Annotated in this window: 45 protein-coding genes, 2 tRNA genes and 1 pseudogene (1 of these 48 running past the window's edge); 36 read left to right on the top strand and 12 right to left on the bottom strand. The window is 59.2% G+C overall.

Features of this window, described 5'->3' with window-relative positions:
• The 9 genes from mutL to AC1RPZ_RS22095 form a co-directional block, all read left to right on the top strand.
• Window positions 1–3, top strand: the 3' end of a protein-coding gene (mutL, locus tag AC1RPZ_RS22135; protein WP_493139503.1) for a DNA mismatch repair endonuclease MutL. Its footprint begins 1896 nt before the window's first position; 3 of the gene's 1899 nt are visible here — the last part of the coding sequence; its start codon lies beyond the left edge, outside the window; it ends in the stop codon at window positions 1–3.
• Window positions 3–974, top strand: coding sequence for a tRNA (adenosine(37)-N6)-dimethylallyltransferase MiaA (gene miaA / locus AC1RPZ_RS22130; protein WP_493139407.1), 972 nt, complete (start codon window positions 3–5; stop codon window positions 972–974). The genes mutL and miaA overlap by 1 nt, the downstream gene beginning before the upstream one ends.
• Before the next feature lie 94 nt (window positions 975–1068).
• Complete coding sequence (hfq, locus tag AC1RPZ_RS22125) at window positions 1069–1329, top strand: RNA chaperone Hfq (RefSeq protein ID WP_019691505.1); 261 nt, start codon at window positions 1069–1071, stop codon at window positions 1327–1329.
• Window positions 1330–1341: 12 nt separating this feature from the next.
• Window positions 1342–2643 (top strand): ribosome rescue GTPase HflX, encoded by a 1302-nt coding sequence (hflX, locus tag AC1RPZ_RS22120; RefSeq protein ID WP_493139405.1) that lies wholly within the window; start codon window positions 1342–1344, stop codon window positions 2641–2643.
• Window positions 2644–2739: 96 nt separating this feature from the next.
• The gene (gene hflK, locus AC1RPZ_RS22115; protein WP_493139403.1) at window positions 2740–3906 is read left to right on the top strand and encodes an FtsH protease activity modulator HflK; all 1167 of its coding nucleotides are present in this window, start codon (window positions 2740–2742) and stop codon (window positions 3904–3906) included.
• The gene (hflC, locus tag AC1RPZ_RS22110; RefSeq protein ID WP_493139401.1) at window positions 3906–4775 is read left to right on the top strand and encodes a protease modulator HflC; all 870 of its coding nucleotides are present in this window, start codon (window positions 3906–3908) and stop codon (window positions 4773–4775) included. The genes hflK (AC1RPZ_RS22115) and hflC (AC1RPZ_RS22110) overlap by 1 nt, the downstream gene beginning before the upstream one ends.
• A 319-nt stretch (window positions 4776–5094) precedes the next feature.
• Window positions 5095–6282, top strand: a complete 1188-nt coding sequence (locus AC1RPZ_RS22105; protein ID WP_493139399.1) for an ATP phosphoribosyltransferase regulatory subunit — start codon at window positions 5095–5097, stop codon at window positions 6280–6282.
• Between the two features lie 54 nt (window positions 6283–6336).
• On the top strand, window positions 6337–7629 hold the full coding sequence (locus AC1RPZ_RS22100; RefSeq protein WP_493139397.1) for an adenylosuccinate synthase: 1293 nt from the start codon (window positions 6337–6339) through the stop codon (window positions 7627–7629).
• A gap of 138 nt (window positions 7630–7767) precedes the next feature.
• Window positions 7768–9702, top strand: coding sequence for a methyl-accepting chemotaxis protein (locus AC1RPZ_RS22095; protein WP_493139395.1), 1935 nt, complete (start codon window positions 7768–7770; stop codon window positions 9700–9702).
• A gap of 185 nt (window positions 9703–9887) precedes the next feature.
• On the opposite strand, the gene AC1RPZ_RS22090 is transcribed toward AC1RPZ_RS22095, so the two are convergent.
• Window positions 9888–9974, bottom strand: a tRNA-Leu gene (locus AC1RPZ_RS22090).
• A gap of 165 nt (window positions 9975–10139) precedes the next feature.
• Window positions 10140–10226, bottom strand: a tRNA-Leu gene (locus tag AC1RPZ_RS22085).
• 225 nt (window positions 10227–10451) lie between these two features.
• Between AC1RPZ_RS22085 and rnr the strand changes: the two genes are divergently transcribed.
• The 11 genes from rnr (at window position 10452) to AC1RPZ_RS22030 (ending at window position 27231) form a co-directional block, all read left to right on the top strand.
• Entirely contained in the window at window positions 10452–13082 is a 2631-nt protein-coding gene (rnr, locus tag AC1RPZ_RS22080; RefSeq protein WP_493139394.1) for a ribonuclease R, read from the top strand.
• Entirely contained in the window at window positions 13079–13846 is a 768-nt protein-coding gene (gene rlmB / locus AC1RPZ_RS22075) for a 23S rRNA (guanosine(2251)-2'-O)-methyltransferase RlmB (RefSeq protein WP_347903638.1), read from the top strand. Before rnr ends, rlmB begins: the two co-directional genes overlap by 4 nt.
• A 316-nt stretch (window positions 13847–14162) precedes the next feature.
• Window positions 14163–14585, top strand: a complete 423-nt coding sequence (gene rpsF / locus AC1RPZ_RS22070) for a 30S ribosomal protein S6 (RefSeq protein ID WP_493139391.1) — start codon at window positions 14163–14165, stop codon at window positions 14583–14585.
• Between the two features lie 28 nt (window positions 14586–14613).
• Window positions 14614–14844: a 30S ribosomal protein S18 gene (gene rpsR / locus AC1RPZ_RS22065; RefSeq protein WP_002551829.1), complete on the top strand. Its 231-nt coding sequence runs from the start codon at window positions 14614–14616 to the stop codon at window positions 14842–14844.
• A 36-nt stretch (window positions 14845–14880) separates the two neighbouring features.
• The gene (locus tag AC1RPZ_RS22060) at window positions 14881–15774 is read left to right on the top strand and encodes a hypothetical protein (protein ID WP_493139389.1); all 894 of its coding nucleotides are present in this window, start codon (window positions 14881–14883) and stop codon (window positions 15772–15774) included.
• A 19-nt stretch (window positions 15775–15793) separates the two neighbouring features.
• Window positions 15794–16240: a 50S ribosomal protein L9 gene (gene rplI, locus AC1RPZ_RS22055; RefSeq protein ID WP_008157007.1), complete on the top strand. Its 447-nt coding sequence runs from the start codon at window positions 15794–15796 to the stop codon at window positions 16238–16240.
• Window positions 16241–16377: 137 nt separating this feature from the next.
• Window positions 16378–17772 (top strand): replicative DNA helicase, encoded by a 1395-nt coding sequence (gene dnaB / locus AC1RPZ_RS22050; RefSeq protein WP_493139386.1) that lies wholly within the window; start codon window positions 16378–16380, stop codon window positions 17770–17772.
• Between the two features lie 102 nt (window positions 17773–17874).
• Window positions 17875–20178 carry a YgiQ family radical SAM protein gene (locus AC1RPZ_RS22045; RefSeq protein WP_493139384.1) on the top strand — a complete coding sequence of 768 codons (2304 nt, stop codon included), beginning with the start codon at window positions 17875–17877 and terminating at the stop codon, window positions 20176–20178.
• A 306-nt stretch (window positions 20179–20484) separates the two neighbouring features.
• Complete coding sequence (locus AC1RPZ_RS22040) at window positions 20485–23760, top strand: transglutaminase family protein (protein WP_493139382.1); 3276 nt, start codon at window positions 20485–20487, stop codon at window positions 23758–23760.
• An 88-nt stretch (window positions 23761–23848) separates the two neighbouring features.
• Window positions 23849–26335 carry a circularly permuted type 2 ATP-grasp protein gene (locus AC1RPZ_RS22035; RefSeq protein WP_493139380.1) on the top strand — a complete coding sequence of 829 codons (2487 nt, stop codon included), beginning with the start codon at window positions 23849–23851 and terminating at the stop codon, window positions 26333–26335.
• Entirely contained in the window at window positions 26335–27231 is an 897-nt protein-coding gene (locus tag AC1RPZ_RS22030) for a transglutaminase family protein (protein ID WP_493139378.1), read from the top strand. The genes AC1RPZ_RS22035 and AC1RPZ_RS22030 overlap by 1 nt, the downstream gene beginning before the upstream one ends.
• Before the next feature lie 178 nt (window positions 27232–27409).
• Here the strand turns inward: AC1RPZ_RS22030 and AC1RPZ_RS22025 are convergent, their stop codons facing one another.
• Window positions 27410–27601: a hypothetical protein gene (locus tag AC1RPZ_RS22025; RefSeq protein ID WP_262112802.1), complete on the bottom strand. Its 192-nt coding sequence runs from the start codon at window positions 27599–27601 to the stop codon at window positions 27410–27412.
• Window positions 27602–27669: 68 nt separating this feature from the next.
• On the bottom strand, window positions 27670–28257 hold the full coding sequence (locus tag AC1RPZ_RS22020; protein WP_493139377.1) for a cytokinin riboside 5'-monophosphate phosphoribohydrolase: 588 nt from the start codon (window positions 28255–28257) through the stop codon (window positions 27670–27672).
• Window positions 28258–28599: 342 nt separating this feature from the next.
• On the opposite strand from AC1RPZ_RS22020, the gene azu reads away from it, so the two are divergent.
• The 4 genes from azu (at window position 28600) to AC1RPZ_RS22000 (ending at window position 35917) form a co-directional block, all read left to right on the top strand.
• On the top strand, window positions 28600–29046 hold the full coding sequence (gene azu / locus AC1RPZ_RS22015) for an azurin (protein WP_493139376.1): 447 nt from the start codon (window positions 28600–28602) through the stop codon (window positions 29044–29046).
• A gap of 224 nt (window positions 29047–29270) precedes the next feature.
• Window positions 29271–31508: a hypothetical protein gene (locus tag AC1RPZ_RS22010; protein WP_493139374.1), complete on the top strand. Its 2238-nt coding sequence runs from the start codon at window positions 29271–29273 to the stop codon at window positions 31506–31508.
• Window positions 31509–31789: 281 nt separating this feature from the next.
• Window positions 31790–33562: a hypothetical protein gene (locus AC1RPZ_RS22005; protein WP_493139372.1), complete on the top strand. Its 1773-nt coding sequence runs from the start codon at window positions 31790–31792 to the stop codon at window positions 33560–33562.
• Between the two features lie 435 nt (window positions 33563–33997).
• A complete protein-coding gene (locus tag AC1RPZ_RS22000) occupies window positions 33998–35917 on the top strand; it encodes a hypothetical protein (protein ID WP_493139370.1) in 1920 nt (639 codons plus the stop codon).
• 89 nt (window positions 35918–36006) lie between these two features.
• Here AC1RPZ_RS22000 and nadE read toward each other — a convergent pair whose 3' ends face one another.
• From nadE to AC1RPZ_RS21985, 3 genes are all read right to left on the bottom strand, one after another.
• Window positions 36007–36834 (bottom strand): NAD(+) synthase, encoded by an 828-nt coding sequence (nadE, locus tag AC1RPZ_RS21995; protein WP_493139369.1) that lies wholly within the window; start codon window positions 36832–36834, stop codon window positions 36007–36009.
• A gap of 4 nt (window positions 36835–36838) precedes the next feature.
• A complete protein-coding gene (pncB, locus tag AC1RPZ_RS21990; protein WP_493139367.1) occupies window positions 36839–38065 on the bottom strand; it encodes a nicotinate phosphoribosyltransferase in 1227 nt (408 codons plus the stop codon).
• A gap of 195 nt (window positions 38066–38260) precedes the next feature.
• Window positions 38261–39172 (bottom strand): LysR family transcriptional regulator, encoded by a 912-nt coding sequence (locus tag AC1RPZ_RS21985; protein WP_493139365.1) that lies wholly within the window; start codon window positions 39170–39172, stop codon window positions 38261–38263.
• 163 nt (window positions 39173–39335) lie between these two features.
• On the opposite strand from AC1RPZ_RS21985, the gene amaB reads away from it, so the two are divergent.
• The 11 genes from amaB to AC1RPZ_RS21930 all read left to right on the top strand — a co-directional run bounded on the left by amaB (window position 39336) and on the right by AC1RPZ_RS21930 (window position 52685).
• Window positions 39336–40826, top strand: coding sequence for an L-piperidine-6-carboxylate dehydrogenase (gene amaB, locus AC1RPZ_RS21980; RefSeq protein WP_493139363.1), 1491 nt, complete (start codon window positions 39336–39338; stop codon window positions 40824–40826).
• A gap of 129 nt (window positions 40827–40955) precedes the next feature.
• Window positions 40956–42239: an L-pipecolate oxidase gene (gene amaA / locus AC1RPZ_RS21975; protein ID WP_493139361.1), complete on the top strand. Its 1284-nt coding sequence runs from the start codon at window positions 40956–40958 to the stop codon at window positions 42237–42239.
• A 380-nt stretch (window positions 42240–42619) separates the two neighbouring features.
• Window positions 42620–43753: a branched-chain amino acid ABC transporter substrate-binding protein gene (locus AC1RPZ_RS21970; protein ID WP_493139359.1), complete on the top strand. Its 1134-nt coding sequence runs from the start codon at window positions 42620–42622 to the stop codon at window positions 43751–43753.
• Between the two features lie 191 nt (window positions 43754–43944).
• Complete coding sequence (locus AC1RPZ_RS21965) at window positions 43945–44859, top strand: ABC transporter permease subunit (RefSeq protein WP_493139501.1); 915 nt, start codon at window positions 43945–43947, stop codon at window positions 44857–44859.
• A 2-nt stretch (window positions 44860–44861) separates the two neighbouring features.
• Complete coding sequence (gene livM, locus AC1RPZ_RS21960; protein WP_493139357.1) at window positions 44862–46160, top strand: high-affinity branched-chain amino acid ABC transporter permease LivM; 1299 nt, start codon at window positions 44862–44864, stop codon at window positions 46158–46160.
• Window positions 46157–47032 (top strand): ABC transporter ATP-binding protein, encoded by an 876-nt coding sequence (locus AC1RPZ_RS21955; RefSeq protein WP_493139356.1) that lies wholly within the window; start codon window positions 46157–46159, stop codon window positions 47030–47032. Before livM ends, AC1RPZ_RS21955 begins: the two co-directional genes overlap by 4 nt.
• Entirely contained in the window at window positions 47029–47745 is a 717-nt protein-coding gene (locus AC1RPZ_RS21950; RefSeq protein WP_493139354.1) for an ABC transporter ATP-binding protein, read from the top strand. Before AC1RPZ_RS21955 ends, AC1RPZ_RS21950 begins: the two co-directional genes overlap by 4 nt.
• Window positions 47746–48584: 839 nt before the next feature.
• Complete coding sequence (hflK, locus tag AC1RPZ_RS21945) at window positions 48585–49607, top strand: FtsH protease activity modulator HflK (RefSeq protein ID WP_493139352.1); 1023 nt, start codon at window positions 48585–48587, stop codon at window positions 49605–49607.
• A complete protein-coding gene (gene hflC / locus AC1RPZ_RS21940; RefSeq protein ID WP_493139350.1) occupies window positions 49604–50497 on the top strand; it encodes a protease modulator HflC in 894 nt (297 codons plus the stop codon). The genes hflK (AC1RPZ_RS21945) and hflC (AC1RPZ_RS21940) overlap by 4 nt, the downstream gene beginning before the upstream one ends.
• 83 nt (window positions 50498–50580) lie before the next feature.
• The gene (locus tag AC1RPZ_RS21935) at window positions 50581–51813 is read left to right on the top strand and encodes a TerC family protein (protein ID WP_493139348.1); all 1233 of its coding nucleotides are present in this window, start codon (window positions 50581–50583) and stop codon (window positions 51811–51813) included.
• Between the two features lie 104 nt (window positions 51814–51917).
• Window positions 51918–52685 (top strand): SDR family oxidoreductase, encoded by a 768-nt coding sequence (locus AC1RPZ_RS21930; protein WP_493139347.1) that lies wholly within the window; start codon window positions 51918–51920, stop codon window positions 52683–52685.
• Between the two features lie 121 nt (window positions 52686–52806).
• On the opposite strand, the gene AC1RPZ_RS21925 is transcribed toward AC1RPZ_RS21930, so the two are convergent.
• The 5 genes and pseudogenes from AC1RPZ_RS21925 to ureE all read right to left on the bottom strand — a co-directional run bounded on the left by AC1RPZ_RS21925 (window position 52807) and on the right by ureE (window position 56098).
• Window positions 52807–53940: an AGE family epimerase/isomerase gene (locus tag AC1RPZ_RS21925; RefSeq protein WP_493139345.1), complete on the bottom strand. Its 1134-nt coding sequence runs from the start codon at window positions 53938–53940 to the stop codon at window positions 52807–52809.
• A gap of 197 nt (window positions 53941–54137) precedes the next feature.
• Window positions 54138–54236, bottom strand: a pseudogene (locus tag AC1RPZ_RS21920) (HupE/UreJ family protein); the annotation flags it as partial.
• Window positions 54237–54274: 38 nt separating this feature from the next.
• A complete protein-coding gene (gene ureG, locus AC1RPZ_RS21915; protein WP_493139343.1) occupies window positions 54275–54889 on the bottom strand; it encodes an urease accessory protein UreG in 615 nt (204 codons plus the stop codon).
• A 37-nt stretch (window positions 54890–54926) separates the two neighbouring features.
• Window positions 54927–55601, bottom strand: coding sequence for an urease accessory protein UreF (locus AC1RPZ_RS21910; RefSeq protein ID WP_493139341.1), 675 nt, complete (start codon window positions 55599–55601; stop codon window positions 54927–54929).
• Entirely contained in the window at window positions 55598–56098 is a 501-nt protein-coding gene (gene ureE / locus AC1RPZ_RS21905; RefSeq protein WP_493139340.1) for an urease accessory protein UreE, read from the bottom strand. Before ureE ends, AC1RPZ_RS21910 begins: the two co-directional genes overlap by 4 nt.
• A 600-nt stretch (window positions 56099–56698) precedes the next feature.
• Between ureE and AC1RPZ_RS21900 the strand changes: the two genes are divergently transcribed.
• Window positions 56699–57493 (top strand): hypothetical protein, encoded by a 795-nt coding sequence (locus tag AC1RPZ_RS21900; protein ID WP_493139338.1) that lies wholly within the window; start codon window positions 56699–56701, stop codon window positions 57491–57493.
• Window positions 57494–57671: the final 178 nt, after the last annotated feature.

Here is a 57671-nt window from a genome sequence, read left to right as displayed (position 1 = left end):
TGATGAGCCTGCTCCCTCCAGCGATATTCCTGATGGGCCCGACCGCTGCGGGCAAGACCGATCTGGCCATCGAGCTGACCAAGGTCCTGCCGTGCGAGCTGATCAGCGTCGACTCGGCGCTGGTGTATCGCGGCATGGACATTGGCACCGCCAAGCCTTCGAAAGAGCTGTTGGCCGAGTTTCCTCATCGGTTGATCGACATTCTCGATCCGGCCGAGGCCTATTCGGCGGCGGACTTTCGCCGGGATGCCCTGGAGGCCATGGCCGAGATCACTGCGCGCGGCAATATTCCGCTGCTGGTCGGCGGCACCATGCTCTATTACAAGGCTTTGCTCGAAGGTTTGGCCGATATGCCGGCGGCTGATCCGCAGATTCGTGCTGAAATCGAGGAAGAGGCTGCGCGTCTTGGCTGGCAAGCCCTGCATGATCAGTTGGCGGTGATTGATCCAGTCTCGGCGGCGCGAATCCACCCCAACGACCCGCAGCGACTCAGTCGGGCGCTGGAAGTTTATCGGGTCAGTGGTCAGAGCATGACGACCCTGCGCGAGATACAATCTGCGCAAAGTACTGAAGCAGGCGCTTCGGGTCATCGACAATTGCCCTATACTGTCGCGAACTTGGCTATCGCTCCGGCGAACCGTCAGGTATTGCATGAGCGTATTAAACAAAGATTCACACAAATGTTGGAACAGGGATTCATTGACGAGGTCGTAGCCCTGCGTAATAGAAGTGACCTGCATGCAGGGTTGCCGTCTATACGCTCTGTAGGCTACCGACAAGTCTGGGATTACCTGGATGGCAAGCTGACGTCAGCCGAGATGCAGGAGCGTGGGATCATTGCCACGCGCCAATTGGCGAAGCGCCAGTTCACCTGGCTGCGCAGTTGGGCTGATTTGCACTGGCTGGACAGCCTCGATTGCGACAATCTGCCACGCGCCTTGAAATACCTGGGGACCATCTCCATATTGAGCTGAGTCCTTGCAATTGCCGTCTATCCTTGGGGGTGTGACGGCTTAAGCCATTTTTTTTACCTATTTTTATTATTGAATCCTTAAAGGAGTGCGGCACATGTCAAAAGGGCATTCGCTACAAGACCCTTACTTGAATACATTGCGTAAAGAGAAAGTTGGGGTTTCCATCTACCTGGTCAACGGGATCAAACTGCAAGGCACGATCGAGTCGTTCGACCAGTTCGTTATCCTGCTGAAAAACACCGTCAGCCAGATGGTTTACAAACACGCTATCTCTACAGTGGTGCCGGTTCGTCCAATTCGCCTGCCTAGCGCAACCGAATCCGAACAAGCTGACGCTGAGCCAGGTAACGCCTGATAGGAGTCTCCTTTGTTCTTTGAGCGCCACGGTGGTGGTGAGCGAACCATTCTCGTTCACTTGGATGGTCAGGACCCTGAGGCGCGCGAAGATCCGCAGGAGTTTCAGGAGTTGGCAATTTCGGCCGGCGCCGAGACCGTCGCGTTTGTTAACGTGCCGCGTCATCGGCCAACCGCCAAATACCTGATTGGCAGCGGCAAGGTCGAGGAATTACGCGACCAGGTCAAAGCCGAGAAGGTCGATCTGGTGATTTTCAATTCCGTCCTCACGCCCAGTCAGGAACGTAACCTCGAACGTGTTTTCGAGTGTCGCGTGATTGACCGTACGGGCCTGATTCTCGATATCTTCGCCCAACGCGCCCGCACCCATGAAGGCAAGCTCCAGGTCGAACTGGCCCAGCTTGATTACATGAGTACGCGACTGGTTCGCGGCTGGACTCACCTTGAGCGGCAGAAAGGCGGTATCGGTCTGCGCGGCCCGGGTGAAACCCAACTGGAAACCGACCGGCGTCTTTTGCGGGTTCGCCTGCGGCAGATCAAGGGTCGTCTGGAGAAGGTCCGCAGCCAGCGTGATCAGGCCCGTCGTGGCCGCAAGCGTGCAGATATCCCTTCGGTTTCACTGGTGGGTTATACCAACGCCGGCAAGTCGACGCTGTTCAACTCGGTCACCGATTCCGATGTATTCGCCGCAGACCAGTTGTTCGCTACCCTCGACCCGACCTTGCGCCGGCTCGAGCTCAACGATCTGGGGCCGATCGTGCTGGCCGACACCGTGGGTTTCATTCGTCACTTGCCGCACAAGCTGGTCGAGGCATTTCGGGCTACGCTCGAAGAGTCGAGCAACTCTGACCTGCTGCTGCATGTGATCGACGCCCATGAGCCGGAACGTATGGCCCAGATCGAACAGGTCATGCTGGTGCTCGGCGAGATCGGTGCACAAGACTTGCCGATCCTGGAGGTCTATAACAAACTCGATTTGCTCGAGGGCGTAGAGCCGCAGATCCAGCGTGATGCCAATGGCAAGCCGCAGCGGGTCTGGTTGTCGGCGCGTGACGGTCAGGGTCTGGATCTGCTCAAACAGGCTATTGCGGAGTTGCTGGGCGACGATTTGTTCGTCGGCACCTTGCGCTTGCCGCAGCGTTTTGCTCGACTGCGTGCGCAGTTCTTTGCGCTCGGTGCCGTACAGAAAGAAGAACACGACGAAGAAGGCATCTGTTTGCTGGCCGTTCGTTTGCCGCGAGTCGAGCTCAATCGACTGGTGAGCCGCGAAGGAATGCAGCCGCTGGAATTCATCGAGCAACACACTTTGCAATAAAAGCCTGAAAAAGCGGTTGTGCCGCTGTGGCAGGCATTCTGTAGCATTGGTCGGCGCGCCGTGGGTGCGTCTTTGCTTTATCAGATGGAGAGCGCTATGGCTTGGAATGAGCCGGGTGGCAACTCGAATAATCAGGATCCTTGGGGTGGTAAACGCCGCAATAATGGCGACCGCAAGGGGCCACCGGATCTCGACGAGGCCTTCCGAAAGCTGCAGGAAAGCCTGAATGGGTTGTTCGGTGGTGGTAGAAAACGCGGTGACGATGGCGGTGGTTCGGGCAAGGGCGGCGGTTACGGCCTGCTCGGCATCGGCCTTGTCGTGCTGGCGGCCGCCTGGCTGTACAGCGCGGTTTATGTCGTCGACGAGCAGGAGCAAGCCGTGGTGCTGCGCTTCGGCAAGTACTACGAAACCGTCGGCCCGGGTCTGAACATCTACTTCCCGCCGATCGATCGCAAGTTCATGGAAAACGTCACGCGTGAGCGTGCCTACACCAAGCAGGGTCAAATGCTGACTGAAGACGAAAACATCGTCGAAGTGCCGCTGACCGTGCAGTACAAGATCACCAATCTGCAGGACTTCGTGCTGAACGTCGATCAGCCGGAAATCAGCCTGCAACACGCGACCGAGAGTGCCTTGCGCCATGTGGTGGGTTCCACCGCCATGGATCAGGTACTGACTGAAGGTCGTGAATTGATGGCCAGCGAAATCAAGGAGCGCCTGCAACGCTTCCTCGATACCTATCGCACCGGCATCACCGTCACTCAGGTCAACGTTCAGAGCGCAGCGGCACCGCGTGAAGTCCAGGAAGCCTTCGATGACGTGATCCGTGCTCGTGAAGATGAGCAGCGTTCGCGCAACCAGGCTGAAACCTACGCCAACGGCGTCGTGCCGGAAGCCCGTGGTCAGGCCCAGCGCATCATTGAAGATGCCAACGGTTACCGTGACGAAACGGTATCGCGCGCCAAGGGTGAAGCGGATCGCTTTACCAAACTGGTCGCCGAGTATCGCAAGGCGCCGGAGGTCACTCGTCAGCGTCTGTACCTGGACACGATGCAGGAAGTCTTCAGCAATACCAGTAAGGTTCTCGTGACCGGCAACAAGAATGGCCAGAACAATCTGCTGTACTTGCCGCTGGACAAGATGATCGACAGTGGTCGTAGTGGTGCAGCGCCGATAACCAGCGCGGCCGCGGCCAGCAATGACGGACATCCGCGTGCGGCAGTTGATTCGCAGCAGCCGGCACGTACCAGGGAGAGTCGCTGATGAGCAATAAATCGCTGATCGCCCTTATTGTCGGCGTCGTCGTGGCGATCGCAGCCTGGAACTGCTTCTACATCGTGGCTCAGACCGAGCGTGCGGTGATGCTGCAGTTCGGTCGCGTGGTTCAGACTGATGTTCAGCCGGGCCTGCATGTGAAAGTGCCTTACGTTAACCAGGTGCGTAAATTCGACGCACGCCTGATGACGCTGGACGCACCGACACAGCGTTTCCTGACGCTGGAAAAGAAAGCCGTCATGGTTGATGCCTACGCCAAGTGGCGCGTCAAGGATGCCGAGCGTTTCTACACTGCGACTTCCGGCCTCAAGCAGATTGCTGACGAGCGCCTCTCGCGTCGTCTGGAATCGGGCCTGCGTGACCAGTTTGGCAAGCGCACCCTGCACGAGGTGGTTTCCGGTGAGCGTGACGCGCTGATGGCGGACATCACTGCTTCGCTGAACAAGATGGCGGAAAAAGAGCTGGGCATCGAAGTGGTCGATGTTCGGGTCAAGGCCATCGATCTGCCGAAGGAAGTGAACCGCAGCGTGTTCGAACGCATGAGCACCGAGCGTGAGCGTGAAGCACGCGAGCACCGTGCCAAGGGTAACGAGCTGGCAGAAGGCATCCGTGCCGACGCCGATCGTCAGCGCCGCGTACTGCTGGCTGAAGCCTATCGTGAATCTGAAGAGGTTCGCGGTGACGGTGATGCCCAGGCCGCAGCGATCTACTCCAAGGCCTACGGCCAGGACCAGGAGTTCTATGGTTTCTACCGTAGCCTGCGTGCCTACCGTGAAAGCTTCGCGAACAAAACCGACGTCATGGTTCTGGACCCAAGCAGCGACTTCTTCCGTTACCTGGAAAAAGCCAAACCTTGATCCAACACTGATTCCGGAAATTGCCCCGCCGGGCGGCGAAAGCCTCTGGCGGGGTGATCCTTTGGGAAAACGTGTGTATGATGCGGCAGCCGGGAAATTCCCGGCTTTTTTGCGTCTGCACGTTTGATTGCGGTTTTTTATTGCAAGACTCGGGTTGAACGACTCGACAGGTTTTTCGAGGAAAGTGTTTGGCGAGGTCGATTTCAGGCCGATCGCCGCGTTGTTCATGCGCGCGACTTATGCGTATGGGCCAGACATTTTCTGCTTCACTCAAGGCCAGCCCGAGGGCTGGCCGCCCGGATCATAGGGGAATGGCGTAATGGCAACGGTAGACCGCTGGCTGCTGCCAGATGGCATCGAAGAAGTACTGCCACCAGAGGCGGCGCGCATTGAAATCGCGCGTCGTCAGGTGTTGGATCTGTTCCAGAGCTGGGGTTACGAGTTCGTCGTGACCCCGCATATCGAGTACCTGGAATCCCTGCTGACTGGCGCGGGCCAGGACCTCGATCTGCGGACCTTCAAGGTCATCGACCCGCAGTCGGGTCGGCAGATGGGTTTCCGTGCCGATATTACGCCGCAAGTGGCGCGCATCGATGCGCACACCTTGCGTCACGAAGGCCCGAGCCGTCTGTGCTACGCCGGCAGTGTGCTGCATGCGCAGCCGCGGGCCTTGTCGACCTCGCGCAGCCCGATTCAGTTGGGTGCCGAGTTGTACGGCGACGCCAGCCCGAGCAGCGACGTGGAAGTCATCAGTCTGATGCTGGCCATGCTGCAACTGGCCGATGTGCCGGATGTACACATGGACCTCGGTCATGTCGGCATCTACCGTGGCCTGGCTCGCGCTGCCGGTTTGTCCGGTGAAGTCGAGCAGCAGTTGTTCGATGCCCTGCAACGCAAGGCCATCGATGAGGTCATTACTTTGACCGAAGGCCTGCCTGCCGATTTGTCGGGCATGCTGCGGGCGCTGGTTGATCTGTGTGGCGGCCGTGAGGTGCTGGCTGCCGCTCGCGAGCGCCTGGCCAATGCGCCGGCGCCTGTTTTGGCGGCCCTGGACGACTTGCTGGCGATTGCCGAGCGTTTGTCCGTGCGTTTCCCGGATCTTGCGCTGTACTTCGATCTGGGCGAGTTGCGCGGCTATCACTACCACACCGGCGTGGTGTTCGCGGTGTTTATACCGGGTGTTGGCCAGTCCATCGCTCAGGGCGGTCGCTACGACGACATCGGCGCCGATTTCGGTCGCGCCCGTCCGGCAACCGGCTTCTCTACCGATTTGAAAACCCTGGTGACCCTGGGGCGTGCTGAGATCGAGCTACCGTCTGGCGGTATCTGGATGCCTGACAGTACGGATGCAGCACTCTGGCAGCAGGTTTGCCAGTTGCGCAGTGAGGGTCAGCGTGTCGTTCAGGCATTGCCTGGGCAACCATTGGCCGCCGCCCGTGACGCGGACTGCGACCGGCAATTGATTCAGCAGAACGGGCTTTGGCAAGTATTGCCGCTGGCTTCTTGAGTTTTCCTGCCGGCGGCTGCCGGCACCAAGTTTGCGCGAATGAGGACAAGTGTTATGGGTAAGAATGTCGTAGTCCTGGGCACCCAATGGGGTGATGAGGGCAAAGGCAAGATCGTTGATCTGCTGACCGAACATGCTGCCGCCGTAGTGCGCTACCAAGGTGGCCACAACGCTGGTCACACGCTGGTGATCGACGGCGAAAAAACCGTCTTGCACCTGATCCCGTCGGGCGTTCTGCGCGCTGGCGTGCAGTGCCTGATCGGCAACGGCGTAGTGGTTGCACCTGACGCCCTGCTGCGCGAGATCATCAAGCTGGAAGAAAAAGGCGTACCGGTGCGCGAGCGCCTGCGTATCAGCCCGTCCTGCCCGCTGATCCTGTCTTACCACGTAGCGCTGGACCAGGCTCGTGAAAAGGCCCGTGGCGAGCTGAAGATCGGCACCACCGGTCGCGGCATCGGCCCGGCCTACGAAGACAAGGTTGCACGTCGTGGTCTGCGCATCGGTGACCTGTTCCACCGCGAGCGTTTCGCCGCCAAGCTGGGCGAGTTGCTGGACTACCACAACTTCGTACTGGTCAATTACTACAAAGAGCCGGCCATCGACTTCCAGAAGACTCTCGACGAGTGCATGGAATACGCCGATCTGCTCAAGCCGATGATGCTCGACGTCACCGCCGAACTGCATAACCTGCGTCGCGACGGCAAAGACATCATGTTCGAAGGCGCTCAAGGCTCCCTGCTGGACATCGACCACGGTACCTACCCGTACGTCACCAGCTCTAACACCACCGCTGGCGGCATCGCGACCGGTTCGGGTTTTGGCCCGATGTACCTGGATTACATCCTCGGCATCACCAAGGCTTACACCACTCGCGTGGGTTCGGGTCCGTTCCCGACCGAGCTGTTCGACGACGTCGGTGCGTTCCTCGCCAAGCGTGGCCACGAATTCGGTGCTACCACTGGCCGTGCCCGTCGTTGTGGCTGGTTCGACGCCGTCATCCTGCGTCGCGCCATCGACGTCAACAGCATCTCGGGCCTGTGCCTGACCAAGCTGGACGTACTGGACGGTCTTGAGACCATCAACATCTGCGTGGGCTACAAGAACCAGGAGGGTGCAGTGATCGATGCACCGACCGACGCTGACAGCTACATCGGTCTTGAGCCGGTGTACGAGCAAATGCCAGGCTGGACCGAGTCGACCCTGGGCGCCAAGACCCTGGAAGAGCTGCCTCAGGCTGCTCGCAACTACATCAAACGTGTCGAAGAGTTGGTCGGCGCGCCGATCGACATTATTTCGACGGGCCCGGACCGCAACGAGACCATCGTTCTGCGTCACCCGTTCGCTTAATAAGTCGTTGATGTAAAACACAAAGGGCCCTTAATCGGGCCCTTTGTCGTTTATGTCTGTTGGGCGGCATGACCTTTGCTGTGAATAATACTTCTAGAGTGCCATCAATTTAATGGCGTGCAAGTAGAGGGATTTCCTGTGTCGGCCGTTCTCTCACTGTTACAAAGCCGTTTGTTGCGGCCTGTGTTCGTTACCCTTGGTATCGCCCTCTTGGTGCAAGTGTTGGTGGCTGTCGCACTGACCCGGAGCACTGTGACCGCATTGGAAGCCGATTTGGGCAATCGTCTTGGCGTCGATAGTCAGAAACTCTCTGGCGAACTCGAGCAGGCCGGGCGTGAGGTCACTTCGAGCCTCGATAGCCTCTCCACCAATACTCGTCAGCGTTTGACTGCCGGTTTGTCCTCGCGACTGAAGGAAGAGCAGGCGCAACTGCGTGCGACCCTGGAAAAGGATCTGAAGGACTCCGCCAATGACATGGCTCAGCTCCTGGCCTCAGTTGCACCGCGCGCCATGTGGGACAGTGACGTTCCAACCCTGTCCGAATTCGCCCGGCGTGCTCAGCGCAATCCGAACGTGCTGTTCGTGGTGTACGACGACGCCACCGGCCAGCACCTGACCCGCTATCTGAATCGGGAAAACCCTGTCAACGCTGCCCTTGTGGAAAAAGGCCAGGGTGAGCGGGCGCTGGATAAAGTGCTGGATGCAGCGAAAAGCGATCCTTCGGTCTACTACCTCGAAGCCTCGATCAATCCCAATGGCGTGGAAATCGGCAAGGTGCTGATGGGTGTCTCCACGGCGTCGGTGGAAACTGACCTGGCGGCCCTCGACAAACGCTTCTCGGCGTTGATCGCCAGCGGCGATCAACTGGTCGGTGATAGCCTCAAGGGCGCTGCGGCTGATAGCGCCACCGCCATGCGCTCGCGCTTGCAGTCGGCGCAGTCCACGGCCACCGAAATGAAAGCCAATACCACCAGCACCGTTCAGGAAGCGGCGGCAACGTTGCGCTGGCGGATCGGCATGGCGCTGGCGCTGGTCGGCTGCGGTGTCTTGCTGCTGCTGGCGGTCGTGCTCGGGCGGCGGGTGGTCAATCGCCTTAAGCTGCTGATCGCTGCAATGGAGGATCTGGCCGCGGGTGAGGGTGACTTGACCAAACGCGTGCAGATCAATAGCAAAGATGAAATCGGCGACATGGCGTCGGCGGTCAACCGCTTTGTGGATAAGTTGCAGCCGATCGTTCGCGAAGCGGGTGATGTGGCTCAGCGCACTGGCGTGGAAATTGGTGCGATGACCAAGCGCAATGCTGGCGCCGATGCGGCGGCGGAATCCCAGCGCGATGAGGTGGCGGAGAGCTTGCGCGCTTTGTCGAAAATGGCGGACGAGGCGCAGGCCGAAAGCCATGCGATGCAGGCGGCGTTGCAGCAGGTGGTGGATATTCGTCAGGCGACGGATGAAAACACCCGCACCTCGGCGCAGGTCGGCAGCTTGATCGAGGCATTGGCCGGGCAAGTCGATACCGGGGCCAAAGTCATCGAGCGCCTGGCGCAGCAGAGCGAACAGATTGAAGTGGTGCTGGAAGTGATTCACGGGATCGCCGAGCAGACCAACTTGCTGGCGCTGAACGCGGCGATCGAAGCGGCGCGGGCCGGTGAAACCGGGCGTGGTTTTGCGGTGGTCGCTGATGAAGTGCGGGCGCTGGCCAGTAAGACTCAAAGCTCGACTGGCGACATTCAGGCGCACATCGGGGCCTTGCAGCAAGGCGCTCGCGAGGCGGTGGCGGCGATTGGGCAGGCAGGGCGCCAGGCCAGCGAAGGTTTGTTGGTATTGCGCGACAGTGCGCGTTTGCAGCAGTCGGTGCAGGCTTCCGTTGAACAGGTGCATGCGGCGATCGGTCTGGCGACTCAGGCGGCGGCTCATCAGGCCAAAGGCGCGCAAGCGGTGCGTGGGCGGGTCGAGACGATTCATGCCCAGGCCGAGCGTGCGGCGCAGGCGGTTGTGGAAACCACGGCCAGCGGCAAGGTGCTGGACAGTTTGGCGGCGCAGCTGAAGGCGAGCCTGGGGCAGTTCAGAGCCTGATCTTTTGTCTGGGTAACCGCTATCGCGAGCAGGCTCGCTCCCACATTGGAATGCATTCTCCTGTGGGGGCGAGCCTGCTCGCGATGACGGTGTCAGCGGCAGGAGATTATCGAAGGCCGGAAACGCAAAAACCCGCTTTCGCGGGTTTTTGAGAGATTCAAGATCGTTGACCTTGAACTTTGAATTGGTGCCCAGAAGAAGACTCGAACTTCCACGACCTTGCGGTCACCAGCACCTGAAGCTGGCGTGTCTACCAATTTCACCATCTGGGCAATATCAGCAGCGTTGCCGCTGTTGATGTGGCGCACTATACGGATAGCGTTTTGATCTGTAAACCCCTGATTTGGTTTTAATAAATCAAATGCTTAGAATGCAAAAACCCGCTTTCGCGGGTTTTTGTGTGAGACTTGAAATTGATCTAATCTCAAGCTCGAAATTGGTGCCCAGAAGAAGACTCGAACTTCCACGACCTTGCGGTCACCAGCACCTGAAGCTGGCGTGTCTACCAATTTCACCATCTGGGCAGTATCGACATGCGTCTGCGTCGTCGATGGCGCGCACTATACGGAGCGTCCTTTTAACTGTAAACCCCTGATATCAAAAAAACCTGGAAAATTTTACGAGCGGCGCTCAATGCTGTCTTTCCAGGCGGAGGAAGGAGCTTTTAGGGCCTCCAAGAGCCTGAAATTTCCCGTTTCATTACGCCTATGCCAAACTAACCCGCATATAGACAAGGTGAAAACTCTCTAATGGCCGATTGGCAGTCCCTCGATCCCGAGGCCGCTCGTGAAGCGGAAAAATATGAAAACCCTATTCCTAGCCGCGAACTGATCCTTCAGCACCTTGCTGATCGGGGTTCGCCTGCTAACCGCGAGCAGTTGGTCGAAGAGTTTGGTCTGACCACAGAAGACCAGATCGAAGCCCTGCGCCGCCGCCTGCGCGCCATGGAGCGCGACGCTCAACTGATCTATACCCGCCGCGGCACTTACGCGCCGGTCGACAAGCTCGACCTGATCCTGGGCCGCATCAGCGGTCACCGTGACGGCTTCGGCTTCCTGATCCCGGACGACGGCAGTGACGATCTGTTCATGAGCCCGGCGCAAATGCGCCTGGTGTTCGACGGCGACCGTGCACTGGCACGGGTTTCCGGTCTGGACCGTCGTGGTCGCCGCGAAGGCGTGATCGTCGAAGTGGTGTCTCGTGCTCACGAGAGCATCGTCGGTCGTTACTTCGAAGAAGGCGGCATCGGCTTTGTGGTTGCGGATAACCCGAAGATCCAGCAGGAAGTGCTGGTGACTCCAGGTCGTAACGCCAACGCCAATATCGGCCAATTCGTTGAAGTGAAGATTACGCACTGGCCGACGCCACGCTTCCAGCCGCAAGGCGATGTGGTGGAGGTGGTCGGTAACTACATGGCACCGGGCATGGAAATCGATATTGCCCTGCGTACCTACGACATTCCTCACGTCTGGCCTGAGGCGGTGCTCAAGGAAGCTGCCAAGCTCAAGCCGGAAGTCGAAGAGAAAGACAAAGAGAAACGCATCGACCTGCGTCATCTGCCGTTCGTCACCATCGACGGCGAAGATGCTCGCGACTTCGATGACGCGGTCTATTGCGAAGCGAAACCGGGCAAGCTGCGGCTGTTCTCCGGTGGCTGGAAGTTGTACGTGGCGATTGCCGACGTTTCCAGCTACGTGAAGATCGGTTCGGCGCTGGATAACGAATCTCAGGTTCGCGGCAACTCGGTGTACTTCCCTGAGCGCGTCGTGCCGATGCTGCCAGAGCAGCTGTCCAATGGCCTGTGCTCGCTGAATCCGCATGTCGATCGCCTGGCCATGGTGTGCGAGATGACCATCTCCAAAACCGGTGAGATGACCGACTACTGCTTCTACGAAGCGGTGATTCACTCCCACGCCCGGCTGACCTACAACAAGGTCAGCGCGATGCTGGAACAGCCGAAAACCACCGAAGCCCGGCAGTTGCGTGGCGAATACACCGACGTGGTGCCGCACCTCAAGCAGCTCTACTCGCTGTACAAGGTGTTGCTGGCGGCCCGTCATGTGCGTGGCGCGATCGATTTCGAAACGCAGGAAACCCGAATCATCTTCGGTTCCGAGCGCAAGATTGCCGAAATCCGTCCGACCGTGCGCAACGATGCGCACAAACTGATCGAGGAATGCATGCTGGCGGCCAACGTGGCCACCGCTGAGTTCCTGAAGAAGCACGAAATCCCTGCGTTGTACCGGGTTCACGATGGTCCGCCACCAGAGCGCCTGGAAAAACTCCGCGCGTTCCTTGGCGAGCTCGGCCTGTCCCTGCACAAAGGCAAGGACGGTCCGTCGCCGAAGGACTATCAGGCGCTGCTGGCCGGGATCAAGGATCGTCCGGATTTCCACCTGATCCAGACCGTCATGCTGCGTTCGTTGAGCCAGGCGGTGTACAGCGCGGATAACCAGGGCCACTTCGGCCTGAATTACGAAGCCTATACCCACTTCACCTCGCCGATTCGCCGCTACCCGGACTTGCTCACGCACCGGGCGATTCGCAGCGTCATCCACTCCAGGCAAGACACGCCACACGTGCGTCGTGCCGGGGCGATGAGCATTCCGAAAGCGCGCATCTATCCTTACGACGAAGCGGCGCTGGAACAGCTCGGCGAGCAGTGCTCGATGAGCGAGCGCCGTGCCGATGAAGCGACCCGTGACGTGGTGAACTGGCTCAAGTGCGAGTTCATGAAAGATCGCGTGGGCGAATCGTTCCCGGGTGTGATTACCGCCGTCACCGGTTTTGGTCTGTTCGTCGAGCTGACGGACATCTACGTCGAAGGTCTGGTCCACGTGACCGCTTTGCCGGGCGACTACTACCACTTCGACCCTGTGCATCACCGCCTGGCCGGTGAGCGTACCGGCCGCAGCTTCCGCCTCGGCGATACCGTCGAAGTGCGCGTGATGCGGGTTGACCTGGACGAGCGCAAGATCGACTTCGAGATGGCCGAAAAAACCATCAGCGCGCCGATTGGCCGCAAGAAGCGTGGTACAGAAACCTCGGCGCCTGCTGCCAAGACGGCTGCTGAACCTGTGCCGGCAAAAACCGGTCGTCGTGGCTCCGTGAAGGAGAAGGCTCCTGAGGCCTACCGCCCAAGCGATGCCGCGGCAAAAAATGCCGAAGTACGCAAAAGTCGTGAAATGAAGCAGGCGTTGCTGGCCGAAGCGAAGAGCGGCGGTAAAGCGGCGTCTGGGGGAAAGGCCGGACGGTCGGCGCCTGAAAAGGCTTCCGGCGGCAAACCAGCTAAACCGAGTAAACACCGTAAAGGCCCGCCAAAAGCGGGCTCGGCTCCAGCCAAAAGCGGCGGGGCGCGTAAACCTAAGGCCAAGTCATGAGTCAGTTGGAAAAAATCTACGGCGTGCATGCCGTAGAAGCGTTGCTGCGTCATCACCCGAAACGCGTCAAGCAGATCTGGCTGGCCGAAGGCCGCAGTGATCCGCGCGTTCAGACGCTGATCGAGCTGGCCAACGAAAACCGCGTTGCGGTCGGTCAGGCCGAGCGTCGTGAACTGGATGCCTGGGTTGAAGGCGTGCACCAAGGCGTGGTGGCGGACGTGAGTCCAAGCCAGGTCTGGGGCGAGGCCATGCTCGACGAGCTGCTCGACCGTACCGAGGGTGCGCCACTGTTGTTGGTGCTCGACGGCGTAACCGATCCGCACAACCTCGGTGCTTGCCTGCGTTCGGCCGATGCGGCCGGTGCGCTGGCAGTGATCGTTCCGAAGGACAAGTCAGCTACCCTGACGCCGACTGTACGTAAAGTCGCTTGCGGCGCGGCGGAAGTGATTCCGTTGGTGGCCGTGACCAACCTGGCGCGCACCCTGGAAAAACTCAAGCAGCGTGGCTTGTGGGTCGTCGGCACGGCGGGGGAGGCTGAGCAGGATCTGTATCAGCAGGACCTGACTGGCCCGACCATCCTGATCATGGGCGCGGAGGGTAGCGGGATGCGCCGCCTGACTCGCGATCTTTGCGACTATCTGGTGCGCTTGCCGATGGCCGGTAGCGTCAGCAGCCTCAACGTTTCCGTGGCGACCGGAGTCTGTCTGTTCGAGGCCCTGCGTCAGCGCGGCGTAAAAGCCGCCGGAACCGCCAAGAAGTCCTGATCTGCTGCAAATTCCCTGTGGGAGCGAGCTTGCTCGCGATAGCGGTGTAACATTCAGCATAAATATTGAATGTTGCGCCCTCATCGCGAGCAAGCTCGCTCCCACAATGGCTTCTGTCAGGGCAAAGATTGTTGGTATGAACGAACTGTTCAAATAATCACCAATTGCCTTGCACCTCTTCAGTCCCTTCTCTACAATTGCGCCCCTTGCTGTGACGGCAGGCACGCATGTGTCTATCGCCGGCAAGTCCATAAGTGTCATTCACTCCTTGTCTGACCGCTTTTGAGCGGCAGGCTACAACCCGTAAGGAGCATTCATGCGTCATTACGAAATCATCTTTTTGGTCCACCCGGATCAAAGCGAGCAAGTCGGCGGCATGGTTGAGCGTTACACCAAGCTGATCGAAGAAGACGGCGGCAAAATCCACCGTCTGGAAGATTGGGGCCGTCGTCAACTGGCCTACGCAATCAACAATGTTCACAAGGCTCACTACGTGATGCTGAACGTTGAGTGCACCGGCAAGGCCCTGGCCGAGCTGGAAGACAACTTCCGCTACAACGATGCAGTGATCCGTAACCTGGTCATCCGTCGCGAAGAAGCCGTTACCGGCCAATCCGAGATGCTCAAGGCTGAAGAAAACCGCAGTGAGCGCCGTGAGCGTCGCGACCGTCCTGAGCACGAAGGCGCTGAAAGCGTTGACAGTGATGACAGCGACGCCAGCGATAACGCTGACGAGTAATCCACGGACCTTTTGAGGAGCCTATTACATGGCACGTTTCTTCCGTCGTCGTAAATTCTGCCGCTTCACCGCTGAAGACGTGAAAGAGATCGATTACAAAGATCTCAACACTCTGAAAGCTTACGTATCCGAGACCGGCAAAATCGTTCCAAGCCGCATCACCGGTACCAAAGCTCGTTATCAGCGTCAGCTGGCCACCGCTATCAAGCGCGCCCGCTTCCTGGCCCTGCTGGCCTACACCGACAGCCACGGCCGCTGAGACCGGGCAGTCGACACGTAGCAAAGGATTGAATGCATGCGCGCCATAGCTGAGTTCATCATGCGCGGTCGTATGCAGGCCACTCTCGTAGTGGCTGGATGCGCGGCATTGCCGTTGTTGTACTGGTTGGGTGCTGCCGCCGGGAGCCTTGTGCTGCTGCGGCGCGGATTGAAGGACGCCCTTGGCGTTCTTGCTCTGGGAATACTGCCGGCATTGCTCTGGTTTATGTATTCCGATGATCCACGCGCACTCATGGTGCTGCTGGGGTCTTCGGGCCTTGCGTTGGTTTTGCGCGCAAGTGAGTCCTGGAACCGCGTGCTGCTGGTCAGCATAGCGATGGGATTGGTGTTTTCAGTGGTGCTGGGTGCGGTTTACCGCCCTCAGATCGAGATGCTGGCGCAGGAACTGGTAAAGATCCTGCCGCTGGCCCTCGGTGACCTCTACCAGCAATTGTCGGTAGAGGAGCGAGCGCGTCTCGCCGCCCTGATTGCCCCGGTCCTGACTGGCCTGATAGCGGCCTTGTTGCAAATCGTCAGTGTGCTGAGCCTGATTGTCGGGCGCTACTGGCAGGCGTTGTTGTACAACCCTGGTGGTTTTGGTCGCGAGTTTCGCGCCATCCGAATCCCGCTGGGGCCGGCGATGTTGCTGCTGGCGTGCATGCTTCTGGGGCCGAACTTCGGTTCCCGGATGGCCATGTTGACGCCGTTGTGCAGCGTACCGCTGGTGTTCGCCGGGCTGGCCCTGATTCATGGGCTGGTGGCTGAAAAGCGACTGGCCAAATTTTGGCTGGTGGGGTTGTACGTAACGCTGTTGCTGTTTATGCAGCTGATCTATCCGTTGCTGGTGGTCCTGGCCATTGTCGACAGCCTGATTGATTTTCGCGGTCGTTTGACGCCGAAAGACGTCGATAGCGCGAACGGTGAAGGTTAAAAGTTAAGAGGATTTTCACATGCAACTGATCCTTCTGGAAAAAGTCACCAACCTGGGCAACCTGGGTGACAAAGTGAACGTTAAGGCTGGTTACGGTCGTAACTACCTGCTGCCTTACGGCAAAGCTACCGCTGCGACCGCTGCCAACCTGGCTGCGTTCGAAGAGCGTCGCGCTGAGCTGGAAAAAGCCGCAGCAGACCGTAAAACTTCGGCTGAAAACCGCGCTGCCCAACTGGCTGAGCTGGAAGTGACTATCACTGCCACCGCCGGTGACGAAGGCAAGCTGTTCGGTTCGATCGGTACCCACGACATCGCTGATGCACTGACCGCCTCTGGCGTTGAAGTTGCAAAAAGCGAAGTTCGTCTGCCGAACGGCACCATCCGCAACGTAGGCGAATTCGACGTAGCCGTGCACCTGCACGCTGAAGTTGAAGCCACCGTACGCGTTGTCGTGGTAGCAGCTTAAGCAGCACTTGTCGGCTGGCACCCTTGGGTGCTTGCCGGTAACATCGGGCACGATCCTGTTTACAGGTCGTGCCCTTTGTCTTTCTGCAGTTTCTGATTTTCTACAAACCCTGCTTTTTCTAAAGAAACCAAGTGGCCATGAACGATATCTCCGCTCCTGAGCAATACGATCTGCAAACCGCCGCGCTGAAAGTGCCGCCGCATTCCATCGAGGCCGAACAGGCCGTGCTCGGTGGTCTGATGCTGGACAACAACGCTTGGGAACGCGTGCTCGATCAGGTCTCGGACGGTGATTTCTATCGACATGACCACCGCCTGATCTTCCGTGCGATCGCCAAGCTGGCCGATCAGAACTCGCCGATCGACGTCGTGACCCTGGCTGAGCAATTGGACAAGGAAGGTCAGACCTCGCAAGTCGGTGGCCTCGGTTATCTTGGCGAACTGGCGAAAAACACGCCGTCGGTTGCCAACATCAAGGCCTATGCGCAGATCGTCCGTGCGCGGGCGACCTTGCGCCAACTGATTGGCATCGCCACCGAGATTGCCGACAGCGCCTTCAGTCCGGAAGGCCGCACGGCTGAAGAGATTCTCGACGAAGCCGAACGGCAGATCTTCCAGATTGCCGAAGCGCGGCCGAAAACCGGCGGGCCGGTGAGCGTCAACGACCTGCTGACCAAGGCCATCGATCGCATCGATACCCTGTTCAATACCGATAACGCTATTACCGGCCTGTCCACCGGTTACACCGACCTCGACGAGAAGACCAGCGGTCTGCAACCGTCCGACTTGATCATCGTCGCCGGCCGTCCATCGATGGGTAAAACCACCTTTGCGATGAACCTGGTGGAAAACGCCGTGCTGCGCAGCGACAAATGCGTGCTGGTCTACTCGCTGGAAATGCCAGGCGAATCGTTGATCATGCGTATGTTGTCGTCGCTGGGCCGGATCGATCAGACCAAGGTCCGGGCCGGTCGTCTGGAAGACGACGATTGGCCGCGCCTGACGTCGGCGGTCAACCTGCTCAACGATCGCAAACTGTTCATCGACGATACGGCGGGTATCAGTCCGTCGGAAATGCGTGCGCGGACTCGTCGACTGGTGCGTGAGCATGGCGAAGTTGGCTTGATCATGATCGACTACCTCCAGTTGATGCAGATTCCAGGCTCTGGTGGTGACAACCGGACCAACGAGATTTCCGAGATTTCTCGTTCGTTGAAGGCTTTGGCCAAGGAATTCAACTGCCCGGTAGTGGCACTGTCGCAGCTAAACCGATCCCTGGAGCAACGTCCGAACAAGCGCCCGATCAACTCCGACTTGCGGGAATCCGGAGCGATCGAGCAGGACGCCGACGTCATCATGTTCGTCTACCGTGATGAGGTGTATCACCCGGAAACCGAACACAAAGGCATTGCCGAGATCATCATCGGCAAGCAGCGGAACGGCCCGATCGGCACCACGCGCCTGGCGTTCATCGGCAAGTACACCCGCTTCGAAAACCTCGCGCCGGGCAGCTATAACTTCGACGACGAGTAATCGCGTCGTATCTAATTCCGACCATGGCCGTCGGAATTGGTTAATTTTTGTGCTATATTCCGCGCCCGCGAAATTCAATGAAAGCCAACACCGGTTATCGACATGCAAGCAGCCAAGCCGTTATTTGACTATCCCAAGTACTGGGCCGAATGTTTCGGTCCCGCGCCATTCCTGCCAATGAGCAGGGAGGAGATGGATCAGCTCGGCTGGGATTCCTGCGACATCATCATCGTCACCGGTGATGCCTACGTCGACCACCCGTCGTTTGGCATGGCAATCATCGGCCGGCTGCTGGAGTCCCAGGGCTTTCGCGTCGGGATCATTGCGCAGCCAAACTGGCAGTCCAAAGACGACTTCATGAAGCTCGGCGAGCCGAACCTGTTCTTCGGTGTCGCGGCCGGGAACATGGACTCGATGATCAACCGCTACACCGCCGACAAGAAAATCCGTTCCGATGACGCCTACACCCCCGGTGGCCTGGCGGGCAAACGTCCGGATCGCGCCAGCCTGGTTTACAGCCAGCGCTGCAAGGAAGCCTACAAGAATGTGCCGATTGTCCTCGGTGGCATCGAAGCTTCCCTGCGCCGCATCGCGCACTACGATTACTGGCAGGACCGGGTACGCAACTCAATCCTGATCGATGCCTGCGCCGACATTCTGCTGTATGGCAACGCCGAGCGAGCGATTGTCGAAGTCGCTCAGCGTCTGTCCTACGGTCACAAGATCGAAGACATCACCGACGTGCGCGGCACCGCGTTCATTCGTCGTGACACGCCGCAAGGCTGGTACGAAGTCGACTCCACGCGCATCGACCGTCCGGGCAAGATCGACAAGATCATCAACCCGTACGTCAACACCCAGGACACCCAGGCTTGCGCTATCGAGCAGGAAAAGGGTCCGGTTGAAGACCCGGAAGAAGCCAAGGTCGTACAAATCCTGGCGAGCCCGCGGATGACTCGTGACAAGACCGTGATCCGTCTGCCATCGGTAGAAAAAGTCCGTGGCGACGCCGTTCTGTACGCCCACGCCAACCGCGTGCTGCACCTGGAAACCAACCCGGGCAACGCCCGCGCGCTGGTCCAGAAGCACGGCGAAGTCGATGTCTGGTTCAACCCGCCGCCGATTCCGATGACCACCGAAGAGATGGACTACGTGTTTGGCATGCCTTACGCACGTATTCCGCACCCGGCGTATGGCAAGGAGAAGATCCCAGCCTACGACATGATCCGTTTCTCGGTGAACATCATGCGCGGCTGCTTCGGCGGCTGTACCTTCTGCTCGATCACCGAGCACGAAGGCCGGATCATCCAGAACCGTTCCGAAGAATCGATCATTCGCGAGATCGAAGAGATCCGCGACAAGGTCCCAGGCTTCACCGGCGTCATTTCCGACCTCGGCGGCCCGACCGCGAACATGTATCGCATCGCCTGCAAGAGCCCGGAAATCGAATCCGCGTGCCGCAAGCCGTCGTGCGTGTTCCCCGGCATTTGCCCGAACCTGAACACCGACCACTCGTCGTTGATTCAGTTGTATCGCAGCGCCCGTGCCTTGCCGGGTGTGAAGAAGATCCTGATCGCGTCTGGCCTGCGTTACGACCTCGCGGTCGAGTCGCCGGAATACGTGAAGGAGCTGGTGACCCACCACGTCGGTGGTTACCTGAAGATCGCCCCGGAACACACCGAGGAAGGTCCGCTCAACCAGATGATGAAGCCGGGCATCGGCAGCTATGACAAGTTCAAGCGGATGTTCGAGAAGTACTCCAAGGAAGCCGGGAAAGAGCAGTACCTGATTCCGTACTTCATCGCTGCCCACCCCGGCACCACCGACGAAGACATGATGAACCTGGCCCTGTGGCTCAAGGGCAACGGTTTCCGCGCGGACCAGGTGCAGGCGTTCTACCCGTCGCCGATGGCCACCGCCACCGCCATGTACCACTCGGGCAAGAACCCGCTGCGCAAGGTCACTTACAAGAGCGACGCCGTGACCATCGTCAAGAGCGAAGAGCAGCGTCGTCTGCACAAGGCGTTCTTGCGTTACCACGACCCGAAAGGCTGGCCGATGCTGCGTGAAGCGCTGATCCGCATGGGCCGTGCCGACCTGATCGGGCCGGGCAAGAACCAGTTGATCCCGCTGCACCAGCCGGCCACCGACAGCTACCAGAGCGCCCGTCGCAAGAACTCGACGCCAGCCGGTAGCCATAAAGTGGCTGGGGAAAAGACCACCAAAATCCTTACGCAACACACCGGCTTGCCGCCGCGTGCCAGCGATGGCGGTAACCCGTGGGACAAGCGTGAACAGGCCAAGGCCGCGGCGTTCGCCCGCAACCAACAAGCCGCCAAGGAACGCAAGGACGCCGCCAAAGGTAAAGGGCCCAAGCCTGCGCGCAAGCCGGTAGTGCCGCGTTAAGCGGTGTTTGCCTGTTAACAAAACGCCAGCCTTCGGGCTGGCGTTTTGCGTCGTGGATCAAGATCAAAAGATCGCAGCCTGCGGCAGCTCCTACGGGGAAACGCATATCCCGGCGTAGGAGCTGCCGCAGGCTGCGATCTTTTCACGGCCCCGCCACATTTCTGTGCAACCTTCATCACAGCAAATTCCGCATTGCGCGGTTTTGGTGCTGTACTGCGCTAAGCAAACGCAGAAAGCGTCGGGTATGCCGGCTGGCATAAGTCTTGCGCGCTTTCCAATACGCTTAAGGCTCGCAGGAGGCACGCCGTGTCGATCCATGTCGCATTGCACCATGTCACGCATTACCGCTACGACCGCGCCGTCGAGCTCGGTCCGCAGATTGTTCGCCTGCGCCCGGCAGCCCACAGCCGCACGCGGATTCTTTCCTATGGGTTGAAAGTGTTGCCTGAGCAACACTTCATCAACTGGCAACAAGACCCGCAGGGCAATTACCTGGCGCGGTTGGTGTTTCCTGAGAACACCACGGAGCTGCGGATCGAAGTCGATCTGCTGGCCGAGATGGCGGTGTTCAACCCGTTCGACTTCTTCCTTGAGCCCTACGCGGAAAAAATCCCCTTCGCTTATGCCGCCGACGAACAGCGTGAGCTGGCGCCGTACCTGGAAACCCTGCCGCTGACGCCAAAGTTCAAGGCTTACCTTGACGGCATTGAGCGTACGCCGCTGCCCGCCGTGGATTTTCTGGTGGCCCTCAACCAGCGCCTGAGCGAAGACATCGGCTACCTGATTCGCATGGAGCCGGGTGTTCAAACCCCGGAATACACTCTGGAACACGCGTCGGGCTCCTGCCGTGACTCGGCCTGGCTGCTGGTGCAACTGCTGCGTAACCTCGGGCTGGCGGCGCGATTTGTCTCCGGTTACCTGATTCAACTTACCGCTGACGTGAAAAGCCTCGACGGTCCTTCCGGCACTGAAGTGGACTTCACCGACCTGCACGCCTGGTGCGAGGTTTACCTGCCCGGCGCGGGCTGGATCGGCCTGGACGCCACTTCCGGGCTGTTTGCCGGTGAAGGACATATTCCGTTGGCCTGTAGCCCCGATCCGTCCTCGGCGGCGCCGATCAGCGGGCTGGTCGAACCGTGCGAGTGCGAATTCAGCCACGAAATGTCGGTCGAGCGGATTTGGGAGGCCCCAAGAGTCACCAAGCCCTACACCGAAGACCAGTGGCTGGCTATCCAGGCGCTAGGCCGGCAGATCGACGCCGACCTGCAAGAGGGCGATGTGCGCCTGACCATGGGCGGCGAGCCGACGTTCGTGTCCATCGACGACCCGGACGGTGCCGAGTGGAATACCGCAGCGCTGGGGCCGGACAAGCGGCGGCTGTCCGCCGAGCTGTTCCAGCGCATGCGCAAACATTACGCGCCCAAGGGGCTGGTGCATTTTGGCCAGGGTAAGTGGTACCCCGGCGAGCAACTGCCGCGCTGGTCGCTGAACTGCTACTGGCGTCGAGATGGTGTGCCGATCTGGAATAACAGCGCGTTGATTGCCGATGAGCAGGAAGACTACGGCGCCGATGGCAAATTGGCCGGGCGTTTTCTGGCGAGTGTCGCCGAGCGTTTGAAACTGCCTACTCGCTTTGTATTTCCAGCCTACGAAGACAACCTTTACTACCTCTGGCGCGAAGGCGCGTTGCCGGTCAACGTCAGCGCTGAAGACTCACGGCTGGGCGATGAACTTGAGCGCGCCCGCCTGCACAAGGTTTTCAGCCAAGGGCTGGATAAAGTGATTGGTCAGGTGCTGCCACTGGCCCGCACCGCCAAGGGGGATCAATGGCAGAGCGGCCGCTGGTATCTGCGTGACAGCCATTGCCGACTGGTGCCGGGAGATTCGCCACTGGGCTATCGCTTGCCGCTGGCCTCGCAACCGTGGGTGACGGCGGCGGAGTACCCGTTCGTTCACCCGGTCGATCCGAATCAGGATTTGCCGGAGTTGCCCGACGCGGCCCGGTTGCAGGCGCATGGCGAGCCGGCCGCCGCCGATGAGCGTGTGCCGAAAATCGACGAGTCCGCTGATTGGCTGACCCGCACCGCGTTCTGCGCTGAGGCTCGGGAAGGGCGTTTGTATTTGTTCATGCCGCCGCTGGAGCGCGTCGAGGATTACCTCGAGCTCGTCAGCGCCATCGAAGCCACTGCCGAGGAGTTGCGTTGCCCGGTGCTTCTGGAAGGCTATGAGCCGCCGAGCGACCCACGCCTGAGCAACTTCCGCATTACTCCAGATCCCGGCGTCATCGAAGTCAACGTGCAGCCGTCCGCCAGTTGGGACGAGCTGGTCGAGCGCACCGAATTCCTCTATGAAGAGGCGCGGCAGACCCGGCTGACCACCGAAAAATTCATGATCGACGGTCGGCACACAGGCACTGGCGGCGGTAACCATTTCGTACTCGGTGGCGCGACCCCGGCCGACTCACCGTTTCTGCGCCGGCCGGATCTGCTGCGCAGCCTGATCAGCTACTGGCATAACCACCCGTCGCTGTCTTACCTGTTTTCCGGTCTGTTCATCGGCCCGACGTCCCAGGCGCCGCGTGTGGACGAAGCACGCAACGATGCGTTGTACGAACTGGAAATCGCCTTTGCGCAGATGCCCGAACCCGATGAGGAATGCGCACCGTGGCTGGTGGACCGCTTGCTGCGCAACTTGCTGATCGACGTCACGGGCAACACCCACCGCGCCGAGTTCTGTATCGACAAACTCTATTTCCCGGACGGCGCCACCGGTCGCCTTGGTCTGTTGGAGTTGCGCGCCTTCGAAATGCCGCCTCATGCACGCATGAGCCTGGCCCAGCAATTGTTGCTGCGGGCGCTGGTGGCGCGGTTCTGGCGCGAGCCGTATGCGCCGGCCAAGCTGGCACGTTGGGGGACTGAATTGCATGACCGTTTCCTGCTGCCGCATTTTATCGAGCAGGACTTCGCCGATGTGATCGTCGACCTCAACGCGGCCGGTTATGCGCTGCGCGCCGAGTGGTTTGCCGCGCATCTGGAGTTCCGTTTTCCCAAGGTCGGTGATTACGCGGTCAGCGGCATCGAACTGGAACTGCGTCAGGCGCTGGAGCCCTGGCATGTGCTGGGAGAGGAGGGCTCGGCCGGCGGCACGGTGCGCTATGTCGATTCGTCGCTGGAGCGTTTGCAGGTCAAGCTCACAGGCTTGGCGCCGCAGCGTTACGTGCTGACGTGCAACGGCATCCCGGTGCCGCTGCAACCGACCGGGCGGGTGGGCGAGTTTGTCGCCGGCGTGCGTTTTCGCGCCTGGCAACCGGCGAACTGTCTGCAACCGACCATTCCGGTGCACGCGCCGCTGGTGTTCGATCTGCTCGATACTTGGATGCAGCGCTCGCTGGGCGGTTGTCAGTACCACGTCGCGCATCCGGGCGGACGCAACTACGACAGCCTGCCGGTGAACGCCAATGAGGCCGAGAGTCGGCGGATGGCGCGTTTCTTCCGTCTCGGCCACAGCCCGGGAACGTTGCCGGTGCCAACGCTGATCATCAACGACGAACTGCCGATGACCCTCGATTTACGACGTTTCTGAGTCAGACACGACGCCCGGATATTTCGCATATCCGGGCGTCAGGCGTCTGCGTTAATCTGACTTTTCATTGCTGGCTGCCGAGCTTTCCATGCCTGACCTGCTTGACCGTTACCCGCTCACGGCGGGCACCTATCATGAGCTGCTCGACGAAAACGGGGCCGTGCGCCCGCACTGGCGACGGCTGTTCGATCAGTTGCAACGCAGCACGCCGGCGCAGCTGGTGCAGCGGCAAGCCTTGCTGGCACGGCAGATTCAGGAAAACGGCGTCACCTACAACGTTTACGCGGACCCGAAAGGCGCTGATCGTCCGTGGGAACTGGACCTGCTGCCCCATGTGATTGCGGCCGATGAGTGGCAGCAGTTATCAGCCGGGATCGCCCAGCGTGCGCGCCTGCTCAATGCAGTGCTGGCGGATCTGTATGGCCCGCAGCGCTTGATTGCCGAAGGCCTGCTGCCAGCAGAACTGGTGTTCGGTCACAACAACTTCCTCTGGCCCTGTCAGGGCATTCAACCGCCGGACGGGGCTTTTCTGCATTTGTATGCAGTGGATCTGGCGCGCACCCCCGATGGGCGTTGGTGGGTGACGGCGGACCGGACTCAAGCGCCGTCGGGTGCCGGTTACGCGCTGGAAAACCGCACCATCGTGTCGCGGGCCTTTCCCGAGTTGTACCGCGATTTGCAGGTGCAACACCTGGCCGGGTTCTTCCGCACCTTGCAGGAAACCCTGGCGCGTCAGGCACCGAGCGCTGATGAAGTGCCGCTGGTGGTGTTGCTGACGCCGGGGCGCTTCAACGAAAGCTATTTCGAGCACCTGTATCTGGCTCGCCAACTGGGTTATCCACTGGTTGAAGGCGGCGATCTGACGGTACGCGATGCCACGGTTTACTTGAAAACCCTCAGCGGTTTGCGTCGGGTCCACGCGATCATGCGGCGGCTCGACGATGATTTCTGCGATCCGCTGGAGCTGCGCACCGACTCGGCGCTCGGCGTACCGGGTCTGCTTGAAGCGGTGCGACAGGGGCGGGTGCTGGTGGCCAATGCCTTGGGCAGCGGTGTGCTGGAGTCGCCAGGGCTGTTGGGCTTTCTGCCGAAGATCAATCAATTTCTGTTCGGCGAAGAACTGATCCTGCCGTCCATTGCCACCTGGTGGTGCGGCGAACGGCCAGTGCTGGCGCAGGCCCTGGAAAAACTGCCTGAGCTGCTGATCAAACCGGCGTTTCCTTCGCAAAGTTTTGCCCCGGTGTTTGGCCGTGACTTGGGTGAAAAACAGCGCCAAAGTCTCGCCGAGCGTATGCAGGCACGGCCTTATGCCTATGTCGCGCAAGAACTGGCGCAGCTGTCCCAGGCGCCGATCTGGCAGGCCGAAGACGGCCAGTTGCAGCCTCGGGCCATCGGCATGCGCGTTTACGCGGTGGCCAGTCACGACGGCTATCGGGTACTGCCCGGCGGCTTGACCCGGGTCGCAGCCGAGGCGGATGCCGAAGTGGTGTCGATGCAGCGCGGTGGCGCGAGCAAGGACACCTGGGTGTTGGGCGAGCGCGCGCCAATCGGTGAGCAATGGAAAGCCCAGCGGACTATCGGCGTGCACGATCTGGTGCGGCGCGATCCGTACTTGCCGTCACGGGTGGTCGAGAACCTGTTCTGGTTCGGTCGATATTGCGAACGCTGCGACGACAGCGCGCGGCTGCTGCGGATCATACTCACGCGCTACGTCGATGGCGATGATCCGCAAGCCTTGCAGGCTGCGGTCGATCTCGGCGAAAGCCTGATGCTGCTGCCCGACGAAGGTGAATTGCCCGAGCGTTTGCTGGCGGCATTGCTCGGTGATGACTGGGTGTTCAGTCTGCGTTCCAACCTGCAGCGCTTGCAGTGGGCGGCGTCCCAGGTGCGCGGCAAACTCTCGCGAGAGAACTGGCAAGCGCTGGTGGAGTTGCAACGCGAAGCCGCAGAGCTGGAAACCGAAGAGCCGGATTTTGGTGAGCTGCTGGATTTCCTCAACCGTCTGGTGATGTCACTTGCAGCGCTGTCGGGTTTTGCGCTGGACGACATGACTCGCGACGAAGGCTGGCGCTTCTTGATGATCGGTCGGCGGATCGAGCGGTTGCAGTTTCTCAGCAGTAGCCTGGCAGCCTTCCTGCGTGGTGCCGGGGCGTTTGATCAAGCCGGGCTGGAATGGCTGTTGGAGCTGGGCAACAGCAGCATCACCTACCGTTCCCGCTACTTGGCGGTGGCGCAATTGATTCCGGTACTCGATGTGTTGCTGCTCGATGAGCAGAACCCTCATGCGGTGCTGTTCCAGCTGAAGCTGGTGACCCGCACCCTCAAGCGCTTGAACAACGACTTTGGTGCGCCGCGCGATAGGGCGTTGCCTTCGTTGCTAGAGCGTCTGGCGCGATTCGATCTCAGTTGTCTGGAGAACGCGTTGTTCGGCGAAACCAGCGTCCGCGCAGCCCTCGATGGATTGGCGGATTTGCTGCAAGAAATCGCCGATGTCAGTAATCAGGTGTCTGATCGCCTCGCGTTGCGGCATTTTGCCCATGTCGATGATGTCAGCCAGCGCACGGTGTCCGTCTGATGAGCGCCCATTACCAGATTCTCCACGACACCCATTATCACTACGACAGCCCGGTGTCCCTGGCCCAGCAGCTCGCCCATTTGTGGCCACGGTACTGCGCCTGGCAGCGCTGTACCGAGCAGCAATTGCAGATCAGCCCAGAGCCGACTTCGCGCCGCGATGAGCTGGACGTGTTCGGCAATCCGCTGACCCGACTGGCCTTCGAAAGGCCCCACGACGAATTGCTGGTCAATGCCCGGCTGACGGTCGAAGTGCTGCCCCGGCCGTTTTGCGATTTCAATCAATCGCCGGCCTGGGACATGACTCGCAGCGCATTGACCTATAGCAGTCAGCCGATTGCTGCTGAGCTTCTGGAAGCCTGTCGTTATCGGTTTGAGTCACCGTATGTGCACTTGAAGAGCAGCTTCGTCGAGTTCTCCGAAAGCTGTTTTCCGCTGGGCCGTCCATTGATGCTGGGGGTTCAGGCGTTGATGGAAAAGATCTTCAGCGAATTCACCTTCGACGCCGAGGCGACCCAGGTCGCGACGCCGCTGGTGGAAGTGCTGGAGCGTCGGCGTGGGGTCTGTCAGGACTTTGCGCACCTGATGCTTGCCTGCTTGCGTTCCCGGGGGCTCGCGGCGCGTTATGTCAGCGGCTACCTGCTGACCCAGCCACCACCGGGGCAGCCACGGTTGATCGGCGCCGATGCGTCCCACGCCTGGGTTTCAGTATTTTGCCCGGTGCTGGGCTGGGTTGATTTCGATCCGACCAACAACGTGCAACCGGCACTGGAGCACATCACCTTGGCCTGGGGCCGGGACTTTTCCGATGTGTCGCCATTGCGCGGAGTGATACTGGGCGGCGGTAGCCATGACCCGGAAGTACGGGTGACCGTCATGCCACTGGATGAACATTAAAGATCGCAGCCTGCGGCAGCTCCTACAGAAGAATGCACCCGGCGTAGGAGCTGCCGCAGGCTGCGATCTTTTGATTCTGTTGTTAAGAGGTGCTTAGGCCTGTGAGGGTCGGCAGCATGACTGCCGACCCTGGACACAGATCCGGTGGGTTTGATCAGAACATCAAACCCTGTGGGTCTCAGGCGTCGGGCGCCTGATCTTTCGGTGCTTCAACAGCATCTTCTGCGGCCACTTCACCTTCTGCTTCCGGGTTCAGTGCTGCTGCTTCTTCTTCAGCTGTAGCTTTCTTGCGCTGAAGCTTTTCCTCTTTCTTCTGCTCCTTGGCCAAGTCTCTCTGACGTTTGGCGAAGGAGTAATTAGGTTTAGCCATGGGCGATCCTCTGGGGTCGAAGGTGAGGTTGAGCGGCGCGTATTCTGCCTTTAAACCGGGGGCAAGGGTTAGCTGGGTTTTTGCCCGGCCCATTTTGGTGCTACCACCGGTTGCCAGGCATCCAGTGCATTCAGCAGATCCTGCGGCGATTCGCTCATTTGCAGCATGTCACGGTGATGCTCGCGAACGAAGCCTTCGCCGACGACGTGATCAAGAAATGCAGTGAGCTTGCTGTAGAAACCGTTCACTTCCAGCAACCCCAGCGGTTTGCCGTGGTAGCCGAGCTGGCCCCAGGTCCAGACTTCGAACAGCTCTTCAAACGTGCCGAGGCCGCCGGGCAGAGCGATAAACGCGTCGCTCAGCTCGGCCATGCGCGCCTTGCGTGCGTGCATGCCGTCGACCACTTCCAGGCGCGTCAGGCCGTTGTGGCCGATTTCCGAGTTTTTCAGGCTTTCGGGGATGATCCCGATCACTTCGCCACCGGCCGCCAGCGCCGCATCGGCCACGATGCCCATCAAGCCGACAGCACCGCCGCCATACACCAGCGTCAGCTTACGCCGGGCCAGCGCCTGGCCGAGGGCGATCGCGGCTTCCCTATACGCCGGGTCAGTGCCGGTGCTGGCGCCGCAAAATACACAAACAGACGCTAAAGACATGCCTTACTCCATGGTCAGTGATAGCGCCAGATTAATGGCTGATCTTGGGCGTTCCAAGGGTTAATCCTCGTCGCGTGCTTCTTCATAGGTGCCGCTGGCGCCACAGGCGTAGGCGGCGAGCAAACTGCACAACAGGCTATTGAAGAACATGACCGGCGCTCCAGTATGGGATGACAAACCGATCATAGGTGCGCACCAGAGGTCTGGCCGGTTAATTGTTTCGATCAATGTCATAGCCCGAAAGTTGTATACAATTCTTGATTCAGGTCATAGGCACTTGCAGAAATTTCAGGCAGTCTTTATGCCCTACGGATTTTGTTAACCCTGCCTTGGAGATTCACCATGTTTGCCAAACTCGTTGCGGTATCCCTGCTGACACTGGCCAGCAGCCAATTGATGGCTGCAGAGTGCAAGGTCGATGTCGACTCCACCGATCAGATGTCCTTCACCACGAAGGAGATCACCATCGACAAGAGCTGCAAAACCTTCACCGTCAACCTGACCCACTCCGGCAGCATGCCGAAGAACGTCATGGGCCATAACTGGGTACTGAGCAAGACCGCAGACATGGCTGGCATCGCTGGCGACGGCATGGCCGCCGGCATCGACAAGAATTACCTGAAAGAAGGTGACACTCGCATCATCGCCCACACCAAAATCATCGGTGCCGGCGAGAAAGACTCGGTGACTTTCGACGTGTCGAAGCTGACCGCTGGCGAAAGTTACCAGTTCTTCTGCTCGTTCCCGGGCCACAACTCGATGATGAAAGGCGCCGTTGTCCTGAAGTGATCAGGCAGCCCTGGCTGAAATGAAAAACGCCCCTCAGGGGCGTTTTTTTGTTTGTGCGCGAGAAAAATCCGCTGAGTGTCCTGGCGAGACCATCCCTACCGCTGGTCGGAAACCACTGCCTACCTGTTATTTCTGACAGTGGTCAGCCCATCGGGGCCAGGTGTTAGATGAGCGTCAGCCCTGCCGCTCACGTCGCGGCGACTCTTGCGAGATGGAGATTGCTCATGACTGCTCAGGAAACCGCTCCCAAAACACGCGCTGCCATTCCGACGCCTCTTGAAGCACCGAAAATCAGGCAGGCGCCGAATAATATCGACCTGGACCCGATGACGGTTCACACCACCAACCGGCTGACCGCAGAAATAAAACGGTTGGAGCAAGGGTTGGAGGAGAGCGACAAGTTCTTTGTCAAACTCACGGGCTGGAATCCCGTCGAATCGCGCGGTTCGTACGAAAGTCCTGAGTTGCAATTTGGACCGCCAACTCTCAGAACCTTGAATCTGGAACCAAAGGTCGTCGCGTTTAATCTGGGCCAAAAGATCAATGTGGAATACACCGTCAACCGCGATGGTGAAACGCCGGTCATGTCCGACGCACTCGAATTGAACGTACTCGACCTGCCTGCGGAGGCGCTGGAGAAAGGCCGGATACTTGAAGCTCAGGACGGCGGCAATGGGGCCGAGCTGGATCTGACCACCGACACCGAAGACCGCACGGTGCGCATTGAGAACTGGCCGCTGATGGCCGTCGGGCAATGGTGCTGGATCGTGCTGAAGGGCAAGAAGGCGGATGGCTCTGACTACGATAAAGCGCTGTTCAAGGGGCAAGTCGATCAGGACTGGATCACCCTGGGCTATATCGAGATGCCAGTTCCTTACAGTGAGCTGAAGGAACTGGCCAATGAATCGAACCTGACGCTTGAGTACAAGGTTGCGTTTGATCAGGTTGATGACGAGAGCAAGGCGCACGGCTCAATGGTGCGAAGCTATATCGTTAAAACTCCTGCTGCGGTGGTGAAACCCACGATTGGCGAAGTGACGGACGCCGATGGCACGCCACTCACCAATCCCGGCACAACCACCAAAACGCCGTTGAAGCTCAAAGGCACGGTAGCTGCCGGTAAAAAAGTCGATATTTATGAAGGCGAAAATAAGCTGGGTGAGGCCACGGTGACGGAGACAGCGTGGGAGTTCGGCACGCAGGTCTTGTCTCCAAAAGAGTATGTGCTCAAGGCCAAAGAACAGGGGGTCGGTGGGCAGGAATCAGACACCTGGATCGTTACCGTGGAGGCGGTGGAGGTGGAGAAACCCACGATTGGCGAAGTGACGGACGCCGATGGCACGCCACTCACCAATCCCGGCACGACCACCAAAACGCCGTTGAAACTCAAAGGCACAGTTGCTGCCGGTCAAAAAGTCGATATTTATGAAGGCGAAAATAATCTGGGTGAGGCCACGGTGACGGGGACGGCGTGGGAGTTCGACACGCAGGTCTTGTCTCCAAAAAAGTATGTGTTCACAGCTGTAGAGCAGGGTGTCGATGGGGCAAAGTCGGATGATTGGACCGTTACTGTGGAGGCAGTTTCGACGGAGAAACCGGCCATCAATTCAGTCAAGGACGCTGGGGGAAACGAGGTTCCCAAATACACCACAATCCTCAGTGCGTCGGCGAAACTGCACATCAAGGCGGGCGCGAACGAAAAAGTCGAATTTTTTGTCAATGGCGTCCCAAAGGGTGAAGAAACTGCGGATTCGTTGGGTGATCTGGAATACGACCTGACCGGTCTGGATCTGGAAGAACAGGATCTGACGGTGAAAGGCGTTGCCAGCGGATTGATATCGGAAACCTGGACGGTTATCAGAAAAACGGGACCCTCTGACGGAAAACTTGCCATCACCGCTTCCAAAGGCCCTCAGCGCAAGGTAATCCCTCGTGCAGGTGCCACCACGTCCGACACCATCACCGTTTACGGTACGACCCGGTCCTCCACGAACGTCACGGTTTATGATGTTTTTACGGTGCTGAAGACGTTTGAATCTGATCGAAACGGATACTGGAATACTCTCCTGAGCGGTTTGACGGCGCATTACTATCATTTCGCGCTGAGTGCCCCCGACGCAGAACCGCCGATGCTTTGGCCACTGGCGGTATTCGCAGTTGGAACACCCATCATCGAGCGGGCAACTGACCTTGCAGGCACGACGCTCATCCCGCCATACGGAGAGACCTCTGAACAGGCGTTTACGGTATGGGGGGAAGGACCTGTCAGTGGGACGCTCACCCTTCATGAGCTTCTCAGCGACGTGAAAACCCCTGTCACTGTCAATGCAGAAGGTAAATGGCAGTACACGCAACACGCCACAGGGGAGCCCAGAGAATATCACTACGTAGTCTCCGCGCCGGCCGAGGGCTCGCCGAAGTCAAATCTCTATCGAGTGCGTAAGGTCGCGCCGACGAAGTGATGGGGTGTTGATCCGGTATGCGCTGACAGTGGTCAGCGCATCGGAGCCGGGTGTTCGATAAGCGCCAACACTGCCGCTGACGTTGCGGCGACACCTCTGAGAAGGAGCTTACCCATGACGATCGCCACGTGTATCTGACCATCAAACGCGTATTGCCGCTGGTCGGAAACCACCGCCACCCTGTTATTTCTGACAGTAGGCAGCCCATTGGAGCCGGGTGTTAGATGAGCGTCAGCCCTGCCGCTCACATCGCGGCGACTCTTGCGAGAAGGAGATTGCTCATGACCGTTCAAGAAACCGCTCCCAAAACCCGCGCGCCCATTCCGGATCTCGACAAGTTGACGGTCGAGCCGGTGTTGAATGGCACCGATCTGGACTCGATGAGCACTGCCCTCCGGTTTAGGGCTCTGATACCTACAGCGGAATTGCTGTCTGACGACAAGTTCTACATCGAGATTACCGGTGAGCCCGGCACTCCAGACGGCGGGAAGTACACCAGCAACCCGTTGCCCCTAGGGACAACAAACCCCAGAACCTTGAATTTGAAGAAGGAGGTCGTTGCGTTCCTTCTGGGCAAAAAAATGACGGTGAAGTACACCATCCAACGTGTGGGCGAGGACGATAAAACCTCTCCACCTTTAGAGCTCAACGTACTTCCCCTGCCTCAAAGCGAGTTGAAAGCAGCCCGAATCCTTGAGGCGCAGAACGACGGTAACGGGACCGAACTGGACCTGACCAGCCTCGCGACCAACCTTACGTTGCACTTGAATGACTGGCCGTTGATTGCCGAGTTGCAACGGTGCTGGGTTTACCTGGTGGGCAAAAAAGCCGGCGATGTGGATCACACACTCCCGGTGCTGCAATCGGAGCCAGTGGATGGGGCCTGGATCACACGCGGTTATCGTGAGGTTAAGGTGCCTTACGACTACTTCAGGGAATTGCTCAATGGCTCGCGGCTGAAGGTCATCGTCAAGGTCGCGCTGAACCAGGTTGACGACGAGGCTCAGGCGTTTGAGTTCGAGGAGCGAATTTATACCGTTAAAAATGTCGTGGTAGCGAAACCCGAAATCACCAAGGTGACGGACTCTAAAGACAATCCTGTCGCTGACAATGGTGAGACCACCGATACCACGCTGAAGCTGACAATCAAGGCTGAGGCGAAGGAAGAGCTCGAGTTTTTTGTCAACGATGTCCCAAAGGGCAAGTTCTCTGCCGATGACCAGGGTAATTTGACACAGTCGCTGACCGGGCTGGAACTGGGGGGACAGGTTCTCAAGGTGGTGGGCGTCGCCAGTGGGTTGCCGTCGAACATCTGGACCGTGAGGGTGAAGGATGAAGTCTTGGAGCCTGCGATTACACACGTGAAGACATTGGGCGGCACTCCTGTCGAAGATGGGAGTGAAACCTCTGCGACTACGCTGAGAATGAGCGGTACGGCGAAAGCGGGTGAAGAGGTCAAGATTTACGTTGGAAATGACTTTAAGGACACCGTCAGGGCAGTAGGCGGTGCATGGAGTTTCCTGCTGACTGAGTTGAGCCTGACTACGCACATCCTCAAGGTAGTCGCGAGCGGACTGGAATCGAACCTCTGGACTGTCATCGTGGTGGAGTGGAGGGAAGTTGTTGCCATTAGCTCCGTCACAGGGGCGGATGGTATTGCCATCCCCTCCGGGAGTGTTTCAACGGCTACGGGGGTGATATTGGAAGGTACAACTCGTAGCCCCCATCAGATAGGGGAGGTTCATTCCGGCACTCGCTATTTGGGCTCTTTCGACTCCGGCCAGAGTCGTATATGGCGCGTCTCAGCAACGTTAAACATTCAACGCAATGGACTCGTTGCCCGAGTGGGTAATGCGCAGTCAAAAGTGTGGAACGTTTACACGGCGCAAGAGGGCACCCCTTTGATTGACAAGATGGTTGATCTTCAAGGAAACGAAATTCAAAACGGCGGCACAACCACTGCCAGACAGGTAGCGATATACGGTAAGCAGCACCTGAACGACACGTCGAACTCATCAGCGATACCGTCACAAGTGGGCCCGGTCTTGTTTTAGGCAATGGCGAGTGGACGCTAGGTGCGGCTTTGAGTGTTGGCACACATCGTCTCAAAATCAGAGAAATTCCTGATCGGGGCGTGGAGTCGCCGCTCTGGACCGTTACCGTTATGTAGACGAGCAGCCCAGTAAGGGATTACTTGAGCGAAACAGGTCCACTGAAGTTCGTCCCTTCAGTGGGCCTGTTTGTAGTCGTTATCAGCGATTGCTGCGCCCCGAGGTTGTGTGCAAGCGCCTGAATCTGCTTTTCGTCCGACAGTTCGATCGGGTAACAGACTCCTTTCATATCCGACCATCAATCGCTCATTGCCGCTGGTCGGAAACCACCGCCTACCTGTTATTTCTGACAGTAGCCGGTGCCCTGGGGGCAGGTGTTAGATGAGCGTCAGCCCTGCCGCTCATGTTGCGGCGACTCTTGCGAGAAGGAGATTGCTCATGACCGCCCAGGAAACCGCTCCCAAAACCCGCGCGCCTATTCCGGATCTCGACAAGTTGAAGATCAGGCAGGCGCCGGATGACGCCACACTCGACCCGCTCGCGGCGATGACCAGCCTGACCGCGTTGATACCTGCCACGGGGTTGGAGCCTACCGACCAGTTTTATGTCGAGATTATCGGTGAGCCCGGCACTCCAGACGGCGGGAAGTACACCAGCCCTACGTTGACGCTGGGGACAACAACCTCCAGAACCTTGAATGTGAAGAAGGAGGTCGTGGCGTTCCTTCTGGGCAAAAAAATGACGGTGAAGTACACCATCCAACGTGTGGGCGAGGTAGATAAAACCTCTCCGCCTTTAGAGCTCGACGTACTTCCCCTGCCCCAAAGCGAGTTGAAGGCAGCCCGAATCCTTGAGGCGCAGAACGACGGTAATGGGACCGAACTGGACCTGACCGGCAGCACTGCCAACCTTACCGTGCGCTTGGGAATCTGGCCGTTGATTGCCGAACAGCAACGCTGCTGGATTTATCTGGCGGGCAAGAAGACCGGTGATGAGGAGCACACGCTCACTGTGCTGCAATCGGAGCCAGTGGATGGGGCCTGGATGACTAACGGTTACCACGAGGTGAAGGTGCCTTACGACTACTTCAGGGAATTGCTCAATGGCTCGCCGTTGAAGGTCATCGTCAAGGTCGCGCTGAACCAGGAAAGCGATGAGGCTCAGGCGTTTGATTTCGAGGAGCGAATGTATACCGTTAAAAATATCGTAGCGGTGGCACCCACAATTGGTGAAGTGAAGGACTCCGCAGGCACGACGATCACCAATCCCGGCACGACCACCCAAACGCCGTTGAAACTTACAGGCACGGTGGCTTCGGGGGAAAAGGTCAAGATTTATAACGGCGCCACTTTGCTGGGCGAGGGCAAGTCGACGGGGGCTACCACGTGGGAGTTCGAAACGCCGACGTTGTCTCCTGCAGAATATGTGTTCAAAGCGATAGGGCAGCATGGCAGCTTGCCGGAATCCGACAACTGGACCATTACCGTGCAGGCGGTGGTGAAACCCACGATCAGTATGGTGAGGGACGCCGCAAGCGTGCTGATCGACAATCCCGGCACGACCAGCAAAACGCCATTGCAGCTTAACGGCGCGTTTGGTACGGCTAAAAAGGTCGACATTTACGACGGCGCCAATCGGCTGGGCGAGGCTAGGATGTTAGGGGGCGGGTGGAGGTTCGATACTCAAGTGTTGCCTGCGAAGACGTATGTGTTCAAGGCTAAAGAACAGGGAGGCGATGAGCTGGAGTCCGGCACCTGGACCGTTACCGTGCAGGCGGTGCCGGTGGTGCCCACGATCAGTATGGTGAGGGACGCCGCAAGCGTGCTGATCGACAATCCCGGCACGACCAGCAAAACGCCGTTGCAGCTTAACGGCGCGTTTGGTACGGCTAAAAATGTCGACATTTACGACGGCGCCAATCGGCTGGGCGAGGCTGCGGTGCTCGGTGGCGGGTGGCGGTTCGATACTCAGGTGTTGCCTGCAAAAGAGTATGTTTTCAAGGCTAAGGAACAGGGAGGCGATGAGCTGGAATCAGGCACCTGGACGGTTATAGTGGTGCCAGTAGGAACTCCAACCATTGAGTCAGTGAATGAGCTTGGCGGACGAAAAATTATTCGTGGCGGTGTCACCACAGAAACGACTGTGAAGCTCACAGGCACCGCTCTCCCCGGCAAGGACATCGATGTTTTTGATGGGGCCAACACGGTGCCGGCCAAGGCGGATGAAAAAGGGGTATGGAATGCCACGTTTGGTGGGCTAAGTCGTTCAGTCCATGAATTCAAGGCCAAAATACGTGGTGAGAATCTAGAGTCTGTTTCCTATCCAATCCTCGTGATGCATCCAGGTGGATTGCCATAGTCGATCGGAACTAGTCACCGGGCTGAGCTGGTAAAAAGCCCACTGAGGATCATTCCTCCAGTGGGCTTTTGTTTGTCCGTCGCTGCGGATTACGGCGCAAACGGCATCACGCGCTTGTGATGAGTCTTGCGATACGTATCACAGATGATCCTGAACGCCTCTTCACGCACCGGCTCTCCGTGCAGGAATGCGTCGATCTCGGCATAGGTCACGCCATGGGACGCTTCATCCGGCTTACCGGGCGACAGGTCTTCAAGGTCGGCAGTCGGGACTTTTTCCACCAGCGGCTCCGGCGCGCCAAAGCTGCGGGCGATGGCTCGGACCTGGTTTTTTACCAGACCGCTCAGCGGCGCGAGGTCGCAGGCGCCATCACCGAACTTGGTGAAGAACCCCATCACCGCTTCTGCCGCGTGGTCGGTGCCGATCACCAGGCCGTGGGCGGCGCCAGCGATGGTGTATTGCGCGACCATGCGCATCCGCGCCTTGGTGTTGCCCAATACAAAGTCCACCGAGACCGCGTGCTTGCCTTCGAAGGCGGCGACTTCATTGGCCAGCGACTTGACCGCCGGGCCGATGTTCACGGTGTGGCGCTCATCCGGGGCGATGAAGTCCACCGAGGCTTGCGCATCGTGTTCATCGAACTGGGTTTGGTACGGCAGGCGTACGGCAATGAACTTGTAGCCCGCATCACCGCTGCGCTCGCGTAATTCGCGCACGGCGCGCTGGGCCAACAGGCCGGCGGTCAACGAGTCGACGCCGCCGCTGATGCCGAGCACCAGCGTCTTCAGTCCGGAATTGACCAGGCAATCCTGGATAAAGGTAATCCGCCGTGCGACTTCAGCCTCCAGGGCTGCCAGGTCGGCGAAAGGCGGTTGGACCTTGAGCTGTTCAGCAATCTCACGCTGTACGGCTTGCATGAATTCACTCCTTGCTTGATGTGCCAGAGAGGGCGGCAGGTACTTGAAACACATGTCGCAAATAGGCGACGAAATTCGGGTCTTTGCAGTGCGTCTTGCCGGCCTCATCGGAGATCTTGGCGACGGGCTGACCATTGCAGGCGGCCATTTTAAGCACGATGCTCATCGGCTCGACACCTGGAATATCGCACGTCAGGTTGGTGCCAATACCGAAGCTGACATTGATCCGACCGCGCAGCGCCCGGAATATCTCCAGCGACTTGGGCAGCGTCAGGCTGTCGGAGAACACCAGCGTCTTGCTCATCGGCTCGATACCGAGCTTATGGTAGTGGGCGATGGCTTTTTCGGCCCAGGCAATCGGGTCCCCGGAGTCATGGCGCAAACCGTCGAAGAGCTTGGCGAAATACAGGTCGAAGTCGTTGAGAAAGGCATCGGTGGTGATGCAATCGGTCAGGGCAATCCCCAGCAGGCCGCGGTATTCGCGAACCCAGCAATCGAGGGCGGCGGCCTGGCTGTCGATCAGGCGTGGGCCGAGTTGCTGGTGGGCCATGATCCATTCGTGAGCCATGGTGCCGAGCGGCTTCATGTCCAGTTCGCGGGACAGGTGCACGTTGCTGGTGCCGACGAAACGTCCGGGGAAGTCGTGCTTGAGCACGTTCACCACTTCTTCCTGCACCCGGTAGGAAAAGCGCCGGCGAGTACCGAAATCCGCCACCTGCAGGTGCGAGAGTTCTTCTGCGCTGGCATTGGCGCTCAACCAGTCGAACTTGCGATAGAGCTGCTCGCGGGCCTGCTCCATGACGACTTCACGGTAGCGATAGCGGTTGCGCACTTCGCTGACGACCGCCAGCAGCGGCACTTCGAACAGAATCACATGCAACCACGGCCCGCGCAGACGGATGAACAGCTCGCCGTTCTCGATACCGGTGTGGATATAACGCAGATTGAAGCGGAACAACCCGAGAAAACGCAGGAAATCCGGCTTCAGGAAACTGATGCGCTCCAGAAAGCTCAGCTGATCGGCGCTCAGGCTCAATTCCGCCAGACGCTCGATCTGAAAGCGAATCTCCGCCAGGTACGGGCGCAGATCCTCACTGTTACGGCAGCGGAACTCCCATTCGACTTCAACGTTGGGGTAGTTGTGCAGCACCGCCTGCATCATGGTCAGTTTGTAGAAGTCGGTGTCGAGCAAGTTCTGCACGATGCGATCGGCAAACACACTCTCGCTCATAACGGGAATCTCCATGCTGGCCGCCGCTGATGGTAGCGACGTTTCAGCTGTTTCAATGAATGGGGCTAGTGGCGCATATCGGTGGCACGCTTTGCCAGCGTTTTTTACATTTATACCCCCGCGTAGGAGCTGCCGCAGGCTGCGATCTTTTGATCTTGAAAAACAAAATCAAAAGATCGCAGCCTGCGGCAGCTCCTACGGTGGGGAGGTGTTTGGACTATCGATCTGCTCCAGCATCCACTTCACAAAGTCCCGCACCTTGGGTACTTCCGCCGAATGTTCTGGATAGGCCAGGTAATACGCGTCGCTGCTGGGCATCGCGTGTTGCCAGGGGATGACCAGTTTACCGTCGGTCAATTCTTCTTCCACCAGAAACCGTGGCAGCAGGGCGACGCCGCAGCCGACTTGTGCCGCGCGGATGCACATATAAAAGGTTTCGAAGCGCGGGCCGTGATAGCTGTGTTCGGTCTGGTAACCCTGGCTGTCGAACCAGTCGTGCCAGGCCTGGGGGCGCGAGGCGTTTTGCAACAGCACCAGATCGCTGAGTTGAGTCGGGTCGGTGAAGGGCTGTTCCGGCAGGCTGCCCGGTGCGCAAACCGGCACCAGCTCTTCGCCGAACAGTTTCAGGCACTCGGTGCCGGGCCGCGAACCCTGGCCGAAATAGAACGCCAGGTCGCTGCGCCCTTGCAGCAGGTCGTCAGCCTCCTGTTCGGTACACAGGTCCAGATGAATATGCGGATGCCGCAGACGCCAGCCTTTAAGACGAGGCACCAGCCAGCGAGCGCCGAAGGTCGAAGGCGTGGACACCCGCAGGACTTCGGTTTCTCCGCCATAGGAACGCAGATAGTGGGTCGACATCTCGACTTGCGTGAGGATTTTTCGCACTTCAACCAGGTACAAATCCCCGGCCGGAGTCATTTGCAGGCGTCGGCGCACCCGGCGAAACAGCAGGTGCTGCAGCAATTCTTCGAGTTGCGCGACCTGCTTGCTCACGGCGCTTTGCGTCAGGTTCAGCTCTTCAGCGGCGCGGGTGAAGCTCAGGTGACGAGTGACCGCCTCGAAACACTGCAGCGCAGTGATCGACGGCAAGTGGCGTTTATTCAGCATGGGAGGCCCTAATTCTTGTTGCAACGCTTTGCATGAATAAACGGAATGATATCTCGCTTAATCGTCGTTTGTTGGCAAGTCTCGGGGCGGCTACAACTATAGGCCTGAAGCGCCGCGTCAGCGGGCTGTGAATTTTCTGCTTTTCACGTTGAAGGAGTGACCCATGGTTGCCGCATTGCTTGATCGTTTGGGGGTGAACCCGGCCCTGTACCAGAACGGCAAACAGCCCGTGCATTCACCGATCGACGGCAGCCAGATGGCCTCCGTGAACTGGGAAGGCGCTGCTGAAGTCGAGCAGCAGGTCAGTCGCGCCGAGCATGCGTTCGACCTGTGGCGCAAGGTTCCGGCCCCGCGTCGTGGCGAGCTGGTGCGCCAATTGGGCGACATTTTGCGTGAATACAAGGCTGATCTGGGCGAGCTGGTTTCCTGGGAGGCCGGCAAGATCACTCAGGAAGGTCTGGGTGAAGTTCAGGAAATGATCGACATCTGCGACTTCGCTGTCGGCCTGTCCCGTCAGCTCTACGGTTTGACCATCGCTTCCGAACGTCCGGGCCACCACATGCGTGAGTCCTGGCATCCGCTGGGCGTGGTCGGGGTGATCAGCGCGTTCAACTTCCCGGTTGCGGTCTGGGCCTGGAACACCACACTGGCGCTGGTCTGCGGCAACTCGGTGATCTGGAAACCGTCGGAGAAAACCCCGCTCACCGCACTGGCCTGCCAGGCGCTGTTCGAGCGCGTATTGAAGAACTTCAGCGATGCACCGCAGTACCTCAGTCAAGTCATCATCGGTGGCCGCGATGCCGGTGAAGCGCTGGTGGACGACCCGCGTGTGGCCTTGATCAGCGCCACCGGCAGCACCCGCATGGGCCGCGAAGTCGCGCCGAAAATCGCCGCACGCTTTGCTCGCAGCATTCTGGAGCTGGGCGGCAACAACGCGATGATCCTCGGCCCAAGCGCCGACCTCGACATGGCTGTGCGGGCGATTCTGTTCAGTGCGGTCGGCACCGCCGGTCAGCGTTGCACCACCCTGCGTCGCTTGATCGCCCACGAGTCGGTCAAGGAAGAAATCGTCACCCGCCTCAAGGCGGCGTACTCCAAAGTGCGCATCGGCCATCCGCTGGAAGGCAACCTTGTGGGTCCGCTGATCGACAAGCACAGCTTTGAAAACATGCAGGACGCGCTGGAGCAAGCCTTGAGCGAAGGCGGCCGGGTGTTTGGCGGCAAGCGTCAGCTCGAAGACAAATTCCCGAACGCCTACTACGTTTCGCCGGCCATCGTCGAAATGCCAGAGCAGAGCGATGTGGTGCGCAGCGAAACCTTCGCGCCGATTCTGTACGTAGTTGGCTACAAGGACTTCGCCGAAGCGCTGCGCCTGAACAACGCCGTACCACAAGGTCTGTCGTCGTGCATCTTCACCACTGACGTACGTGAAGCCGAGCAGTTCATGTCGGCGGTGGGCAGCGACTGCGGCATTGCCAACGTCAACATCGGTCCGAGCGGTGCGGAAATCGGCGGCGCCTTTGGTGGCGAGAAAGAAACCGGCGGCGGTCGCGAGTCCGGTTCCGATGCATGGCGCGGTTACATGCGTCGCCAGACCAACACCGTCAACTACTCGCTGGAGTTGCCGTTGGCCCAGGGGATTACGTTCGACTGATGGAATTGCGGTACTCCTGAAAAGATCGCAGCCTGCGGCAGCTCCTACAAAGAAGCGCCATACACCCGTAGGAGCTGCCGCAGGCTGCGATCTTTCAGGGTTGGTTAGGTTTCTGATCGGAGTCTGGCAATGCCGTTACGCGAAGAATGCTTATGGGAAAAACTGACGCCGCAACGGCCTGACCGGGCGGCGCTCAAGGGCGAGGTGACGGCGGACGTCTGTGTGATCGGCGCCGGCTTCACCGGGTTGTCAGCGGCGGTGCATTTGCTGGAACAGGGCAAAAGTGTCTGCGTGCTCGAGGCCAAGCGCTGCGGGCAGGGCGGTTCGGGGCGTAACGTCGGGCTGGTGAATGCCGGGATGTGGATTCCCCCGGACGAAATCGAAGCCGGGTTCGGCGAAGCGATCGGCAGCCAGCTCAATCGCATGCTCGGGGCCGCACCTGCTCTGGTGTTCAGCCTGATCGACAAATACAACATCGATTGCCAGCTACGCCGTGAAGGCACGCTGCACATGGCGCACAACGCCCGTGGCGAAGCCGATCTGCGCAGTCGTGAAGCACAATGGAAACGCCGCGGTGCGCCCGTGGAGTTGTTGACCGGTGCCGCTTGCGAACAGGCCACCGGCACCCGAAAAATCGCCGCCGCGTTGCTCGACCGCCGCGCCGGCACGCTCAATCCGATGGCCTACACCAGCGGTCTGGCCAAGGCTGCCGCGGACCTGGGCGGCCAGCTGTTCGACCATTCAGCGGTGACCCGACTCGAACGTCAGGGCCAGCGCTGGTCGGTGCAAACCGCCGAGGGTTCGGTCATGGCCGAGCAGGTGGTGATCGCCTCCAACGCCTACACCGAAGGCGACTGGACTGAACTGCGGCGCAATTTCTTCCCCGGTTACTACTATCAGGTGGCTTCCGTGCCGTTGACCGAAGAAGCCGCGCAGCAAATCCTGCCGGGTGGCCAGGGTTCCTGGGACACCCGTCAGGTGCTCAGCAGTATTCGTCGCGATAAAGACGGCCGGTTGTTGCTCGGCAGCCTGGGCAATGGCAATCAGAAACCAACGTGGTTCCTCAAGGCCTGGGCTGATCGGGTTCAGCAGCATTACTTCCCCTACCTCAAACCGGTGGAGTGGGAGTGCACCTGGACCGGTTGCATCGCGTTTACCCCCGATCACTTGATGCGTTTGTTCGAGCCGGCGCCCGGTTTAGTGGCAGTCACCGGTTACAACGGCCGTGGCGTGACCACCGGCACGGTGGTTGGTAAAGCCTTCGCCGATTACTTGTGTAACGGAAATCCTCAGGCGCTACCGATTCCCTTCGCCCCCATGCAGCCACTGGCCGGGGTGGGCTTGCGCAGTTGCTTGTACGAGGTCGGGTTTTCGCTCTATCACGCGGGCCAGTGCCTGCGGATTGTCATCTGATTGAGGAAATATGTTGCGGGAAGCGGCGCTTTTCGGCGTAGCGGCTAGCCTGTAATGGTGCGTGTTGTAGCAGTTGCGCACCGGCAGTGTGCAGTTCGGTGACGCACGCTGTTACAGGCTGGTTGCACGTCGTTTGGCGCCGCGGTTGCAATGATGGCGCGCTCGGGTTGCGCCTAAAAAAATAAATGGTTTCACCTTCCGCGGTTTAGACGGTTGCACGCCCAATGAAAAAGGGCCCGAAATAGTCGAAATAACAATAAAGCAGCGACTTTTTGAAGAATAAAAAACTGATGGCACGCCACTTGCTCTGCGGTTGTAGCTGAATCAAAGCTTCCGCTGAAGTTGCTGTGCTAACTAAAAAACCTCAGGAGCACCATCACATGTCGCAGACGTTTTACAGGAAAGGTTTTCTGGCACTCGCAGTCGCTACTGCATTGGGTGTTTCTTCGTTTGTTCAGGCTGATGTCAAAATTGGCGTGGCAGGTCCGATGACCGGTGCTAACGCTTCCTTCGGCTTGCAATACATGAAAGGCGCGCAAGCTGCGGCGGATGCAATCAACGCCAAGGGCGGCATCAACGGCGAAAAAATCGTACTGGTCCAGGGCGATGACGCCTGCGAACCGAAACAGGCTGTGGCTGTCGCGAATAAAATGGTGCAGGACAAGGTTATCGGCGTTGTCGGGCACTTCTGCTCGTCGTCGACCATCCCTGCTTCCGAGGTCTACTCCGACGCCGGCATCATCGCCATCACTCCGGGTTCTACCAACCCGACGGTCACCGAGCGCGGCCTGCCCGCCATGTTGCGTTTGTGCGGGCGTGATGACCAGCAAGGTATCGTCGCGGGCAACTACATCGTCGACGTCCTGAAAGGCAAGAAAGTTGCCGTTATCAACGACAAAGACACCTACGGCAAAGGCCTGGCGGACGCGACTGCCAAGCAGTTGACCGCGCGTGGCGTGAAACCGGTTCTTGAAGAAGGCCTGACCCGTGGCGAGAAAGACTTCAGCGCCCTGATCACCAAAGTCCGTTCGGTAGGGGCTGATGTCCTTTACTTCGGCGGTCTGCACCCGGAAGCGGGCCCACTGGTTCACCAACTGCGTGAGCAAGGTCTGAAAGACGTCAAGTTCATGTCCGATGACGGCATCGTGACGGACGAAATGGTGACGACTGCCGGTGGTGCTCCGTTCGTCGACGGCGTGTACATGACTTTTGGCGCTGACCCGCGTCTGATTCCAGACAGCAAGACTGTCGTAGACACCTTCCGCAAGTCCGGTTACGAGCCTGAAGGCTACACCCTGTACGCCTACGCCACGGTGCAAGCCCTGGCTGCCGGCTTCAACGGTGCCAAGTCGAACAAAGGTGAAGACGCCAGCAAATGGCTCAAGGCGCACCCGGTGGAAACCGTGATGGGCAAGAAGGAGTGGGATAGCAAGGGCGACCTGAAAGTCTCCGACTACGTGGTTTACCAGTGGGATGCGGCGGGCAAATACAAACAGCTGGAAAAACAGAAGTGAGATAAACGCATCGTCAGGCCTGGGTCTCTCGATATCCGTCGTGGGGCGCAGGCCGGGCTTTGGTCATGGGTTCTGCAGTCGTGCCGACCCGGTATTTTTCTTCTGAGCCACATGAAGCCGGCCAGGTGCGCCTCACAAGGGCTCATCGACACCGGGTTCGCGGTGGCCTCTCAAGTTAGTGAGAGTGCATGATGGACGGTATTTTCCTGCAACAAGTTATCAACGGTCTGACGCTCGGATCGGTCTACGGCCTGATCGCCATCGGCTACACAATGGTCTACGGCATCATCGGCATGATCAACTTCGCCCACGGCGAGGTTTATATGATTTCCGCGTACCTCGCGGCGATCAGCCTGGCTTTATTGTCCTACTTTGGTGTTGAATCCTTTCCGTTGTTGATCCTGGGCACCCTGCTGTTCACGGTCTTCGTGACTGGCATGTATGGCTGGGTCATCGAGCGCATCGCTTACAAACCGCTGCGCAACTCCACCCGACTGGCACCGCTGATCAGTGCTATCGGCGTTTCCCTGATCCTGCAGAACTACGCACAGATCGCTCAGGGCTCACGGCAACAGGGTATTCCTACGCTGCTGAGCGGTGGGCTGAGATTCGAAATCGGTACGGGTTTTGTGCAGATCACCTACACCAAGATCTTTATTCTGGTCGCAGCGTTTGTCGGGATGGCCCTGCTGACCTACATCATCAAATACACCAAGTTGGGGCGCATGTGTCGTGCGACCCAACAAGACCGCAAGATGGCCTCGATCCTCGGGATAAACACCGACCGGGTGATCTCCTACGTGTTCATCATCGGTGCCGCCATGGCTGCGCTGGCCGGTGTCTTGATCACGGTGAACTACGGCACCTTCGATTTCTACGCAGGCTTCGTGATCGGCATAAAGGCCTTTACCGCTGCGGTGCTCGGCGGGATTGGTTCGCTGCCTGGCGCCATGCTCGGCGGGATCATTCTCGGCGTTTCCGAGTCGCTGTTTTCCGGCGTGATCAACTCTGACTACAAGGACGTCTTCAGCTTCTCGCTGCTGGTACTGATCCTGATTTTCCGTCCTCAAGGCCTGTTGGGTCGCCCACTTGTGGCGAAGGTATAAGTATGTCCGACACTAATAAAAAACCTATCGATGTCAAAAAAAGCCTGATCGACACGATTCTGGCCGGGTTGATTGCCCTGATTGTCTTCGGCCCGATCGTGGGCGTAGTACTTGAAGGTTATAGCTACAACCTGCAGCCAACGCGTGTGGCCTGGATGGTCGGGGCGGTGATGATCGGGCGTCTGGTCTTGAGCCTGTTCATGCAAACCGCCAAGGGCGTGAAGGTTCAGCAAAGCTTCGAAGTCATCGGCTCAGGCGTGCATGTGCTGCCGCCTGATTTCAAGTCGCGGCTGCGCTTCATCATCCCGGCGTTGATCGTGATCGCTATCGTGTTTCCGATCTTCGCCGACAAGTACCTGCTGACGGTGGTGATCCTGGGCTTGATCTACGTGTTGCTGGGCCTTGGCCTGAACATCGTGGTCGGTCTGGCAGGCCTGCTCGACTTGGGTTACGTGGCGTTCTACGCCATCGGCGCTTATGGCCTGGCGCTGGGTTATCACTACCTTGGCCTGGGCTTCTGGACCATGTTGCCGCTGTCGGCACTCATGGCGGCGATGGCCGGATGCATACTCGGCTTCCCGGTCTTGCGCATGCACGGCGACTACCTGGCCATCGTGACCCTGGGCTTCGGTGAAATCATTCGCCTGATACTGACCAACTGGCTGTCCTTCACGGGCGGGCCTAACGGTATGCCGGTGCCATCACCGTCGGTTTTCGGTGTCGAGTTCGGGCGTGTGGCAAAGGATGGCGGGATACCCTTCCATGAATTCTTCGGGACTGAATACAACCCGAACGTAAAGTTCATGCTCATCTATGGCGTGCTGTTCCTCGTGGTGATGCTGGTGCTGTACATCAAGCATCGCCTGACGCGCATGCCGGTCGGGCGTGCCTGGGAAGCCTTGCGCGAAGATGAAATCGCCTGTCGGGCCATGGGCCTCAACCACGTTCTGGTCAAGCTGTCGGCCTTTACCCTGGGGGCTTCCACTGCCGGTCTGGCCGGGGTGTTTTTCGCCAGCTATCAAGGCTTCGTCAACCCGACCTCGTTCTCGTTCTTCGAGTCGGCCTTGATCCTCGCCATCGTCGTGCTCGGCGGCATGGGTTCGACGGTCGGCGTGGTGATCGCGGCGTTCGTGCTGACGGTCGCCCCGGAACTGCTGCGCAGCTTCGCCGAATACCGCGTGTTGCTGTTCGGCATCCTCATGGTGCTCATGATGATCTGGAAACCGCGCGGCCTGATTCGGATCAGCCGTACCGGTGTGACTCCACGTAAAGGTGCCTTGACTGAGAGGGCCGCGCCATGAGCGAAGACATCGTTCTAAAGGTCGAGAACCTGATGATGCATTTCGGCGGCATCAAAGCCCTGAGCGACGTCAGCCTGAAAGTCAAACGTAACTCGATCTTCGCGTTGATCGGCCCCAACGGTGCGGGCAAGACCACGGTGTTCAACTGCCTGACCGGTTTCTACAAGGCCACCGGCGGGCACATCGAACTTAACACCCGAGGGGTGAAAACCAACGTTATCAAAATGCTCGGAGAGCCGTTCAAGGCGACCGATTTCGTTTCGCCGAAAAGTTTCATCAGCCGGCTCCACTTCAAGATGTTCGGTGGCACGCACCTGATCAACCGCGCCGGCCTGGCGCGGACCTTCCAGAACATTCGCCTGTTCAGGGAAATGTCGGTGATCGAGAACCTGCTGGTGGCCCAGCACATGTGGGTCAACCGCAACCTGATGTCCGGCATTCTCAACACCAAAGGCTACCGCAAGGCTGAAAGCGATGCCCTGGACCATGCCTTCTATTGGCTGGAGGTGGTCGATCTGGTGGACTGCGCCAACCGCTTGGCCGGTGAGCTTTCCTACGGCCAGCAGCGCCGTCTGGAAATCGCCCGGGCGATGTGCACCCGGCCCAAGATCATTTGTCTGGACGAACCGGCGGCGGGCCTCAACCCGCAGGAAACCGAGGCGCTCAGCGCGATGATTCGACATCTGCGCGACGACCACGACATTACCGTGGTGCTGATTGAACACGACATGGGCATGGTCATGAGTATTTCCGACCACATCGTGGTGCTGGACCACGGCAACGTGATCGCCGAGGGTGACCCTCAAGCGATTCGCAACGATCCGAAAGTGATTGCCGCCTACCTGGGTGCTGATGAAGAGGAGCTGGTATGAGTCAACCGATCCTCGAACTGAAAGAGATCGACGTGTTCTACGGACCGATCCAGGCCCTGAAAAAGGTCTCGCTGCACATCAACGAAGGGGAAACCGTCAGCCTGATCGGCTCCAACGGTGCCGGCAAATCGACGCTGCTGATGTCGATTTTCGGTCAGCCACGGGCCGCCGACGGGCAGATCGTCTACCGCGGCGTGGACATCACCCACAAGTCGTCCCACTACATTGCCTCCAACGGCATTGCACAGTCGCCGGAAGGGCGGCGGGTGTTCCCCGACATGACCGTCGAGGAAAACCTGTTGATGGGCACGATCCCGATTGGCGACAAGTTCGCCGCCGAGGACATGCAACGCATGTTCGAGCTGTTTCCACGGCTCAAGGAACGGCGCAATCAGCGGGCGATGACCATGTCCGGTGGCGAGCAGCAAATGCTCGCCATCGCCAGGGCCTTGATGAGCCGGCCCAAGCTGCTGCTGCTCGACGAGCCGAGCCTGGGGTTGGCGCCGATCGTGGTGAAGCAGATCTTCGCCACCTTGCGCGAACTGGCGGGCACCGGCATGACCATCTTCCTGGTCGAGCAGAACGCCAACCACGCGCTCAAGCTGTCGGATCGGGCCTATGTGATGGTCAACGGTGAAATCCGTTTGAGCGGCACTGGCAAGGAGCTGCTGGTGAACGAAGAGGTGCGTAACGCCTACCTCGGCGGTCACTAAGCTTCTCTGACATCAAAAACGCCCTGACGGCTCCAGCCTCAGGGCGTTTTTTATTCCCCCGTAGGAGCTGCCGAAGGCTGCGATCTGTTGATCTTTGTGGTTGTCTTGAAACGGTGCTGGTTGTGGAAAAGATCGCAGCCTTCGGCAGCTCCTACGGGGGATGTGGTTTCGGATTTTGAAAATGTGGAAAACAATATTCTCAACCTGTTAAAGCGCGACATAAAGCCGCTGCAAATAGCTGTTTTTCCACAGTTTTGACTTGTCCCCGTTTGCTGTGGAACTGGCTGTGGGTAACATGGGAGCAACTGTCTGTGCGCCTTTAACGGCGTGGCTTGCAGGGTTGTGGTTGTTTTTTGAGCAGGCATTTTTACGTGGCGTTGAGCGAGCATTGTCAACCTTTTTATTGCCGACGCCAGCCGACTGAAAAATCGTTACTCAGCCTGTGGATAAGTCTGTGGTTAAACTCTGGAAAGACTCGGCAAAGGGCCGTAATGACTGGCGTGGAGCCATCGCCTCGGTGACTGGGCGGTCGCACCGGCCGATGCTGGCTACACTTGTCAGTGCCCAGGTCAAGCAAAAAACTTTCAAATCTGCCCGCAAAGCCTTGTAGATAGCGCGTCTCAAGGTTTGCACTTGCCCCCAAAGACTGTGGACGGGGCTGTGGATAAGGTGCGTGCAGTTGGCTACAAGCCACGGGGGGCATGGCGCTGGCGAGGTTGATCGTTTTCTGTACAGCGAACATGACAGAATTTTCATTTTCGCGGTTTTGGGTTCAGGTACTCTGCGCGCCTTGGCGCCCCCGAATGGGCGCTCGTCATTTGACGACATGGAGCCATTGCATGACCGATAGTCCCGCCGAACCCGTCAGCCCAATGCGCCGGCTGCGTCAACGAATCGGCTACCACCTGGCGGTGATGGATCTCGGTGGACGGGGGCTGGCATTGATCGGCGGGCTGATATTCCTGGCCTGGATCAGCTCCGGTATCTACAAGGTTCAGCCGGATGAACAGGGCATCGTGCTGCGCTTCGGGCGCTGGCAGCAGACCGCCGAGTCCGGGCTGCACTATCACTTGCCCTATCCTGTCGAAACCGTCCTGTTACCCAAGATCACTCAGGTCAATCAGCTGCAACTGGGCACCAGTGCCAGCGTGCAGAGCGCGGCGAGCAATGGCGCGCGCGACAAGCAGATGCTCACCGGTGACGAGAACATCGTCGAAGCCGATTGCACGGTGTTCTGGCGAATCAAGGACGCGCGACTCTACCTGTTCAAAATCAGCGACCCCGAGCGCTCGGTGAAACTTGCGGCCGAAAGCGCGCTGCGCGAGGTGATCGGGCGTACGCCGATTCAGTCAGTGATGTCCGATAAACGTGCGCAGATTGCCGATGAAACCCGGGACTTGCTGCAGCAACTGCTGGACCGCGAACAGGCCGGGATTCTCATCACTCAGGTGCAACTGCAACGGGTCGATCCGCCGCCGCAAGTGATCGATGCGTTCAACGACGTGCAGCGGGCCCGCGCCGATCAGGAGCGCGCCCGTAACGAAGCCGAAGCCTATGCCAACGACGTGATTCCCCGCGCCCGCGGCGATGCGGCGCGTATCACCCAGGATGCCGAGGCTTATCAGGCGCAAGTCGGCAACCTGGCCGAGGGCGAGGCCAAGCGGTTTCTCTCGGTTTACAACAGCTACGTGCAATCCAAAGACGTCACCGCCTGGCGTCTGTACATGGAGAGCATGGATGAAGTCCTGAAAAAGGCCTCCAAAGTGATCATCGACTCTTCCGGCAAGGGCATGTCCGGGGTGGTGCCTTACCTGCCGCTGAGCGAGCCGGGCAAACCGCAGCAGAAGGACGCTCGACCATGAACCGCACCTTCAAATGGTTGGCCTTGAGTGCCTGCGCGATTGCGCTCTGGGCGTTGGCCGCGTCAGCCTATGTGGTCGATGAATCACAGCAGGCACTGATCATCCGCTTTGGCGCACCGATGGGCGTGGCCGGGGAGCCGGGGCTCAAGTTCAAGGTGCCGTTCAGCGACTCCATCGTGTTCTACGACAGCCGTCTGCAAACCCTGGCGTCACCGGCCGAACAAGTGATTCTTGGCGATCAGAAGCGTATCGAGGTCGAGACCTATACGCGTTTTCGCATCAACGACCCGCTGCGTTTCTATCAGACGGTCGGAACGCTGGATCAGGCCAATGCGCAACTGACACAAATGGTCAGCTCTTCGTTGCGCCGGGAGTTGGGTCAGATATCGCTGCGTTCGCTGTTGTCACCGGCCCGTCAGCAGGAAGTCGCGATCATCGAGAAAGACGTGGCCGACAAGGCCCGCGCACTCGGCATCGACGTGACGGAGGTGCGCCTGCACCGTGCCGACCTGCCGCTGGAGGCCAGTCAGGCGATTTACGACCGGATGAAATCCGAGCGCCAACGTGAAGCCAAGGAGTTGCGCGCGCAGGGGTTTGAATGGGCCCAGCAGATCCAGGCCAAGGCCGACCGTGATCGTACCGTGTTGTTGTCCGAGGTCCAGCGCCAGTCGGCCATTACCCATGGTGAAGCGGATGCGGCGGCCAACCAGATTCTCTCGGCGGCGTTCAGCAAGGATCCGCAGTTCTACAAGTTGTACCGCTCGTTGCAGACCTACCGTCAGGCGCTGTCTGACAGTCAGCCGATGCTGGTGCTGACGCCTGATGCGGAGTTTCTCAAGCAGTTCCGGACCGGGCCGGCCACGACCGGCGGCCAGTCGCGACAGCCATGAGCGACCTTCGCGCAGACCGCCGGGTTGAGCGGCTCGCCGGGATGATGTTTCGATGACGCAGTCTCTTGCCGGGAAAACGCTCGATGTTATTTGACGGTGCGCTGCACGCGCTGAGTATGGTCTTTGAGGTGTTCCTGCTGGACCTGATCCTGTCCGGCGACAACGCGTTGGTGATCGCCATGGCCTGTCGTGGGCTGCCGCCGGATCAACTCAAACGAGCCGTGTTGATCGGCACCAGTGGCGCTATCGCCCTGCGGGCATTGCTGACCACGCTGGCCGGTTGGTTGCTGCTGGTGCCTTGGCTCAAGTTGATCGGCGCCGTGCTGTTGCTGGTGATTGCAGTACGACTGCTGACTGAGGAAGACGCGAACGAAGAGGGCAACTCGTCAGACAGTTCGCCACAGACCTTGGGTGGTGCGGTGGTCACGGTGCTGACCGCCGATCTGATCATGAGCATGGACAACGTGGTCGGGTTGGCGGCGGTGGCTCAGGGCAGTGTCTTTTATCTGGTGCTGGGGTTGCTGTTGAGCGTGCCGCTGCTGATGTTCGGCAGCCTGCAGATCACCCGGTTGTTGCAGCGTCAGCCGTTGCTGGTGTCGATTGGTGCGGCACTGCTGGGCTATGTCGCGGGGGATATTGCAGTGTCCGATCCGGTGGTGGTGGGCTGGGTCAACAGCCAGTCGCCGGCGCTCAATCAGGTGCTGCCGCTGTTGTGCGCGGTGTATGTGGTGCTTCAGGCGCGGATCATTCGTCGGCAGCGTGCACGATTACCCAAACCGGCCGTCAAGCCACGGATTGCGCCCGTTGTCGAGTTCCAGGAGTCGATCCGCGCACCGGTTGCGTTGCCTGTCGTGAAGCCCGAGGTCGTCCTGACTGCACCGCCTGCGGCTGCGATTGAGGCGACTGGAGACGAGCCGCCTCGGCGCCTGGCTCGGTGGTTCGGCGGCTACAGTGGCTGGGCGACGGTGTTGGCCGGGCTTGCGGGTATTTTCGTGATCAGTGCGGCGTTGTATAGCCTGGTGGGCGGCTTGTCGGGTGGTCTGCTGCCCACGCCGCAAAAGGATTATGTGTATGTCTGCACCGGTGCCAGTACCACCCTTTACTATCGGCCCGGCGGCAGCACGATCCGGATGGTCACGGGCGGCGGTGAAGCCACGGGTTATGTGAGGTACAAATCAATCCTCTGGCAGAACCCGCAGAACGCCCTCAAGGAGCTGCATCTGACGCCTCCCAGCGAGATCGAAAAAACCAGTCCCACGGTCGTCACCCTCAATGGCGGCAGCTTCTCGCAGATCCAGTGCACGCGCAGTCTGTGACGTGAGCGTTGCTGACCCGGTTGCCGCTGTGCTCCGGGCCGGGCATGCTGCTGGTTGATTTTCTATTCCACTGGCTGCCTGTCAGCCCAACCCAGGAGAACACGATGTCCAACACCCTGTTTATTACCGGCGCGACGTCCGGTTTTGGTGAAGCCTGTGCCCGTCGTTTTGCCGAGGCCGGCTGGAAACTGGTGCTGACAGGCCGTCGTGAAGAGCGTCTGAATGCGCTGTGCGCCGAATTGTCGAAGCAGACCGAAGTCCATGGCCTGGTGCTCGACGTGCGTGACCGCAAGGCCATGGAAGAGGCGATTGCCAATCTGCCGCCGTCGTTTGCCACGTTGCGCGGGCTGATCAACAACGCTGGCCTGGCCTTGGGTGTAGACCCGGCACCCAAGTGCGATCTGGACGATTGGGACACCATGGTCGACACCAACATCAAAGGCCTGATGTACAGCACTCGCCTGCTGCTGCCGCGCTTGATTGCCCACGGTCGCGGCGCCGGGATCATCAACCTCGGTTCCATCGCCGGCAACTACCCGTACCCGGGCAGCCACGTGTATGGCGCGACCAAAGCCTTCGTCAAACAGTTCTCGCTGAACCTGCGTTGCGACCTGCAAGGCACCGGTGTGCGCGTGAGCAACATCGAGCCGGGTCTGTGTGAAAGCGAGTTCTCGCTGGTGCGTTTTGCCGGTGACCAGGCTCGCTACGACGCCACCTATGCAGGCGCCGAGCCGATCCAGCCGCAGGATATCGCCGAGACGATCTTCTGGGTCCTCAATGCTCCGGCGCACATCAACATCAACCGTCTGGAGTTGATGCCGGTGAGCCAGACCTGGGGTGGGTTTGCGATTGACCGCAGTAGTAAGGCTTAAGACCGCGTAACGGCTATCGCGAGCAAGCTCGCTCCCACAGTCATTATTGGTGTGCCTGAGATTGCAGGCACACCAAAGATCCAATGTGGGGGCGGGCTTGCTCGCGATAGCGGTCTTTCTGTCAGCCGAAATATTCGGCCAAACCGCGATAGCAGGTCGCCAAATGGTAAGGCGTGGTCGATGGCATGTCTTGACGGCTGACCGCGCCGCTGGCGTCCAGGCACTCGTACCAGCCCCCGACATGCAGGAAGCGTTGCTGCAAGGCTTTCAACTGACGCTCAAGCAAGGCTTCACTGTCAGGGCGCAAGGTCAGGGCGCGCAGGTATTCGGCCTGGGCCCAGATGCGTTGGGTTTCATCGCGGGGTCTGCCGTCCAGCTCAAGGTCGAGCATCGCTCGCACTGCGCTGCTCTGCTGATCGACACCCAACTGTTCGGTAAAGGTGAATGCGCGGGTCAGCGAGGCGTGCAGTGTTGAGCCGCGCAGTGCCGCCGATGATTCCAGCAAAAAGAACCATTCGAACTGATGCCCAGGCTCAAACCAGTTATCCACAGCCCCCAGCGGCTTTTCCATCATTACCCCGTGCTGCGGGTCGATGAAGTGCTTTTGCATGGCCTCGCAGAGTGCGTTGAGCGCGGCCTCGACTGGAGCATCATCGCGTACGGAAAGCGTGGCGAGGAACGCTTCGGCCAAATGCATCAGCGGGTTTTGCAATGGCCCGGTGTTGAGCGACGACCAGTCGCGGTCGAGGCTGGCTTCGTACAGACCGTCGTCCTTGGCGAAACGCTGAGCGACCACTTCTAGCGCGGCATTGAGCACCGATTCCACCAGCGGTTCGCGAACCTTGGCCCAGTAATGGGCGCAGGCAAACAGAATGAACGCGTGGGTGTAGAGGTCTTTGCGCTGATCCAGCGGCGAGCCATGGGTGTCGATGCTGTAGAACCAGCCGCCGTGCTCGGCATCATGGAAATGCCGTTGCAAGGACCGGAACAGCGCTGCGGCCCGCTCTTCGGCGGCCGGCACTTCATCGATCAGGCTGGCGAACAGGTACAGCTGTCGCGCGCAGGCCATGGCCCGATAGCGTTGTGGCGGCAATGGCCGGTGCTCGGCGTCCAGCGCTTCATACGGCAGCGCCATGTCTGCGTTCCAGCCGGGCCCTTGCCAGAGCGGCACGATCACGTCCTGGAAATGCTGCTGCACGGTGGCAAACAGGGCGATCAATTCAGGCTGGGAGGCGGAGCGGGGAGCATGGGGCATTGGCTGGCGTCGTCACGGCAGGAGTGTTTGCGCGACATGGTAGCAGAGAGGTTGGTCTGAAAGACGCGGTGTCTGTAAGACCGCTATCGCGAGCAATCGAGCGTCGACCGGCTGCTCCCACAATTGTCCTGCGAACACAGGTCCACTGTGGGAGCGAGCTTGCTCGCGATGAGGCCGGACAGACGATAGAAAACTCAGCCGGCCAGCAAGCCGTTGTCGCCATGGCCCGGGTGGGCGAAGGCCAGAGCGGGCGTGAGCAGCAGGGCTGCGGCGGCGAAAATGCGTTTGAATGTCATGAATCAGCTTCCTTGTTGATAACCTGTGTGGATAAGTTTCAGGCCGCAGTCAGCAGCCCCTGGCGCTCGATGAAGGCGATGATTTCTTCAAGGCCCTGGCCGGTTTTCTGGTTGCTGAAGACGAACGGCTTGCCGCCGCGCATGCGTTTGGTGTCGCTGTCCATCATCGACAGCGACGCGCCTACCAGCGGCGCCAGGTCGATCTTGTTGATCACCAGCAGGTCGGATTTGCAGATCCCCGGTCCGCCCTTGCGCGGCAGCTTGTCGCCGGCCGAGACGTCGATCACGTAGATCGTCAGGTCCGAGAGTTCGGGGCTGAAGGTTGCCGACAGGTTGTCGCCGCCGGACTCCACCAGAATCAGATCGAGGCCAGGAAAGCGCCGGTTCAGCTGATCCACGGCTTCGAGGTTGATCGACGCGTCTTCGCGAATCGCCGTGTGCGGGCAGCCGCCGGTTTCCACGCCGATGATCCGCTCGGGCGCCAGGGCCTCGTTGCGCACCAGAAAATCGGCGTCTTCGCGGGTGTAGATGTCGTTGGTGACCACCGCCAGGTTGTAGCGATCACGCAGCGCCAGGCACAGGGCCAGGGTCAGCGCGGTTTTGCCGGAACCAACCGGGCCGCCGATACCGACACGCAGAGGTTGTGTGTTCATGTGCTTCTCCAAAATAACAGGGCCAAAATAACAGGCCCTAGGAACGGAACAGACGGCTGTACTGGCGCTCATGGGCCATGCACGCCAGGGACAGGCCGAAAGCGGCGCTGCCGTAGTGTTGGGGATCGATGCTTGAGGCGTTCTGCTGCGCCTGTTGCAGCAGCGGCAGCAATTCGCTGGTGAGCCGTTGCGCGGCTTGCTGGCCCAGCGGCAGCGTCTTCATCAACACCACCAATTGATTCTCCAGCCAGCTCCAGAGCCAGGCGGCCAAGGCATCTTGCGGGTTGATCTGCCAGGCGCGGGCGGCCAGCGCCCAGCCGAGGGCCAGGTGCGGCTCGCTGCGTTGTGCGAGAAAGGCGCGGGCGGCGTCATCCAGTTCCGGCAAGCCGTTGAGCAATTGCTGCAGGGAATAGCCCATTTGCCGGCTCTCCTGATGCAGCTCGCGGGTTTCCCGGCTGGCGCGGTGTTCCTCACAGCGTTGCAGCAATTGCGGCCAGTCTTCATTGGCCGCTGCGGTGCAATGGGCGAGCAACAGCGGCGCTTCGAAACGCGCCAGGTTAAGCAGCAACTGATCGCTGATCCAGCGTTTGGCCGATAGCGGATCGGTCACCCGGCCGTTGTCCACAGCCATTTCCAGGCCTTGGGAATAGCTGTAGCCACCAATCGGCAATTGCGGGCTGGCCAGGCGCAGCAGCGCCCAGGCCGGGTTCATGTGCGTACGCCGAACTGGTGCAGTTTCGGTGGATAGTTGAAATCTTCATCGCCGTGGCGTGAATGATGATGACCACCGCCATAAGCGCCGTGCTCCGGCTGGAACGCTGCTTCGATGTTTTCGGTCCGGGCGCCCAACTGTTCGAGCATGGCTTTGAGCACATAGTCGTCGAGCAGGCGCAACCAGCCGTCACCGATTTGCAGGGCAACGTGGCGGTTGCCCAGGTGATAGGCAGCGCGGGTCAATTCGAAGGCGTTGGCGCAGGTGACGTGCAGCAGTTGCTCGGGACGGGCGCAGACGCGAACGATGCGGCCGTCTTCGGCCTCCAGGCATTCGCCGTCGTACAGCGGCGGCTGGCCACGCTCCAAAAACAACCCGACGTCTTCACCTTCGGCACTGAAACAGCGCAGGCGACTTTTACTGCGCGCCTCGAAGTTCAGGTGCAACTCAGCGGCCCAGACGGGTTGAGGGTCGATTCTGCGATGAATCACCAGCATTGGAAGGCTTCCAGCAAAGGACAATGCTCAGGCTAGAGCAAGGGGCTTGCCAATCGGCCGAGATGTAGGAAATCCCTGTCAGAGCGAAGAAGGTGCTTCTGGGTGTTGCGGGGATTTGAGCGAAGTTGGTGCGTGATGCTTTATGCGAGCACCACTTTGTGGCGCATAAAGAAGGTCGTCCGAACGCTGCCCGAGCCTGCGGCAGCTCCACACAGTATGTGAACACCAAGGCGCTGGCGAAGCCTGCGATCTTTTGACGTTAAAGCCCCTCCAACCCTGCCATCAGATCATTCAGCCGTCCCGTCTTCTCCCTTGGATGGGGTTTGACCTATCAAGGCAACGTCCTTCAATCCTTCGGGACCTCTCCTACATTTTCCCTTCGGCGATTTTGTTAGCGTTCGTGTCATTGCAGCTGGGGTACTCGACTCGGGTGTGAGTGTCCTTAGCCATTGCCGAAGGACGAAGCGCTGCATGGGCGAAGGTTTTGAAGACCAAGATGCGTACTGCTTTGGCAATTACAAAGACTTCAGCGGTTTTCAAATGCCGGATGGACAGAAATGCACCATTTATCCAGGCTGCACGGAATAAGGACATTACCCAATGACAACGTTGAATTCGCAGGTGAAGTCGCTGCTTAAAATCCCTGCCTTGGGGTGTAGCCTCGCTTTAACGGCAGGCTGCGCCACCGGCCAGCCGAACACGTTCACCTTTACCGCCGATCTACCCCCCGACTTTGCCTATCAGGCCATCGCCGTGTATGAGCCGGCCAAAGGGGAAACCTGCAGCGTGCCGGGCGGGAGAAACACGGAAGTGGGGTTCAACTTGAAGTGGCGTGAATCCTACACCCCCACATCTGAAATCGCCCTTCACAGAACGGTCAGCGGCTGCCCCTTGGTGATCAGGCGCATCAAGCTGGAGATCAACGCGACCTATGGCAAAACCCGAAGAGATTTTGGAGGGGACGACGCCGTGGTCGCCATTCGCGATGAGCTGGAGGAGCAGTACAAGGGCACCTTCAGCGAAGCGGGCGAAAGCACCTTCTACGGGCAATGCCAATGGCTGTTCCGCACCATGGGACCCAAACGACGCATCGTAAAAATCCTCGACTGCAAAAAAACCAATGCACTGGGCGAGCCGGGGCGTGGTCGCCCGTTCTCGGCGTACACCCTCGATCAGCTACCGGGTAAAACCGTGAAGATGACGATCAAGTTGGCGGACGAAGAACGGCCCTACATGGGAGATACCTGGGTCAAGGTGCCCAATGGTTGGAAGCGCTGCATGGGCAAAGGTTTTGAAGACCAAGATGCGTATTGCTTTGGCAATTACAAAGACTTCAGCGGTTTTCAAATGCCGGATGGGCAGAAATGCACCATTTATCCAGGCTGCACGGAATAAGGACATTACCCAATGACAACGTTGAATTCGCAGGTGAAGTCGCTGCTTAAAATCCCTGCCTTGGGGTGTAGCCTCGCTTTAGCGGCAGGCTGCGCCACCGGCCAGCCGAACACGTTCACCTTTACCGCCGATCTACCCCCCGACTTTGCCTATCAGGCCATCGCCGTGTATGAGCCGG

The sequence above is a fragment of the Pseudomonas sp. GW822-FHT02D10 genome (assembly GCF_058802345.1).
The sequence above is the reverse complement of the archived record's forward strand: the minus strand, read 5'-3'. Positions and strand labels throughout refer to the sequence as shown.

Excerpts from the sequence above, each read along its gene's own strand:
- miaA (WP_493139407.1), top strand. The coding sequence starts at position 3 with ATGAGCCTGCTCCCTCCAGCGATATTCCTGATGGGCCCGACCGCTGCG.
- hfq (WP_019691505.1), top strand. The coding sequence starts at position 1,069 with ATGTCAAAAGGGCATTCGCTACAAGACCCTTACTTGAATACATTGCGT.
- hflK (WP_493139403.1), top strand. The coding sequence starts at position 2,740 with ATGGCTTGGAATGAGCCGGGTGGCAACTCGAATAATCAGGATCCTTGG.
- hflC (WP_493139401.1), top strand. The coding sequence starts at position 3,906 with ATGAGCAATAAATCGCTGATCGCCCTTATTGTCGGCGTCGTCGTGGCG.
- AC1RPZ_RS22105 (WP_493139399.1), top strand. The coding sequence starts at position 5,095 with ATGGCAACGGTAGACCGCTGGCTGCTGCCAGATGGCATCGAAGAAGTA.
- AC1RPZ_RS22100 (WP_493139397.1), top strand. The coding sequence starts at position 6,337 with ATGGGTAAGAATGTCGTAGTCCTGGGCACCCAATGGGGTGATGAGGGC.
- rnr (WP_493139394.1), top strand. The coding sequence starts at position 10,452 with ATGGCCGATTGGCAGTCCCTCGATCCCGAGGCCGCTCGTGAAGCGGAA.
- rlmB (WP_347903638.1), top strand. The coding sequence starts at position 13,079 with ATGAGTCAGTTGGAAAAAATCTACGGCGTGCATGCCGTAGAAGCGTTG.
- rpsF (WP_493139391.1), top strand. The coding sequence starts at position 14,163 with ATGCGTCATTACGAAATCATCTTTTTGGTCCACCCGGATCAAAGCGAG.
- rpsR (WP_002551829.1), top strand. The coding sequence starts at position 14,614 with ATGGCACGTTTCTTCCGTCGTCGTAAATTCTGCCGCTTCACCGCTGAA.
- AC1RPZ_RS22060 (WP_493139389.1), top strand. The coding sequence starts at position 14,881 with ATGCGCGCCATAGCTGAGTTCATCATGCGCGGTCGTATGCAGGCCACT.
- rplI (WP_008157007.1), top strand. The coding sequence starts at position 15,794 with ATGCAACTGATCCTTCTGGAAAAAGTCACCAACCTGGGCAACCTGGGT.
- dnaB (WP_493139386.1), top strand. The coding sequence starts at position 16,378 with ATGAACGATATCTCCGCTCCTGAGCAATACGATCTGCAAACCGCCGCG.
- AC1RPZ_RS22045 (WP_493139384.1), top strand. The coding sequence starts at position 17,875 with ATGCAAGCAGCCAAGCCGTTATTTGACTATCCCAAGTACTGGGCCGAA.
- AC1RPZ_RS22035 (WP_493139380.1), top strand. The coding sequence starts at position 23,849 with ATGCCTGACCTGCTTGACCGTTACCCGCTCACGGCGGGCACCTATCAT.
- AC1RPZ_RS22030 (WP_493139378.1), top strand. The coding sequence starts at position 26,335 with ATGAGCGCCCATTACCAGATTCTCCACGACACCCATTATCACTACGAC.
- AC1RPZ_RS22025 (WP_262112802.1), bottom strand. The coding sequence starts at position 27,601 with ATGGCTAAACCTAATTACTCCTTCGCCAAACGTCAGAGAGACTTGGCC.
- AC1RPZ_RS22020 (WP_493139377.1), bottom strand. The coding sequence starts at position 28,257 with ATGTCTTTAGCGTCTGTTTGTGTATTTTGCGGCGCCAGCACCGGCACT.
- azu (WP_493139376.1), top strand. The coding sequence starts at position 28,600 with ATGTTTGCCAAACTCGTTGCGGTATCCCTGCTGACACTGGCCAGCAGC.
- AC1RPZ_RS22010 (WP_493139374.1), top strand. The coding sequence starts at position 29,271 with ATGACTGCTCAGGAAACCGCTCCCAAAACACGCGCTGCCATTCCGACG.
- AC1RPZ_RS22005 (WP_493139372.1), top strand. The coding sequence starts at position 31,790 with ATGACCGTTCAAGAAACCGCTCCCAAAACCCGCGCGCCCATTCCGGAT.
- AC1RPZ_RS22000 (WP_493139370.1), top strand. The coding sequence starts at position 33,998 with ATGACCGCCCAGGAAACCGCTCCCAAAACCCGCGCGCCTATTCCGGAT.
- nadE (WP_493139369.1), bottom strand. The coding sequence starts at position 36,834 with ATGCAAGCCGTACAGCGTGAGATTGCTGAACAGCTCAAGGTCCAACCG.
- pncB (WP_493139367.1), bottom strand. The coding sequence starts at position 38,065 with ATGAGCGAGAGTGTGTTTGCCGATCGCATCGTGCAGAACTTGCTCGAC.
- AC1RPZ_RS21985 (WP_493139365.1), bottom strand. The coding sequence starts at position 39,172 with ATGCTGAATAAACGCCACTTGCCGTCGATCACTGCGCTGCAGTGTTTC.
- amaB (WP_493139363.1), top strand. The coding sequence starts at position 39,336 with ATGGTTGCCGCATTGCTTGATCGTTTGGGGGTGAACCCGGCCCTGTAC.
- amaA (WP_493139361.1), top strand. The coding sequence starts at position 40,956 with ATGCCGTTACGCGAAGAATGCTTATGGGAAAAACTGACGCCGCAACGG.
- AC1RPZ_RS21970 (WP_493139359.1), top strand. The coding sequence starts at position 42,620 with ATGTCGCAGACGTTTTACAGGAAAGGTTTTCTGGCACTCGCAGTCGCT.
- AC1RPZ_RS21965 (WP_493139501.1), top strand. The coding sequence starts at position 43,945 with ATGGACGGTATTTTCCTGCAACAAGTTATCAACGGTCTGACGCTCGGA.
- livM (WP_493139357.1), top strand. The coding sequence starts at position 44,862 with ATGTCCGACACTAATAAAAAACCTATCGATGTCAAAAAAAGCCTGATC.
- AC1RPZ_RS21955 (WP_493139356.1), top strand. The coding sequence starts at position 46,157 with ATGAGCGAAGACATCGTTCTAAAGGTCGAGAACCTGATGATGCATTTC.
- AC1RPZ_RS21950 (WP_493139354.1), top strand. The coding sequence starts at position 47,029 with ATGAGTCAACCGATCCTCGAACTGAAAGAGATCGACGTGTTCTACGGA.
- hflK (WP_493139352.1), top strand. The coding sequence starts at position 48,585 with ATGACCGATAGTCCCGCCGAACCCGTCAGCCCAATGCGCCGGCTGCGT.
- hflC (WP_493139350.1), top strand. The coding sequence starts at position 49,604 with ATGAACCGCACCTTCAAATGGTTGGCCTTGAGTGCCTGCGCGATTGCG.
- AC1RPZ_RS21935 (WP_493139348.1), top strand. The coding sequence starts at position 50,581 with ATGTTATTTGACGGTGCGCTGCACGCGCTGAGTATGGTCTTTGAGGTG.
- AC1RPZ_RS21930 (WP_493139347.1), top strand. The coding sequence starts at position 51,918 with ATGTCCAACACCCTGTTTATTACCGGCGCGACGTCCGGTTTTGGTGAA.
- AC1RPZ_RS21925 (WP_493139345.1), bottom strand. The coding sequence starts at position 53,940 with ATGCCCCATGCTCCCCGCTCCGCCTCCCAGCCTGAATTGATCGCCCTG.
- ureG (WP_493139343.1), bottom strand. The coding sequence starts at position 54,889 with ATGAACACACAACCTCTGCGTGTCGGTATCGGCGGCCCGGTTGGTTCC.
- AC1RPZ_RS21910 (WP_493139341.1), bottom strand. The coding sequence starts at position 55,601 with ATGAACCCGGCCTGGGCGCTGCTGCGCCTGGCCAGCCCGCAATTGCCG.
- ureE (WP_493139340.1), bottom strand. The coding sequence starts at position 56,098 with ATGCTGGTGATTCATCGCAGAATCGACCCTCAACCCGTCTGGGCCGCT.
- AC1RPZ_RS21900 (WP_493139338.1), top strand. The coding sequence starts at position 56,699 with ATGACAACGTTGAATTCGCAGGTGAAGTCGCTGCTTAAAATCCCTGCC.